Origin of the sequence: Pandoraea eparura (assembly GCF_902459725.1) — a bacterium.
Lineage (GTDB): Bacteria > Pseudomonadota > Gammaproteobacteria > Burkholderiales > Burkholderiaceae > Pandoraea > Pandoraea eparura.
On the sequence record NZ_CABPSH010000002.1, the window covers coordinates 794,262 to 851,932 of the forward strand.

The 57,671-nt window shown below is 65.5% G+C and carries 48 protein-coding genes (1 of these 48 only partly in view); 24 read left to right on the forward strand and 24 right to left on the reverse strand.

The genetic code is table 11. The features are described from left to right. From PEP31012_RS07795 to PEP31012_RS07805, 3 genes are all read left to right on the forward strand, one after another. Positions 1-3,198, forward strand: partial view of an AfsR/SARP family transcriptional regulator gene (locus tag PEP31012_RS07795; RefSeq protein ID WP_174978147.1) — the 3' portion only. The gene continues 489 nt to the left of window position 1, outside the view; only the last 3,198 of its 3,687 coding nucleotides appear in the window; its start codon lies beyond the left edge, outside the window; its stop codon occupies positions 3,196-3,198. A gap of 142 nt (positions 3,199-3,340) precedes the next feature. Continuing rightward, a complete protein-coding gene (locus PEP31012_RS07800; RefSeq protein WP_150588729.1) occupies positions 3,341-3,928 on the forward strand; it encodes a molybdopterin-dependent oxidoreductase in 588 nt (195 codons plus the stop codon). Between the two features lie 64 nt (positions 3,929-3,992). Continuing rightward, the gene (locus tag PEP31012_RS07805; RefSeq protein ID WP_150588730.1) at positions 3,993-5,072 is read left to right on the forward strand and encodes an agmatine deiminase family protein; all 1,080 of its coding nucleotides are present in this window, start codon (positions 3,993-3,995) and stop codon (positions 5,070-5,072) included. 42 nt (positions 5,073-5,114) lie between these two features. Here PEP31012_RS07805 and PEP31012_RS07810 read toward each other — a convergent pair whose 3' ends face one another. Next, a complete protein-coding gene (locus PEP31012_RS07810) occupies positions 5,115-6,146 on the reverse strand; it encodes a FadR/GntR family transcriptional regulator (RefSeq protein ID WP_425494930.1) in 1,032 nt (343 codons plus the stop codon). A gap of 326 nt (positions 6,147-6,472) precedes the next feature. Between PEP31012_RS07810 and PEP31012_RS07815 the strand changes: the two genes are divergently transcribed. From PEP31012_RS07815 to PEP31012_RS07845, 7 genes are all read left to right on the forward strand, one after another. Then, a complete protein-coding gene (locus tag PEP31012_RS07815) occupies positions 6,473-7,678 on the forward strand; it encodes an ABC transporter substrate-binding protein (RefSeq protein WP_150588732.1) in 1,206 nt (401 codons plus the stop codon). A 152-nt stretch (positions 7,679-7,830) separates the two neighbouring features. Further along, complete coding sequence (locus PEP31012_RS07820) at positions 7,831-8,688, forward strand: branched-chain amino acid ABC transporter permease (protein ID WP_150588733.1); 858 nt, start codon at positions 7,831-7,833, stop codon at positions 8,686-8,688. After that, positions 8,688-9,677 carry a branched-chain amino acid ABC transporter permease gene (locus tag PEP31012_RS07825; protein WP_150588734.1) on the forward strand — a complete coding sequence of 330 codons (990 nt, stop codon included), beginning with the start codon at positions 8,688-8,690 and terminating at the stop codon, positions 9,675-9,677. Before PEP31012_RS07820 ends, PEP31012_RS07825 begins: the two co-directional genes overlap by 1 nt. After that, positions 9,674-10,441 carry an ABC transporter ATP-binding protein gene (locus PEP31012_RS07830; RefSeq protein WP_150588735.1) on the forward strand — a complete coding sequence of 256 codons (768 nt, stop codon included), beginning with the start codon at positions 9,674-9,676 and terminating at the stop codon, positions 10,439-10,441. Before PEP31012_RS07825 ends, PEP31012_RS07830 begins: the two co-directional genes overlap by 4 nt. After that, positions 10,438-11,139 carry an ABC transporter ATP-binding protein gene (locus PEP31012_RS07835; protein WP_150588736.1) on the forward strand — a complete coding sequence of 234 codons (702 nt, stop codon included), beginning with the start codon at positions 10,438-10,440 and terminating at the stop codon, positions 11,137-11,139. Before PEP31012_RS07830 ends, PEP31012_RS07835 begins: the two co-directional genes overlap by 4 nt. Positions 11,140-11,265: 126 nt before the next feature. Then, positions 11,266-12,537: a Zn-dependent hydrolase gene (locus tag PEP31012_RS07840; protein ID WP_150588737.1), complete on the forward strand. Its 1,272-nt coding sequence runs from the start codon at positions 11,266-11,268 to the stop codon at positions 12,535-12,537. Next, entirely contained in the window at positions 12,534-14,036 is a 1,503-nt protein-coding gene (locus tag PEP31012_RS07845; protein WP_150588738.1) for a M81 family metallopeptidase, read from the forward strand. The genes PEP31012_RS07840 and PEP31012_RS07845 overlap by 4 nt, the downstream gene beginning before the upstream one ends. 73 nt (positions 14,037-14,109) lie before the next feature. Here the strand turns inward: PEP31012_RS07845 and PEP31012_RS07850 are convergent, their stop codons facing one another. Next, entirely contained in the window at positions 14,110-15,420 is a 1,311-nt protein-coding gene (locus PEP31012_RS07850; protein ID WP_425494931.1) for an MFS transporter, read from the reverse strand. Further along, entirely contained in the window at positions 15,417-16,607 is a 1,191-nt protein-coding gene (locus PEP31012_RS07855) for a M20 aminoacylase family protein (RefSeq protein WP_150588739.1), read from the reverse strand. The genes PEP31012_RS07850 and PEP31012_RS07855 overlap by 4 nt, the downstream gene beginning before the upstream one ends. A gap of 265 nt (positions 16,608-16,872) precedes the next feature. Between PEP31012_RS07855 and PEP31012_RS07860 the strand changes: the two genes are divergently transcribed. The 3 genes from PEP31012_RS07860 (at position 16,873) to PEP31012_RS07870 (ending at position 20,063) form a co-directional block, all read left to right on the forward strand. Beyond that, positions 16,873-17,793, forward strand: coding sequence for a LysR family transcriptional regulator (locus tag PEP31012_RS07860; RefSeq protein WP_150588740.1), 921 nt, complete (start codon positions 16,873-16,875; stop codon positions 17,791-17,793). An 85-nt stretch (positions 17,794-17,878) separates the two neighbouring features. Beyond that, entirely contained in the window at positions 17,879-19,306 is a 1,428-nt protein-coding gene (locus PEP31012_RS07865; RefSeq protein ID WP_246171180.1) for a TAXI family TRAP transporter solute-binding subunit, read from the forward strand. A gap of 133 nt (positions 19,307-19,439) precedes the next feature. Further along, positions 19,440-20,063, forward strand: a complete 624-nt coding sequence (locus PEP31012_RS07870) for a GNAT family N-acetyltransferase (RefSeq protein ID WP_150588741.1) — start codon at positions 19,440-19,442, stop codon at positions 20,061-20,063. 33 nt (positions 20,064-20,096) lie between these two features. Here PEP31012_RS07870 and PEP31012_RS07875 read toward each other — a convergent pair whose 3' ends face one another. The 10 genes from PEP31012_RS07875 to PEP31012_RS07920 form a co-directional block, all read right to left on the reverse strand. After that, positions 20,097-20,834 carry a glutathione S-transferase gene (locus tag PEP31012_RS07875; RefSeq protein ID WP_150588742.1) on the reverse strand — a complete coding sequence of 246 codons (738 nt, stop codon included), beginning with the start codon at positions 20,832-20,834 and terminating at the stop codon, positions 20,097-20,099. Between the two features lie 16 nt (positions 20,835-20,850). After that, the gene (locus PEP31012_RS07880) at positions 20,851-21,894 is read right to left on the reverse strand and encodes a diguanylate cyclase (RefSeq protein WP_150588743.1); all 1,044 of its coding nucleotides are present in this window, start codon (positions 21,892-21,894) and stop codon (positions 20,851-20,853) included. Positions 21,895-21,907: 13 nt separating this feature from the next. Further along, complete coding sequence (cheB, locus tag PEP31012_RS07885; RefSeq protein ID WP_150588744.1) at positions 21,908-22,915, reverse strand: chemotaxis-specific protein-glutamate methyltransferase CheB; 1,008 nt, start codon at positions 22,913-22,915, stop codon at positions 21,908-21,910. Then, positions 22,912-25,323 (reverse strand): hybrid sensor histidine kinase/response regulator, encoded by a 2,412-nt coding sequence (locus tag PEP31012_RS07890; protein WP_150588745.1) that lies wholly within the window; start codon positions 25,321-25,323, stop codon positions 22,912-22,914. The genes cheB and PEP31012_RS07890 overlap by 4 nt, the downstream gene beginning before the upstream one ends. Continuing rightward, positions 25,320-25,973 carry a chemotaxis protein CheW gene (locus PEP31012_RS07895; protein WP_150588746.1) on the reverse strand — a complete coding sequence of 218 codons (654 nt, stop codon included), beginning with the start codon at positions 25,971-25,973 and terminating at the stop codon, positions 25,320-25,322. The genes PEP31012_RS07890 and PEP31012_RS07895 overlap by 4 nt, the downstream gene beginning before the upstream one ends. Next, positions 25,970-27,469: a CheR family methyltransferase gene (locus tag PEP31012_RS07900; protein WP_150588747.1), complete on the reverse strand. Its 1,500-nt coding sequence runs from the start codon at positions 27,467-27,469 to the stop codon at positions 25,970-25,972. Before PEP31012_RS07900 ends, PEP31012_RS07895 begins: the two co-directional genes overlap by 4 nt. Beyond that, on the reverse strand, positions 27,466-27,954 hold the full coding sequence (locus PEP31012_RS07905) for a chemotaxis protein CheW (protein ID WP_150588748.1): 489 nt from the start codon (positions 27,952-27,954) through the stop codon (positions 27,466-27,468). The genes PEP31012_RS07900 and PEP31012_RS07905 overlap by 4 nt, the downstream gene beginning before the upstream one ends. Positions 27,955-27,992: 38 nt before the next feature. Continuing rightward, positions 27,993-29,642: a methyl-accepting chemotaxis protein gene (locus PEP31012_RS07910; RefSeq protein WP_150588749.1), complete on the reverse strand. Its 1,650-nt coding sequence runs from the start codon at positions 29,640-29,642 to the stop codon at positions 27,993-27,995. A gap of 181 nt (positions 29,643-29,823) precedes the next feature. Next, positions 29,824-30,675 carry a beta-keto acid cleavage family enzyme gene (locus tag PEP31012_RS07915; protein ID WP_150588851.1) on the reverse strand — a complete coding sequence of 284 codons (852 nt, stop codon included), beginning with the start codon at positions 30,673-30,675 and terminating at the stop codon, positions 29,824-29,826. After that, on the reverse strand, positions 30,675-32,015 hold the full coding sequence (locus PEP31012_RS07920) for an aspartate aminotransferase family protein (RefSeq protein ID WP_150588750.1): 1,341 nt from the start codon (positions 32,013-32,015) through the stop codon (positions 30,675-30,677). Before PEP31012_RS07920 ends, PEP31012_RS07915 begins: the two co-directional genes overlap by 1 nt. 264 nt (positions 32,016-32,279) lie before the next feature. Here PEP31012_RS07920 and PEP31012_RS07925 point away from each other — a divergent pair, with 264 nt between their 5' ends. Together PEP31012_RS07925 and PEP31012_RS07930 are read left to right on the forward strand one after the other, a co-directional pair. Continuing rightward, complete coding sequence (locus PEP31012_RS07925; protein WP_150588751.1) at positions 32,280-33,185, forward strand: MurR/RpiR family transcriptional regulator; 906 nt, start codon at positions 32,280-32,282, stop codon at positions 33,183-33,185. 173 nt (positions 33,186-33,358) lie between these two features. After that, positions 33,359-33,772: an RT0821/Lpp0805 family surface protein gene (locus PEP31012_RS07930; RefSeq protein ID WP_150588752.1), complete on the forward strand. Its 414-nt coding sequence runs from the start codon at positions 33,359-33,361 to the stop codon at positions 33,770-33,772. A 167-nt stretch (positions 33,773-33,939) separates the two neighbouring features. Here the strand turns inward: PEP31012_RS07930 and PEP31012_RS07935 are convergent, their stop codons facing one another. After that, complete coding sequence (locus PEP31012_RS07935; RefSeq protein ID WP_150588753.1) at positions 33,940-35,175, reverse strand: MFS transporter; 1,236 nt, start codon at positions 35,173-35,175, stop codon at positions 33,940-33,942. Between the two features lie 407 nt (positions 35,176-35,582). Here PEP31012_RS07935 and PEP31012_RS07940 point away from each other — a divergent pair, with 407 nt between their 5' ends. Then, a complete protein-coding gene (locus PEP31012_RS07940; protein WP_150588754.1) occupies positions 35,583-37,187 on the forward strand; it encodes an EAL domain-containing protein in 1,605 nt (534 codons plus the stop codon). Positions 37,188-37,274: 87 nt separating this feature from the next. On the opposite strand, the gene PEP31012_RS07945 is transcribed toward PEP31012_RS07940, so the two are convergent. After that, positions 37,275-37,658 (reverse strand): hypothetical protein, encoded by a 384-nt coding sequence (locus PEP31012_RS07945; protein WP_150588755.1) that lies wholly within the window; start codon positions 37,656-37,658, stop codon positions 37,275-37,277. A gap of 151 nt (positions 37,659-37,809) precedes the next feature. On the opposite strand from PEP31012_RS07945, the gene PEP31012_RS07950 reads away from it, so the two are divergent. Next, positions 37,810-38,661 carry a TOBE domain-containing protein gene (locus PEP31012_RS07950; protein ID WP_150588756.1) on the forward strand — a complete coding sequence of 284 codons (852 nt, stop codon included), beginning with the start codon at positions 37,810-37,812 and terminating at the stop codon, positions 38,659-38,661. 27 nt (positions 38,662-38,688) lie between these two features. On the opposite strand, the gene PEP31012_RS07955 is transcribed toward PEP31012_RS07950, so the two are convergent. Beyond that, positions 38,689-39,882, reverse strand: coding sequence for an MFS transporter (locus tag PEP31012_RS07955; RefSeq protein ID WP_150588757.1), 1,194 nt, complete (start codon positions 39,880-39,882; stop codon positions 38,689-38,691). 181 nt (positions 39,883-40,063) lie between these two features. On the opposite strand from PEP31012_RS07955, the gene PEP31012_RS07960 reads away from it, so the two are divergent. Beyond that, a complete protein-coding gene (locus PEP31012_RS07960) occupies positions 40,064-40,972 on the forward strand; it encodes a LysR family transcriptional regulator (RefSeq protein ID WP_150588758.1) in 909 nt (302 codons plus the stop codon). Positions 40,973-41,071: 99 nt separating this feature from the next. Here PEP31012_RS07960 and PEP31012_RS07965 read toward each other — a convergent pair whose 3' ends face one another. Further along, positions 41,072-42,352, reverse strand: coding sequence for an MFS transporter (locus PEP31012_RS07965; RefSeq protein WP_150588852.1), 1,281 nt, complete (start codon positions 42,350-42,352; stop codon positions 41,072-41,074). A gap of 288 nt (positions 42,353-42,640) precedes the next feature. On the opposite strand from PEP31012_RS07965, the gene PEP31012_RS07970 reads away from it, so the two are divergent. Then, positions 42,641-43,534: a LysR family transcriptional regulator gene (locus PEP31012_RS07970; protein WP_150588759.1), complete on the forward strand. Its 894-nt coding sequence runs from the start codon at positions 42,641-42,643 to the stop codon at positions 43,532-43,534. Between the two features lie 49 nt (positions 43,535-43,583). Further along, complete coding sequence (locus PEP31012_RS07975; RefSeq protein ID WP_150588760.1) at positions 43,584-43,958, forward strand: hypothetical protein; 375 nt, start codon at positions 43,584-43,586, stop codon at positions 43,956-43,958. Between the two features lie 72 nt (positions 43,959-44,030). On the opposite strand, the gene PEP31012_RS07980 is transcribed toward PEP31012_RS07975, so the two are convergent. After that, positions 44,031-44,384: a DUF2288 domain-containing protein gene (locus PEP31012_RS07980; RefSeq protein WP_150588761.1), complete on the reverse strand. Its 354-nt coding sequence runs from the start codon at positions 44,382-44,384 to the stop codon at positions 44,031-44,033. Positions 44,385-44,575: 191 nt separating this feature from the next. Between PEP31012_RS07980 and PEP31012_RS07985 the strand changes: the two genes are divergently transcribed. Beyond that, a complete protein-coding gene (locus PEP31012_RS07985; RefSeq protein WP_150588762.1) occupies positions 44,576-44,998 on the forward strand; it encodes a hypothetical protein in 423 nt (140 codons plus the stop codon). Positions 44,999-45,151: 153 nt separating this feature from the next. Here PEP31012_RS07985 and PEP31012_RS07990 read toward each other — a convergent pair whose 3' ends face one another. The 3 genes from PEP31012_RS07990 to pepE all read right to left on the reverse strand — a co-directional run bounded on the left by PEP31012_RS07990 (position 45,152) and on the right by pepE (position 48,001). After that, on the reverse strand, positions 45,152-46,039 hold the full coding sequence (locus PEP31012_RS07990) for a DMT family transporter (protein ID WP_150588763.1): 888 nt from the start codon (positions 46,037-46,039) through the stop codon (positions 45,152-45,154). Positions 46,040-46,080: 41 nt separating this feature from the next. Further along, entirely contained in the window at positions 46,081-47,055 is a 975-nt protein-coding gene (locus tag PEP31012_RS07995; protein WP_150588764.1) for a fatty acid desaturase family protein, read from the reverse strand. 232 nt (positions 47,056-47,287) lie between these two features. After that, positions 47,288-48,001 (reverse strand): dipeptidase PepE, encoded by a 714-nt coding sequence (gene pepE / locus PEP31012_RS08000; RefSeq protein ID WP_150588765.1) that lies wholly within the window; start codon positions 47,999-48,001, stop codon positions 47,288-47,290. Between the two features lie 462 nt (positions 48,002-48,463). Between pepE and PEP31012_RS08005 the strand changes: the two genes are divergently transcribed. Further along, positions 48,464-50,644, forward strand: a complete 2,181-nt coding sequence (locus PEP31012_RS08005) for a malate synthase G (RefSeq protein ID WP_150588766.1) — start codon at positions 48,464-48,466, stop codon at positions 50,642-50,644. A gap of 96 nt (positions 50,645-50,740) precedes the next feature. After that, positions 50,741-52,018 (forward strand): DUF445 domain-containing protein, encoded by a 1,278-nt coding sequence (locus PEP31012_RS08010; protein WP_150588767.1) that lies wholly within the window; start codon positions 50,741-50,743, stop codon positions 52,016-52,018. 744 nt (positions 52,019-52,762) lie between these two features. On the opposite strand, the gene PEP31012_RS08015 is transcribed toward PEP31012_RS08010, so the two are convergent. Together PEP31012_RS08015 and psrA are read right to left on the reverse strand one after the other, a co-directional pair. Continuing rightward, positions 52,763-54,070 (reverse strand): MFS transporter, encoded by a 1,308-nt coding sequence (locus PEP31012_RS08015; RefSeq protein WP_150588768.1) that lies wholly within the window; start codon positions 54,068-54,070, stop codon positions 52,763-52,765. Positions 54,071-54,268: 198 nt separating this feature from the next. After that, complete coding sequence (gene psrA, locus PEP31012_RS08020) at positions 54,269-55,366, reverse strand: iron-containing alcohol dehydrogenase PsrA (protein ID WP_150588769.1); 1,098 nt, start codon at positions 55,364-55,366, stop codon at positions 54,269-54,271. A gap of 149 nt (positions 55,367-55,515) precedes the next feature. Between psrA and PEP31012_RS08025 the strand changes: the two genes are divergently transcribed. Continuing rightward, positions 55,516-56,379 carry a LysR substrate-binding domain-containing protein gene (locus PEP31012_RS08025; RefSeq protein WP_150588770.1) on the forward strand — a complete coding sequence of 288 codons (864 nt, stop codon included), beginning with the start codon at positions 55,516-55,518 and terminating at the stop codon, positions 56,377-56,379. Between the two features lie 66 nt (positions 56,380-56,445). Here PEP31012_RS08025 and PEP31012_RS08030 read toward each other — a convergent pair whose 3' ends face one another. Continuing rightward, positions 56,446-57,297 (reverse strand): undecaprenyl-diphosphate phosphatase, encoded by an 852-nt coding sequence (locus PEP31012_RS08030; protein ID WP_150588771.1) that lies wholly within the window; start codon positions 57,295-57,297, stop codon positions 56,446-56,448. Between the last annotated feature and the right edge of the window lie 374 nt (positions 57,298-57,671).

Consider the following 57,671-nt stretch of genomic DNA (forward strand, 5'->3'; position numbering starts at 1 on the left):
GCACTCGCGCATGCCCGCCAGCTCGTCGCGCTCGCACCGTTCGACGAATCGGGCTGGCAATGCCTGCTCGCGCTGCTGCTGCGCGCCGGACGCCGCGACGAGGCCGAAACCGAATACCGCCGCCTGTGCGAGATCCTCGACGAGGAGCTCGGTGAGCTGCCCGGCGAAGCGCTCACGCAATTGCTTGAGACACCCCCTGCACGCATGGAACAGCGCGCCACGGGCCCCGAGCGTCGCCAGGTGACCGTCGTGGCCATCGAATTCGCGCCAAACGGTATCGACGATCCCGACCTGCTCGTCGGCACCATGCGCCCGCCACTCGTCCAATGCGAGACGATCCTGCGCCAGTCGTGGGGCTATACGGTGCGCACGCCGACGGGTGGCCTGCTCGGCTATTTCGGGTACCCCACCGCGCTCGAGGGCGCCGGACGTCACGCCGTCGAAGCCGCCATGCGCTGCGCGCACGCAAGTTCTGCGCGCGTCGGCATCGGTGTGGGCATTCACACCGGGCTCGTCATCAGCTCGGTGGCCGACGATAGCCCCGACACCGGCGGACGCGTCTCGCGCTCGGCCACGCAGTTGGCCGACATGGCGCTACCCGGTGAAGTCCTGATCTGCGACGCCACGCAGCGCCTCATCGGCGTGGCCATCGCCACCACGCCGCACGGCAGCGTGCGCGAGCGTCATGCGCATCGCGAGATTCCTGTCTTTCGCGTCAATCCCGATCCGATGCCGGAGCGTCGTTCCCGCCGTCGCGCGGCCATGCTCTTCGGCCGCGACGCCACGCTGGCCGAACTCACCGCCGTGCACACGGCCATGCGCGACGCCAGCGCCGGACACGGGGTGCTGGCGCTCGTGATCGGCGAGGCCGGCATCGGCAAATCGGCGCTGGTGCGGCATTTCGTCGAGACGCGCGGCCTGCGCGCGATCGAACTGGCCTGCGCACCGGACGGCGCAGGCACGCCGTTCCACCCGATCGCACGCTGGCTGCGCACACAATCGGTCGACGACGCCGCGCAACTGCCGCAACCCGCTCTGCTGGCGCATCGCCGCCTGTGCGCCCTGTTCAACATGCACGCCGACGGCAATGTGCCGCACGCGTGGAAGCAGGCCGTGCTCGACGAAGCCCCTGCCCTGCTCGCCGCGTTGCTCCCCGACGGCGGCGTGCTGGTGCTCGACGACGCCCACTGGGCCGATCCGTCCACGCTGGAATGGCTTGCGCTCATGGCGGAAAATCCGCCGCACGGCCGCCTGCTGATGGTGTGCGCCCGCCCCGAATTCGAACAACCGTGGCGTCATCACGTGGGCTTGCGCCGCATCGACCTGGCGCCGCTCGACGCGGGAGCAGCCGCGTCCATCGTGCGCGCCGCGACCCCGCGCGTGGCCCTGCCCGCCGCCCTGCGCGAGCGCATCGTGCATCTGGCCGAGGGCGTGCCGCTGTTCCTGCAGGAGCTGGCGCGGGCCACCGCCGCCCAACAGGGCGCCCGCACCGCCGCCGGCGCCATGCCCATGCCCGCGAGCCTTCAGGAGCTGATGATGGCTCGCATTGACGCCGCGGGCAGCGCCAAGCCGGTCGCCCACTTTGCGTCGTGCCTCGGTCCGGCGTTTCAGGCCGATCTGCTCGCGGCAGCGAGCGGTCGCTCGATGGCGCTGGTCGAGCGCGCGCTCGACACGCTCGTCGCCTGCGCGCTGGTGCAGCGTCAGGACAATGGCCGCTACGTTTTCCGCCACGCGCTCCTGCACAAGGCCGCTTATGACGCGCAGCCGCAGGAACGCCGTCAGGACGCGCACCGCCGGATCGCCCTCGCCATGCGCGAGCATGCCGTCGTGCAGACCGAACCCGAAGTGCTTGCGTGGCACTTCCGTCAAGCCGACGAACCGGACGCCGCCATCGAGCACTACCGTCTCGCGGGGGAGTACGCGACAGGACGACAGGCATTCCGCGAAGCGTGTGCGCACTACCAGAGCGCGCTCGACGTCTTGCGGAGCACGGGTTCCGCTGCGCAGACCGCGCAGCGCGAGTTGTCACTGCGCATGGCGCTCGGTGTGCCGCTCGTGTCGCTGCATGGCTATGGCTCGGAGCCGGCGCGTCATAACTTCGAGACGGCCCTCGCACTCGCACAGCCGATGGGGGACGACGTCGCGCTGTTCCCGGTCTTCTGGGGACTGTGGCTCGGTTCCAGTTCGTGGAGCGGCTTCGAGCGCAGCATCGAACTCTCGCGCAAGCTCATTCTCATCGCGGAACAAGCCGGTGCCGCGCCGTTGCTCGCGCACGCGTATTACGCGCTGGGCAACAGCCTGTGCTGCCACGGCGACTTCGGCGGCGCGGTCACCGCACTGGAGACCAGCCTCGCGCATTACCGTCCCGAACACGCCGACACCGGGCTGGGCGAAGACGCCCGCATCACCGCGCTGTCGTTCCTCTCGTGGGCGTACTGGTTCACGGGGCGGCACGACGCCTCGCTCGCGGCCAGCGAAGCGGCGCTGGCGATGGGACGTCAGCAGGGTCGCCGTTACTCCTTCTCGTTCGCCCTCGTGTTTGCCGCGATGCTGCGCCGCCTGCGCCGCGAGGTGGCCTCCGCCGAAGCGCTGGCGAGCGAGGCCATCGAAGTGGCGTCGGAAACGGGTGTAGCGCTCTGGGCGCTCGCCGGACAGACGATTCGCGGCTGGGCGCTCGCCTCGCGCGGCGACGTAAGCGGCCTCGAGCGCATCACCGACAGCGTAGGACGCCTGAGCGAAATCATGGGCGGGGTGGAAGGCATCTTCTTCGGGTTGCTCGTGGAGGCATGCGCCGGCACCGGCGACATCGCGCTCGGACTGCACGCGGCCGAGCGTGGCACCCACGTGACCGTGCGCCGCAGCGATGCCCATTGGCAAGCGGAGTTCCTGCGCCAGAAAGGTTGCTTTCTTCGCGCGGGCCATCACCCCGACGACGCCGTACGTCCTTGGCTCGAACACGCGCTGCAGATCGCGCGGGCGCAGGCGTCGCCGATGCTCACCCTGCGCGCGGCGCTCAGCCTGTTGCGCCTGGGGGGCGGCAATGCGCCGGGCGACCCCGAGTACGTGGCCCTGTTGCGCGAGGCACTCGACGCATTGCAAGGCGGCGAGACCCTCGCCGACGTGCAGGAGGCCCGGGCGGTGATCGCCGACGTTTTCGCACGCCGGCCCATCCTGCGCGCGGCCCGCTACGGCAGCTGATCGGGCAACGGCAGGCGGCGTGCCTGCGCCGGCCATGCGCGCACCGCGCGAATAGCCGCTATCAGGCACGCCATATGTCCGTGCGGAGCGCGGCCGCTATATTGCGGCGACCGGTGCCCCCAAGCCCAACCACCGAACCGACATGTCTCTCGACCCCATGCGCGTGCCCACCGGCGCCTCGCCGGACACCCGCCTCACCGCCACCGGTGCGCCGCCCGCCTCGGTGAGTCCCGTCGCTGTCGCGCACACCGATCCCATCGCGCCCGACGCGTTGGTGTCGCGGGAAGTGGTCGTCTCCGGCTGCGTCAAGCGTCGCTATTCCTTCGATCTCTGCGCACTGATGCGCCTGCCGACGCAACTGACCGGGCCGCTCGACATCGTTTGCCTGTCGGGCCGGACGGTGCGCGGCGCCAGCGAATACAAGGGCGTCAGGCTGAGTGCACTGCTCGACGTCGCACAACTGCGACTGCCGCACGCGCGCGACTTCACGCGAGCCTTCATATTGGCGCAAGGCGCCGACGGCTACACCGTCATGTTCTCGTGGCACGAGCTGTACAACACGCCCGTGGGCATCGGCGCACTCGTCGTCTATGAACGCGACGGACGACCGCTTGACGACGACGAAGGCGGCATCGGCCTAATTTCGACGGGCGATTTTCGCGTGGCGCTACGCCAGGTACGTGCACTCAAGCGGCTCTCCGTCCATTTGGCCGAACCCCCGCTGCGTTGACGCCCCCCCACGCCGAGCGTGAGCCCCATACACTGGTGGCACATTTCTCACGGTCAAGCGAACGATGACGACACCTCACCTCACGCCTGTCGCGACACGCGCGAAAGCCGTCGGTCGCTGGTGCATGCCGCCCGAGTGGCATCTGCATGCCGCCTGCTGGATGGCGTGGCCGAGCCACTCGGTCATGTCGGGCGCGCGCCGGCATGAGGTCGTCGGCGAGTTGGGACGCATGGCCCATGCGATCGCCCACTTCGAGCCGTTGCATGTGGCGGTCGCCCCCCCTCATCTCGACGAAGCGCGCCGCCTCCTGCCCGCCGCGGCCACGCTTCACCCGATGCCCGTCGACGATCACTGGATGCGCGACACCGGCCCGACCTTCGTGCTCGACGACGCCGGGTCGCTGCACGCGCTGCGCTGGAACTTCAACGGCTGGGGATGGAAGATCCGGCCGATGCCCGACGCCGATCCCAAGCTCGCGCAACGCGTCGCGCTAGCGCTCGACGTGGCCACGACGTCAATGCCGATCGTGGCCGAAGGCGGGTCGTGGCACGTAGATGGCGAGGGCACGCTGATCGTGACGCAGACGTCGATTCTCAACCCGAATCGCAACCCGGGCCTGACACGTCGCGAGGCGGAAGACGTATTCCGTCATTGGCTGGGCGTGACGCACGTCGTGTGGCTGCCCGGCTCATCGCTGGACACGATCACCGACGGTCACGTCGACGGCATCGCGAGCTTCGTGCGACCCGGCGTATTGCTCGCCACCGGCGCCGATGGGAATGACGGGAATGACGAATGGGCGCGTGAGGCGAGGGAAAACCTGCGGGCACTGCGCCTCGCGCGCGATGCCTGCGGACGGTACTTCGACATCGGCCTGCTGCCCGGCATCGACTTCGACGCCCTACCCACCGCGGTCGCGGACGATCCCGACTTCGCTCCGGAGTATGTGAATTTCTATCTGCCCAACGGGGGCGTAGTGATGGCGTCGTTTGGCGATGTGGCGGCCGATGCGCAGGCACGCGACATCGTGCAGCGGGCGTTCCCCGACCGACGTATCGCGCAGGTGCCGCTGCGCGGCATTGCGCGGCGCGGCGGTGGGATTCATTGCTGCACGCAACAACAACCGGCGGCAGTCTCGCGCTGAGTTGTCGTCGCGGGCATCACTCCCGGTCGGCCCGGACTCGCCTTAACTCGACACCGTCCGACGTTTGCGCGCGGGTGCAGCCTTCGTCGCCGCTTCGGTCTTTGTATCGGTCTTCGCATCTGCCTTTGTTTTGGCCATTGCGCCAACGGCTTTCGTGCCGGTGGCCTTCGGCTTCGCTGCCGACTTGCCGACGGCCTTCGTCGCGGACGTCGCGGACGTCGCGACACGCGTCGTCGTGGGCTTCGCCACCCGCTTCCCCTCGCCGGCCGGCGCGCGCACGCCGTTCGTCCCGAGTTGCGAGCGCACGCGCTGCTGCATGTCGACAATATCCGAATCGAGAATGAGTCGACCGCGCAGCTTCCCGTTCATCCGTTTGATGTAGGTGCGCGCCTCCTGCATATGAAGATGCATGAGTTCGCGTACGCGTTGCGCATCCCCCGCGCGCGCCGCGTCGGTGATCTGGCGATGGATATCGACGTTCGCCGTGCCGAACTTCTCGTGCTCGCGTCGCGGTGTCTCGTTGCCGAACACAATCAGTTGGCGAATCATCTCGTTGACGAGTTCGCAGGTGAACCGCAGAAAGCTGTTGGGGTTGGCCGCCGCGAGAATGTCGTGAAAGTCCATGTCGGCCTGACGCTGGCGCAGCAATTCACGCCGGTCGTGCGACGCGGGACTGCAACAGGCCATGTTGTGCTCCAGCGCGTCGAAGTCGGCCTCGGTCAGATGCGGCACCGCACCGGCGGCCAGCTCGGGTTCGAGCAACTGACGCACCGTGTAGATGTCGTCGATGCTCACTTCCTTGAAGAAGAGATAGTTCTGCATGAGCTGGAACGTGCGCTCGAGCGGCACTTCCACCACCATGCCGCCGCCCGACGGCCCCGTGCTCACCTTGATGAGTCCCTGCACTTCGAGCGACTTGAGCGCTTCACGAATGGTGCTCTTCGACACCGCGAACATCTGCTGCAACTCCACCTCGCGCGGCAGGCGGTCGCCGGGCAGCAAATTGCCCTCCGTAATCAGGCGCTTGATGGCTTCGGCGACCAGATCGCCGCGCTTTTGTTGTTTGATTTCCAACGGCTCTCGCACCGTTTGCGCATCTCGTGCCATATGGCGCCTCACAAGGATCGGTTCACCTGACTGACAGGCTTGCGAACGGGTTCTACCGGCGGTGCCGGATGAGAATTTTTTCCGATTGACACCCCGAAATATTATACCTACGATCAAATTCATCCTATTTATCATAATAAATATGACGGATAGGGATAAGGCCCCGGACGTTGCAGGTTGTCACTGTCAGGTCGCCGCCTCGGATCGATTTTTTCAGACCGCTGGCCGGTCAGCGTGTGACGCGCTGCACGTTTGCACCCCATGAACGATTGCTCCCTTCCCTGGAGATCCAATTGAATCGTCGTGAACTGTTGAAGCTCGCCGCTGCGGCGTCTCTGCCTGCCTCCTTGATCACCACGCGCGATGTGTTCGCGCAAACCACCGGCGCCATCCAGTTGGCGTGCCCGGTACCGATGTCGGGCCCGTTCGCGGCCAACGGCAAGTTTGCCGATCTGGGCATGAAGCTCATCGTCGAGCAGTACGGCAAGGTGGTTGGTCGCCCGCTCGCCTATACGACCCTCGATACCGAAGGCAAGCCCGCCACGGCCATCCGACGCGTGCAGGAAATCGCGCAACAGAAGGGTGCTCGCTTCTTCGCAGGCGGCATTCTGTCGTCCGAAGCACTGGCCATGGGCAAGGAAGTCGAGAAGGCCGGCGGCATTTTCATCACGACGGCGGGCGCTGACGAAATCACGGGCAAGGACTGCAACAGCGCCACGTTCCGCTGGTCGGTGCCGACCTTCGGCGCCATCGAGCAAACGGTGCGCCCGCTCATCGAATCGATGCCCAAGGCCAAGCGCTGGTACACGATCACGCCGCAATACGTGTTCGGCGAAGGCTTGCTCACAGCCGCGAAGAACGTCTTCAAGGAAAAAGGTATCGAGCACGTCGGCAACAGCTATCACTCGCTGTCGGAGAAGGAATTTTCGGGCTATCTCACGAACGCGGTCGCCGCCAAGCCCGACGTGCTGCTGCTCCTGAACTTCGGCTCGCAATCGTCCGACACGCTGCGTCAGGCGGTGAGCTTCGGCATGAAGAACAACTGCACGATCCTGATGGCGTGGGCCTCCGGCCTTGAGCAGTTCGAGACGCTCGGCGCCGATCTGTGCGACGGCGTGTATTTTGGCGCACAGTACTGGCATGCGGTCGCCTCGCCGCTGAACCTCGATCTCGTCAAGCGCACGCAGGCGCGCTTCAAGCAGAACCCGAACTACAGCCTCGCGGGCTCGTACATCTGCACGAAGCTCATGCTCGACGGTATGATCAAGGCCGGCAGCGCCGATCCGAAGGCCGTCATCGCCGCGATGGAAGGCATGAAGTACGACGGGCTCACGGGGCCGGAAGAAATCCGCAAGGGCGACCACCAGGTGCTCAAGAACTACTATCTGCTCAAGGGCAAGCCCAAGTCGAAGATGCGCAACGCCGACGACTTCGCCGACATTGTCAGCGCAGGGAAATCGTTCCTGCCGCTCGACAAGACCGAGTGCAAGCTGACCTGAGCCGGTAGCGCAGCGCGCCGCCGCTGCGCGAATGCTCACACCGTGTCGCTCGCGGGGACACCTGGCCGTCCCCGCAAGTGTCGTCTGTGCCGCGCGGCGAAAGCCGGACGGCACACGGTGCTCCACGTCCACCCAAGCTCTTCGGGACGCGCATGAACGTCTATTTTCTGCAGGTCATCAACGGCATCGGGATCGGGATGCTGTACTTCCTGCTCGCCGTCGGGTTGTCGATCATCTTCGGCCTGCTGCGCTTCGTGAATTTCGCGCACGGCGCCTTCTATGTGCTCGGCGCATATTGCTGCTACCAGGCCATGCAATGGGGCCTGTCTTTCTGGCTCGCGCTGATCGTCTGCCCGATCGTCGTCGGCGCCCTCGCCTGGATTGCCGAGAAGCTGCTGCTCTCGCGCATCTACGAGAAAGCGCACGAATTCCACATCCTCGTCACGGTCGGCCTGGCGCTCGTCGTGCAGGAACTGGTCATCATCATCTGGGGCCCGCTCGGCGATAACGTCGCCGTACCCGCGGCGCTCAACGGCGTGGTGATGTGGGGCAGCTTCATTTATCCGAAGTATCGACTCTTCCTCATCGGCTTCACCGCCGTGTTCGCCGCCGTGCTCTGGTGGCTGCTCGAAGGCACGCGCCTGGGCAGTGCGGTGCGCGCGGGCAGCGAGTCGTCAGAAATGGTGTCGCTGCTCGGCATCAACGTGTTCCGGGTGTTCAGCCTTGCGTTCGCGCTCGGCGCCGGCACCGCCGCGTTGGCCGGGGTGTTGGCGGCGCCGGTGCGCGGTGTCGACCCGTTCATGGGTATCGAGGCGCTGGGCATCGCCTTCGTGGTGGTCGTCATCGGCGGCATGGGCAGTTTCGCAGGCGCGCTTGTGGGCGGTCTCGTGATCGGCATCGTGCAAAGTCTGATGAGCACGATCTGGCCGGAAGGCGCACGACTGATGATCTACGTGGCGATGGCGGCGGTGCTGCTCATGCGTCCGCACGGCCTGCTCGGGAGGGGATGATGCTGGTACGTTACCGTTTTTGGCTGCTCGCCGCCGCCGTCACGCTGATCCTGCCTGTCACGCTGTCCTCGGGCACGCTCGCGACCGAAGTGCTCGTCTACGCGCTGGCCGCGCTCGGCTGCAATCTGCTGCTCGGCTACACCGGACTGCTCTCGTTCGGCCAGGGCATCTTCTTCGGCCTGGGCAGCTACACGCTCGGCATCCTGCTCACGCGCTGGGCGCTGCCCATGCCGCTCGCCGTCGTCGCATCGATCGTGTTGGGCGCCGGGGTCGCAGCCATCGTCGGCAGCTTTGCGATCCGGCAGAAGGGCACCTACTTCGTGATGCTCACGCTGGCCTGCGCGCAGATGTTCTACTTCCTTGCCTACACCGCGACGGACTGGACCGGCGGCGACAACGGGCTGCTCGACATCCCGCGTCAGTCGCTCGCGCTGGGCGGCAAGACGCTGATCCCGCTCGAGACGCCCTGGCAGTACTACACCTTCGTCGCCGTCGTTTTCCTGATCGTCTTCGCGGTGCTGTTGCGCGTGGCCGATTCCGTGTTCGGCCGCACGCTGCTCGCCATTCGCGACAACGAAGCCCGCGCGGCCGCCATCGGCTATCACGTGAAGACGTTCAAGCTCGTGGCCTTCGCCATCTCCGGCGCCGTCACGGCGCTGGCGGGCGCGTTGCACGCGCTCATGACGGGCATCGCACCGCTGTCCAACATCGAGTACCACTCGAGCGAAATGATCCTCGTGATGACGGTCATCGGCGGGACGGGCAATCTCTTCGCCTCGGTGCTGGGCGCCGCGTTCTATGTGCTCGCCGCCGATTGGCTCTCCACGCTGTGGCCGCGCTGGCTGCTGTTGCTCGGCCTGCTGCTCATCGCGGTGAGTCTGTTCATGCATCGCGGCCTGTGGGGCGTTGGCGAATCGTTGTGGTATCGCATCACCGGCAAGCACGACGAGCACGACGGCAAACTGGATACGCAGGGAGACCCGACATGAGCGACGCTCTCATCGAAGCCGCCGGCATCGTCAAACGCTACGGCAAATTCACCGCGCTGCACGGCGTCGATCTGCGTGTGGCCCCGCGCACTGTGCACTCGGTCATCGGCCCGAACGGCGCGGGCAAGACTACGCTGTTTCACATGCTCACCGGCACGGTACCGGTCTCGGGCGGACGCATCCTGTTCGATGGTCACGACGTCACCACCGAAGCCGATTACCGGCGCGTGCAACGCGGCATCGCGCGCTCGTTTCAAGTCACTGCGCTCTTTCAGAATCTGTCGGTGCGCGAGAACCTGCGGCTCGCCGCGCTGGGCGTGACGCCGCGCCGCGCGCTCTCATGCTGGCGCAAGGCGGACGGCCCGCGGGCCTGCGCGTCCGTCGTCGACGACGTACTCACGCGCCTCGCGCTCACACGTCATGCCGGCACGGCGGCGGGCGCGCTCTCGCACGGGCAGCAACGCCGTCTCGAGGTGGGCATGGCGCTCGCGGCGCGTCCCAAGGCGATCTTCCTCGATGAGCCGACGTCAGGCATGGGCATCGACGATCTCGACGACATGAAGCAACTCATCCGCGGTCTGCGCGACGATCACACCGTCGTGCTCATCGAACACAACATGAATATCGTGATGGACATCTCCGACACCATCACCGTGATGCAGCAAGGCCGCGTGCTCGTCGAAGGCAAGCCGGACGCCATTCGTGCCGACGAACGGGTGCGCGCCGCCTATCTCGGCAACATGATCACCGGAGGCCGCGCATGATCCTCGACGTGGAAGGCATTCACAGCTATTACGGCAAGAGTCACATCCTGCAGGGCGTCTCGCTGCGCGTGGGCGACGGCGAACTCGTCACGCTGCTCGGGCGCAACGGCGCGGGCAAGTCGACCACGCTCAAGACGATTGCGGGCGTCGTGCCGCCCAAGGCCGGCAGCATCGCGTTTCTGGGCAAGCCCGTCGCCGGACAGCCCGCGCATCGCATTGCCGCGCGCGGCGTGTGTTTCGTGCCCGAGCATCGCGGCATCTTCAAGTTGCTCACCGTCGAGGAGAACCTCAAGCTCGGTGCGCGCCGCGATTCGCCGTGGCAGCTTGCCGACATCTATCGCATCTTTCCGCGGTTGCAGGAGCGCCGCAAGAACGGCGGCGCGCAACTCTCCGGCGGCGAGCAGCAGATGCTGGCCATCGGACGTGCGCTGATGAATCACCCGCGCCTGCTCATGCTCGACGAGCCGGTCGAAGGACTCGCCCCGGTGATCGTCGAGGAGATCGTGGCGCAGTTGAAGCTCATCAAGCAAGCGGGCGTCGCGATCCTGCTCGTCGAACAGAATCTGGAGGTCTGCACACAGCTCGCCGACCGGCATTACATCGTCGAGCAAGGCGTGATCGTGTACGGCGCGGACAACGCTGCGTTTCTCGCCGACGAGGTCGTCAAGGACCGTTACCTCGGCGTGGGCGTGGCTTGAGCCGCCCGACCCCAATTTCCCCCAAAGCGCGCCGCCACGCCCCCATGCGGCGGGGCGAGCGCGCCACTCTGCCAACGCAGGCGTCAGCGCGACCGTCGCGGCGTCTGCCCTGAAGGACTGATGAACATGGAACGTCTCGATCAACCGGCAGCCGCAGTACGCGTCGACGGCGCGCGCCTGTGGGACAGCCTCATGCAACTCGCGCAAATCGGCGCGACTGCGAAGGGCGGCGTGTGCCGCCTCGCCCTGACCGATCTCGACCGGCAGGGCCGCGATCTGTTTGTCACGTGGGCCAAGGCGATCGGCTGCACGGTGCGCGTCGACGCGATCGGCAATATCTTCGCGCGCCGCCCAGGCCGCAACGACGCGCTCCCGCCCGTCATGACCGGCAGCCACATCGACACCCAGCCGACCGGCGGCAAGTTCGACGGCAACTACGGCGTGCTCGCCGGGCTGGAAGTGCTGCGCACGCTCAACGACAACGGCATCGTGACCGACGCGCCACTCGAAGTCGCCGTCTGGACCAACGAGGAAGGTTCGCGTTTCGTGCCCGTGATGATGGGCTCCGGTGTCTACGCGGGCGCCTTCACGCTGGAGCACGCGCTCGCCCAGAAGGATCACGACGGCGTGAGCGTTGCCGACGCCCTGTGCGCTATCGGCTACGCCGGTGCGGCATCGGCCGTGGGTGAAGCGGGCGCTGTCGGCGCGTATTTCGAAGCGCACATCGAGCAAGGGCCGGTGCTCGAAGCGCATGGGAAGACCATCGGCGTGGTGCAGGGTGCGCTCGGTCAGCGCTGGTACGACGTAACCGTCACGGGCATGGAGGCCCACGCGGGCCCTACGCCAATGGAACTACGCCGCGACGCGCTGCTCGCCGCCGCACAATTGATCCAGGCCGTGAACCGCATCGCCTGCGAGCACGCGCCGCATGCTCGCGGCACGGTAGGCTGGGTCGACAACTATCCGAACTCGCGCAACGTGATTCCTGGCCGCGTGAAGCTCTCCGTCGATCTGCGCGCCGCCGACGACGCCACGCTCGACGCACTCGACGCCAAGCTGCGCGCCGCGTGCGCCGCGTGCGCCGCGTTGGGCACGAACGGCATCGACGTCGCCATCGAACCGGTCGTGTACTTTCCGCCGCAGCCGTTTGCACCGGAACTCGTCGAGGCGATTCGCTCGGGCGCGCAGGCGCTTGGCCTGTCGTCGATGGATGCCATCAGCGGTGCGGGGCACGATGCGGTCTATCTGGCGCGCGTCGCCCCGACGGCGATGATCTTCGTGCCGTGCAAGGACGGCATCAGTCACAACGAGATCGAAGACGCCGATCCGGCGCATCTCGAAGCCGGTTGCAACGTGCTGTTGCAGGCGATGTTGCAACGCGCGGGAGGTGTCGCATGAAAGTGATGATCGCGCGGATGAATCACGAGACAAACACGTTCTCGCCGGTGCCCACCCCGCTCGACGCCTTCGGCCATCGGGGACCGACGTATGACGAGGCCGCCTATCGCGACAACAAGGGCATGCGCACGGCGATGGCCGCGTTCATCGATCTGGCCGAGGCCGCCGGGGCGCAGCTGGTGACGCCCGTGTCCGCCGCGGCCAACCCGAGCGGCCCGGTCGCGGCGAGCGCCTACGACGCCCTGTGCGACCGGATCGTGGCGGCGGCGAGCGGTGTCGATGCGATCCTGCTCGATCTGCACGGCGCGATGGTGGCGGAAAACAGCGACGACGGCGAGGGCGATCTGCTGGCGCGCGTGCGCGCGGCCGCGCCCGATACGCCGATCGCCGTCGCGCTCGACCTGCATGCGAACGTGACACCGAAGATCGTGGTGAACGCCGATATCGTCGTGGGCTTCAAGACGTATCCGCACATCGACATGTACGAGACAGGCGAGCACGCCGGCCGTCTGCTTTTCGAAATGTTGGCGGGCCAACGCCGCCCTCGCGTGGTGTGGCAACAACCGCCGTTGATGGTACATACGCTGCGCAGCACAAGCCACGGTGGCGCGATGAAGCGAGCGCTCGACGCGGCGCGGCGCGCCGAAGCCGAGGAGGGCATTCCCGCCGTGTCGGTGTTCTCGGGCTTTTCACTCGCGGACATCCCCGCGCCGTGCATCAGTGTGGTCGTGACGGCGGGCGACGGTGACGACGGCGTGGCGCGTGCGCAGGCCGTCGCCGACCGCATTGCCGCACAGGTGTGGGAGGCACGCGACGAATTCGTCTACCGCAGCGCGCCGCTGGGCGAATCGATTGCCGAAGCGAAGCGTCTGGCCGAAGGCGCGGACAAGCCGGTGCTGCTGCTCGACCACAGCGACAACTGCATGTCGGGCGGCACGTGCGACACGATGGACGTGCTCGAAGCGGCGCTCGCGGCCGGGCTGACCGGTATTGGCGTCGGCCCGCTGTGCGACCCGGAGGCGGTCGCAACGTTGATCGCCGCAGGCGAGGGCGCTGAGGTGACGCTGGCCGTCGGCAACAAACGCGCGCTGACACAATTGGGCATCGTCAAGACGCCGCCGGTGCTCACGGGCATCGTGCGCAAGATCGGCGACGGCGAATATGTCGTGAGCGGACCGACGTACACGGGGCAACGCTGCTACATGGGTCGCACGGTGCTGTTCGATATCGGACCGGCGCGCATCGTGATGACGGAGCGCACGCACGAGCCATGGGACCACGGCGTGTTCACCTGCGTCGGCCTCGATCCGCACCGCGAGCGCTTCCTGCTGCTCAAGTCGCGCATGTATTGTCGACCGGTGTTCGTGCCGATTGCCCAAGGCCTCGTGGAATGCGACAGCGAGGGCGTGACGAGTTCGAACTATGCGCTGTTTCCGTTCTCGCGCGTGAATCGTCCGGTGTATCCGCTGGATCGGGACGCCACCTTCTCGCTTCCCTGAAGACGAAAGGCGACGACGGAATCCATCGTCGCCTTCTCGACCACTCACGGCGAGGCGTGCCTCTCGCGAGTGCTTAGTCGTCGAGCACCTTATTCCCCGTCTCTTCAAACATCGACACGGCGATGAGCGAGATGATTACGCAGACGATCATGTACCAGGCCGGCGCCATCTTGTTGCCCGTCGCACGAATCAACCAGCCTGCCACGAGCTGCGCCGTACCGCCGAACACCGACACCGCGATCGCATACGCGCTCGACATGTAGCCTGCGCGCAGATGCTTCGGGAAGTTCTCCGGCATCAGCGCGTAAGCCGGTGCCGATCCCATCGTGTAGCAGAGCATGAGCACGATGAGCGCTGCCAGCACGACCGGCAGCGAGGGAAAGTGCGTCATGATCCAGAACGCCGGGTAAAGCAGCACGATCAGCGCCACGCGGCCAAAGATTGTGAGCGGCTTGCGTCGCCCCATCCTGTCCGACAATGCGCCATAGATCGGGCACATCACCAGCGAGATCGTGCTGGCCGCCACGCCCGTGAGCATCGACATTTTCGGCGGCAGGCCCAGGTACTGAATGCAGTACGTCGGCATGTAATACATCATCACGTACGTCGACACCGACATGCCCATGATCGAGAAGATCGTGAGGAACCAGTTGCGCACGTACACGCCGCGCTTGGGGTCGTCGCGACCGGCGATCATCTTCGCCTTCGGCGGCTCTTCCTGAATGTGACGACGCAGGTAGATCCCGACCGGGGCAATCAGCGTGCCGAGCAGGAACGGAATCCTCCAGCCCCAGCTGTGCATGATGTCGTCCGAGAGCAGGAAGCCAAGGCTCGCGGCCAGGCCCGAGCCGAGCAGCGCCGCCGCACCCTGGCTCGCCAACTGCCAGCTCGCGCGAAAACCACGGCGCTTCGCACCCCCCATCTCCAGCAACGTGGCCGTCGCCGCGCCGAATTCGCCGCCTTGCGCAAAGCCCTGCAGCAGACGCGCCGCCACGATCAGCAACGGTGCGGCCAGACCGATCTGCGCATACGTCGGCGCGAGGCCGATGGCCGCCGACCCCAGCGCCATCAAACCGATGGTGAGCGTAAGCGCCGGCTTGCGACCAGCACGGTCCGCATAGCGGCCCAGCACGAAACCGCCGAGCGGGCGCATCACGAAGCCCACCGCGAACACGGCGAACGCCAGCAACGACGACGTGACCGGATCGTGAGCCGGGAAGAACTGCTTGCCGATGGTCAGTGCGAAATAGCTGTAGACCGTAAAGTCGAAGAACTCCAGCAGGTTGCCGATGACGGCGGCAAACACGATCTTGCGCTGTTGCGCCGCGCTCATCGGCGTCGACGGTACGCCGTCAAGCGGCAATGTGGACGTGGCAGTGCTCATGCGCGCTCCTTGGCAAGAAAACGTTCGACCAGACGGGTCCAGAAGGCCGCGCCGATGGTCAGGTTGTCGTCGTTGAAGTCGTACTTGGCGTTGTGCAGCATCGGCTTGCCTTCGCCGTTGCCCAGGCGAATGAAGCAACCCGGCACCTTCTGCAGGTAGTACGCGAAGTCTTCGCTACCCGCGATCGGCGGGAACGGCGAGATGACGTGCTCGGCTCCCACCAGCTCCTCGGCCACGCCGCGGGCGAATTCGGTCTCCGCCTCGCTGTTCACGAGCACCGGATAGCCGCGGATGTACTCGACGTCGGCGCTCGCGCCGTAACCTTCCGTATGCGATGCCACCAGCGCGCGAATGCGCGCCTCCAGCGTCGCGCGTACCGCCGCCGAGAACGATCGCACGCTCATCTCCAGCACGGCCTCCTCGGGAATCACGTTCGGTGCGAAGCCGGCATGGAACGTGCCGACCGTCACGACGGCGGCTTCGGTCGGGTCGATGTTGCGCGCGACCACCGTTTGCAGCGCCATCACCAGGCTGCTGCCAATCATCACCGGATCGATCGCCAGATGCGGACGCGCCGCATGACCGCCACGGCCGTGGATGCGAATCTTGACGGTATCGCACGCGGCCATCAGCGGGCCGGCGCGGAACCCGAACGTGCCCGTGGCCACGCCCGGGTGGTTGTGCAGCCCGAAGATCGCCTCGCATGGGAAGCGCTCGAACAGGCCATCGGCAATCATCTGCTCGGCACCGCTGTTCGACCCGGCTTCTTCCGCCGGCTGGAAAATCAGATGGACGGTGCCGTCGAAATTGCGCGTCTTCGCGAGTTGCTGTGCGGCGCCGAGCAGCACCGTCGTGTGACCGTCATGGCCGCAGGCGTGCATCTTGCCGTCGTGCACGCTGGCATAGGCCAGACCGGTCTGCTCGTGAATCGGCAGTGCGTCCATGTCGGCGCGCACGCCAACGGTGCGACCGCTCGTGCCCGCGGTGAGCGAGGCCACCACGCCGTGACCGCCGACGTGACGCGTGACCTGATACCCCCAGCCTTCGAGCTTCTGCGCCACGTAGCGCGACGTGTCGACTTCCTCGTAGGACAGTTCGGGGTGTTGATGGATGTGGTGACGCATCTCGGCCAGCGGCTCGCGCGCTTCCAGCAGATCGCTCACTTCGCAATAGCGAATCTCGCTCATCGGGGGCTCCTCTCTTGTTGAATATCGCGGAGTATTGCACCGACGAAAATCCCCACCCATGACGCAAACCACGGCAAAATGTTGCCTTCAAGTCAACAATCGATCGCCTCGCAAGGCCAGCGGAATGCCGGTGTCGACGGCAATAATCAGCGTCGATTCAATGACTTGTGCATCGACTTCGCTGCCTTCAACACGGCGCGGCCGTTCCCCATGCGGGGGTGAGCCCCGGCCGACGCATTCGCACGAACACAACACTGGGACACCTATGACCTTCGAGGCGTGGATCGACGACATCGGCGAGCGTGCGCTCAAATATCTCGCCGAAATTGCCGCGACGGGCGGCGTGCGCATGGCCGCCGAGTCGCTCGGCGTGAATCCGTCCGTGGTCAGCCGGCAGATCGCGGCGCTCGAGCGGCGCCTGCGTTTTCCGCTGATCGAGCGGCGCGGGCGCAACGTGAGCGTCACCGAGATCGGTCAGGTGCTCATCGACTACTACCGCGACGGCCAGCGTCGTCAGCGCGACCTGTCGGCGCGACTCGAGGAATACCGGCATCTGAAGCGGGGACGCGTGGCGATCGGTGTCGGGGAAGGCTTCATCGGCCGCCTGATCGCGCAGGCGCTGCAGCGCTTTTCGATGAGCTATCCGGACATCCTCGTCGAAATTCGCTCCGGCCCGACGCCCGCCGTGCTCTCGCTCGTGCGCGACGACATCGTGGACATCGGCCTGTGCGCACGCTCGGCCGACGACCCGGCGATGCGCATTCATCCGTTTGCCGCAAAGGCCCTGTGCGCCGTGATCGCCCCCACGCATCGCTTCGCGACCATGACGAGTGTGCCGCCGTCCGAACTGGCGCACGAACGGCTCATCTTCATGACCGAAGCGCACGGCGTTCAGCAATTCGTGCACTCGGTGCTCGACGCCGCGCGCCTGAACGTGACGCCCGCCTACCGGGTCGATCTGTTCAACACCGCACAGACGCTCGCGGCGGCGGGCCTGGGTGTGGCCTTCATGTCGGCGATCACCGCGCGGCGCGGCATCGAGCTGGGCGAATTGGTCGCCGTCCCCATCGACCATCCGATCGCGACCGGCTTCTCCAGCCAGATGATGACGCGCGTGGGTCGGCGCCTGTCTCCCGCCGCCGATCACCTCTGGAAACAGCTCGCCCAAAGCCTCGCACACCGCTGATGAACGCGCACGGCCCGATCAGTCACCGTAGATGGCGTATGATCGGCCGGGTGTTGGATATGTGGGACAGGCCTGCCCGTTTTTGATGACGACCGACTCGAACTCACCCGCCCACCGGCGACTCCGTGCCCGCTTCGTCGCCATTTCCTGGCGCGACCTCGCCGTGTCCTTTGGCCCGGTCGTTCTCTTGTCGATGGCGGCCATCTGGCTGGCCGTGTGGCTCGTGCAACCGGCGCCGCCACGCGCCATCACGATCAGCGCCGGCCCGCAGGGCAGCTCGTTCTGGAACGCCGCACAGCGCTATAAGACGATCCTCGCGCGCGATGGCATCACACTCAACGTCCTTGCGTCCGAAGGGTCACGCCAGAACGTGGAGCGGCTCGCCGACGCATCGCAGAACGTCGACCTGGGGCTGGTACAGGGCGGTGTGTCGCAGGGCCTCGATGTCGACGGCCTGGTCTCGCTCGGGAGCATGTTCTATGCGCCGATTTCCGTGTTCTATCGTGGGGCGCGTGTCGCGAAGCTCTCGGACCTGAAAGGCAAGCGCATCGCCATCGGCCGCGAAGGCAGCGGTGCACGCGCGCTGTCGCTCACGTTGCTCAAGGCGAACGGCATCGAACCGGGCGGTCCGACCCGCCTCACGGCGTACGACGGACAGGATGCCGCGCAGGCGTTGATCGACGGCCGCGTCGACGCCGTCATGCTCACCGGCGACTCCGCGACCGGCCCGACGATGGGCAAGTTGATCCGCACCCCCGGCGTGCGCCTGATGGATTTCACACAAGCCGATGCATACACACGCCGCTTCACCTATCTGAATCAACTGACGTTGCCGCGTGGTGTTTTCGACCTCGGGCGCAATCTGCCGTCGCAACCGGTGCACGTCATCAGCCCGACGGTCGAACTCGTCGCGCGCGACAGCCTGCATCCGGCGCTCTCCGACCTGTTGATCGAAGCCGCGCGCGAAGTGCACGGCAAGGCCAACCTGCTGCAGCGTGCCGGGGAATTCCCGTCGGCCCAGGTGCACGAATTCCCGATCTCAGACGACGCCGCGCGGTACTACAAGTCCGGCAAGGGATTCCTGTACCGGCATCTGCCGTTCTGGATCGCGAGTCTCGCCGACCGCATCGTCGTGCTACTCGTGCCGATCCTCGTCGTGTTGATTCCGGCGTTCCGGCTGGTGCCGTCGCTGTATAGCTGGCGTGTGAAATCGCGCTTGTACCGCTGGTACGGCGCACTCATAGCGCTCGAACGCGAAGCGCTGGCCGACGATGCACACACCGAATACCGGAGCCTGCGCCATCGGCTCGACGCGGTGGAAGCCGCCGTCAATCGGCTGAAGATTCCGCTGGCGTACGCCGATCAGTTCTATGTGCTGCGCGAGCACATCGGCTTCGTGCGGCATCGGCTCGATGCCATGAACGCGGCGCCGGAAGCCGCGGGTGGCGACGCCGCCCAGCATGCCGACAGTGCGCCACCGGCCGCCAGCAAGGGCAGCCCGCGCGGCGCGTGAGCCTCTCAAAGCGATGCTTATGCAACGCATAATCAACGCAAGCTTTGTTTATGGATCGACAAAGCGCACACTGCTGATTGGCACGGACCGGAACACTGGTTCGTTGTGAAATTCAATGCACGGGTCTGCTCGTATGTCGTCGTCCTCCGCTCACGCCTCTCTCCCCACCGCGCCGCAACGGGTCGACACTGAACCCTCGCGTGGCGCGTGCACGGTGCGCCCCGTGCGCGACGACGACCTGCCGACGCTCACGGCCATCTATGCGCATCACGTGTGCACTGGTACAGCCTCGTTCGAGGAAGTACCGCCCGACGAGACCGAGATGCGCGCGCGTTGTGCGAAGGTGCTCGACGCCGGACTGCCGTACCTCGTTGCCGAGCGCGACGGCAGGGTCCTCGGCTACGCGTATGCCACGCACTACCGGCCGCGCTCGGCCTATCGCTTCACGCTCGAAGACTCGGTGTACATCGCGCCCGATGCGACGGGCCAGGGTGTCGGGCGCGCGCTGCTGCTCGCGCTCATCGCACGCTGCGAAGGCGGCCCGTGGCGACAGTTGGTCGCGAACGTCGGCGACAGCGGCAACGCGGCGTCGCTGGCGCTGCACAAGGCATGCGGCTTCACTCAGACGGGCGTGCTCAGATCCGTCGGGTTCAAATTCGGCCGATGGATCGACACCGTGCTCATGCAGCGGCCGTTGAACGCCGGCGACGCGACGCTGCCGGAGTCAGTCGGAATGAGCCGGACTGAGCACGAATAAGCCCGTAAGAGCCCGTATGAGCCGACCGCCACGTCAAAACGGCGAGACGCGGTCGAGTGCCTTGTAGTGACGGAAGATGCCCGTGGTATTGAACGGGACACGGCGCGGCGACTTCAGATAGGCCGCCACACGCGGCACGCGCGCTACGGCATCGTGCACCGCCTGAGCGCGAGGGAATGCCTTGGGAAATCCCGACATCGCGCGCGGAAACGCATAGTCCAGCCCGGCAATCACCTGAAACAGCGAGAGATCTGCGTAAGACATCGCCGCTTCGGAAAGCCAGCCGCTCGCCTGAGGATTGTTGGCCAGCACACGCTCGAAGTACGCGAAGAATTTAGGCAGTCGATATTCGATGAGATCCGCCGAGCGCTTGCGCGCTTCCGCGCGTTGCTGACTGTAGTACAGACGGCTCGCGATGGGGTGATGCGCGTCGTGCACCTCGTCCACAAGATCGGCGAGCGTGAGCTGCAACTGGTTGACCCAGCGGCGCGCCCGCGGTGACTCGCCCACCAGCCCGAGTTGCGGCCCGAGATACGCGAGAATGTTCGCCGTCTGCCCGATTAGTTCGTCACCCACACGCAAAAAGGGCGGCGCGAAGGGCGGATCCGTGCAAGCGGGATCGTCCATCGTGTGCATCAGGCCGTCCATGCCCCGCGCGGGCGCGTCGCCCTGCACGATTTCCACATACGGTGTGCCGGTGGCCTCGAAGGCGAGACGGACAAATTCGCCGCGCCCTTGCAGGCCCGGCCAATAGAACAGCTCGAAGGTCATGCTCCCCTCCTCGGGCTCAGGAAGCGCCCGGCTGCATCTCCACGCGATTCTTGCCCAGTTGCTTGGCGCGATAGAGCGCCAGATCCGCCGACTCGATCAACGAGGTCGACGCCATGTGCGTACGCGGCACCAACGACGCGCCCCCGACGCTGATCGTGACATGGTGGCCGTTGGCCGAGCCGATGTGAGGAATTGCCATCGCGTCGATCTGTGCGCGTACCTTCTCGGCGATCACCACCGCGCCGCTGGCCGTCGTGTTCGGCAGCACGATCACGAACTCCTCGCCGCCGAAGCGCGCGGCGAGATCGGCCGGACGCGCCGCCGCATCGGCAATCGTGGTGGCGACACGGCGCAGAACGTCGTCGCCCGCGATGTGGCCATACGTATCGTTATAGATCTTGAAGTTGTCGACGTCGATCATGAGCAGCGCCATCTCGCGTTGCTCGCGCAAGGCGCGGCGCCATTCCGCGCTGAAGTACTCGTCGAAGTAGCGGCGGTTCGCCAGCCCGGTCAGGCCGTCGGAATGCGTGAGCCGCTGCAGTTCCAGGTTCGTCTCCAGCAACTGTTGCTGACTTTCGCGCAGCGCGCGATAAGCCTCGTCGCGCTGCAACAGGTTCATGTACGAGCGCGAGTGATAGCGAATGCGGGCGATCAGTTCGATGGGGTCGGGCAGCTTGACCAGATAGTCGTTCGCACCCGCCGCGAACGCTTCGCGCTTGATGGTCGACTCTTCTTTCGTCGAGAGCACGATGATCGGGATGTCGCGGGTGAGCGGACTGGCGCGATACTGCCGCACCAGCGACAGCCCGTCGGTGCCTGGCATCACGAGGTCCTGGAGGATCACGGTCGGCCTCGTCGTTTCGGCCACACGTGGCGCGTCTTCCGGGGTCGAGCAATAGTGGATATCGATATTCGCCTCCCCCGCGAGCGCGCGACGAATCGCTTCACCGACCATCGCCTGATCGTCGACGAGCAACACCATCGCCGACGATTCGTTCAGGCTGCTTTCGGCGCCGGCCGCGTGCGCGACCGGCATGGGGGAGCGTGGGGTTGTCGTCATGATTTACGTCCTGTCATACCGTTCCAAATAGCGCCACCAAGTGTGGCGCAATGCTCGCCAGCGGCAGAATCTGCGACGCCGCACCAGCCTCGGCTGCCGCCTTGGGCATGCCATACACCGCACTCGTCTCGCGATCCTGGGCGATGGTGATAAAGCCCTGCGCGCGCATGGCACCCAGTCCGGCCGCGCCGTCGCGTCCCATGCCCGTGAGCAGCACGCCCACCGCGCGCGCGCGCCAATTGTCGGCCACGCTTTGCAGGAAGACGTCGATGGACGGGCGGTACACGGCGTCCGTCGGTTCGTCGGCAAACACGCATCGGCCGCTGGCGTCCACGCGCAGATGACGATTGCCGCCCGCGAGCAGCACCAGGCCGGCGCTCGGACGCTCACCCGATCGCGCCAATCGCACCGTGAGCAGCGTCTGCTGATCGAGCCATTCCGCCATGCCCGGGGCGAACGCGTCGTCCACGTGCTGTACGACGACGATGCCCGCCCCGAAGTTCACCGGCAGGCGCCCCAGCAACGCCGCCAGCGCCGCCGGCCCGCCGGCGGATGCCCCGATGGCCACCAGCGCATCGGTCTTCGTGGGCGGGCGCGGCGTGAGCGCCGGTTGCGCCAGGCGCGCGTCGGCCTGCTGGGCGGCGATGGCGTCGATCTTCGCGAGCAGCGACGACGCCGGACGCGCCCGATCGCTGCCGCCCAGCACCGGCGTGTCAACCGCGTCCAGCGCCCCGGCGCCCATCGCATCGAACACCAGGCTCGCATGATGCCCTACGTCCGACGTCACGATGAGAATCGGGCAGGGCGCGCGCCGCATGATCTCGCGCGTGGCCGCCACGCCGTCCATGATCGGCATCACGAGATCCATCAGCACGAGATCCGGCGGGGCGGATGCACACATCGACACGGCCTGCGCGCCGTCGTGCGCCACCCAGGCCACGTCGAACCCAGGGCGTTGCGCGAGCGTGCGGCGCAGCGCTTCGACGGCGATGCTCGAGTCGTTGACGATCCCGATCCTCATGACCCCGGCTCCCCGATGAGGTCCACCACGGCGCGCAGCAACGCGTCGTCGTGAAAACTGCCTTTCGCGAGGTAATAATCGGCGCCGGCGTCGAGTCCGCGCTGTCGATCTTCCTCACGATCCTTGTAGGACACGATCATGACCGGCAACGCGGCCGTGCGCGCGTCGCGCTTGATGAGCGTGACCAGTTCCACCCCGTCCATGCGCGGCATGTCGACGTCGGTAATCACCATGTCGAACGTCTCGCTGCGCACGGCATTCCAGCCGTCCATGCCGTCGACCGCGACGCGGACGTCGTAACCTCGCGCGGCCAGCAGTTTGCGTTCGAGTTCGCGCACGGTCAACGAGTCGTCGACGACGAGCACGCGCTTGCTGGCGCGGCCGCTTGCCTGGGCCGCGCGCATCGGCACCCGTTCGAGCGATCCCAGCTCGACTGCCTTGGCGATGGAGCGCACCAGGTCGGCGGTATCGATGATAAGCAGCGGCGCACCGTCTTCCGTGAGCGCCCCGGCCGCGATGTTGGGCACCTTGCCGAGCCGGGTGTCGAGCGGCTGCACGACGAGCATGCGCTCGCCCAGGAACTTGTCGACGGCCAGCCCGTAACGCGCTTCGCCGTCGCCGAACACGACCACCGGCTGATCCCTCGCCGCCGCGACCGGCGCGCTGCCGCACAGCACCTGCCGCGCGCTCACAAGTCCGATCTGTTTGCCGTCGAGCGTGAAGTGCGGGCGTCCCTCGAGCACGGCGATGTGCTCCTGCGGGAGCGCCAGCGTGCGCGACAGGCTCGCCAGCGGCAGGGCATACGGCTCGCCCGCGATCTCGACGAGCAGGCTGCGCACCACGGACAGCGTGAGCGGCAATTGCAGGATGACTTTCGTGCCGCGCCCCGGCGCGTGCTCGATGCGAACGGTGCCGCGCACCGTCGCCACCATCGCACGCACCGCGTCGAGTCCGACGCCGCGCCCAGAGACCTCCGTCACCGTATCGCGCAGCGTGAAGCCGGGCAGCATCAGGAATTCGAGTAGTTCGCTGTCGGCGAGCCGCTGTGCCGTGTCGGGCGCGGCCAGCCCGCGTGCAACCACCGCCCGGCGCACGCGCTCGAGATCGATGCCCGCGCCGTCATCGGCCACGCTCACGAGCAGCAGGCCGGCGCTGTGCCTCGCGCTGAGTGTGATGACGCCCTCGGCCGGCTTGCCCGCCGCCGCGCGCTCGGCCGGACGCTCCAATCCATGGTCGACGGCGTTGCGCAGTAAATGGCCAAGCGGCGCTTCAAGCTGATCGAGAATGTCGCGATCGACTGGCGTGTGCGCGCCACGAATCTCCAGCCGCGCCGGTTTGCCGAGCGAGCGACCCAAGTCGCGCACCATCCGCGCGAATCCGCCCAGCCGGTCGTCGAGCGGGCGCATGCGGCACGCGAGCGCTTCGTCGTACAGCCGCTGTGACAGTTGCGTCGAGCGCCGGTCGAACTCGTCCAGCTCGTGCATCTGCTCGGCCAGCAACTGCCCACCGACGCCGAGCGCGCGCCGCAGGTCGGCCAGCGCCGCGAGCAACATCTGACGGTCATCGCCAGAACGATCCGCCACTTGTGCAAGCGCTGAACTCACGCGCTCCAGCGCATCGCCCGCGTCGTGCTGATGGCGCTTGAGCCGTTGCAACGACTGCGCGAACGGCTGCGTCCAGCGCGACGCCACCAGCCCCTCGCTGGAGAGTCGCAGCAGTCGGTTCAGGCTGTCGGCCGATACACGCAGTGTCCGCGATGCGGGGTCGGCATTGTCACCGCTGGCCGTCGTCTCGTGGCTGTCTCGCGCGGCGTCCACGGGCGTGGGGATGGGCGACAGTGCCGTCGCGGCCGACGATGCCTGCGCGGCCAACGTCATGGCCTCGGACGCGGCGGGTGCCGGCGACGTCGGCAGGCCATAACTGCCATAGTCGAATGCCGTGGGTTCGGCGGACGAGGGAGGGGGCGCGGCATGGGAGGGCGCCTGCGCCGCATCACTCGTCAACGTGGCGAGTTGCCCGGTGAACGACGTGACGAAAGCGTCGATCTCCGCTTTGCCCGCGCCCTGCGCCCAGTTCGCATCTCGGCCCGGCGGATGCGCGAGGCGCATCAACAGGTCGACCCCCTGCAACAGGCGGTCGATGAGCGTGGCATCGAGCAAGATAGCACCACGCTGTGCCGCGACGAAGGCGTCTTCGAGCACGTGCGCGAGCGCCACGCCGGCGTCGACGCCTACGATACGCGCCGCGCCCTTGAGCGAATGCGCGGCCCGCATGCAGGCTTCGAGACGCGACGCGTCGGTCGGTGCGCGCTCGAGCGCCAGCAGCCCGTCGCCGAGCACTTGCGCCTGCGTCTGCGTTTCCATGCGGAACAGGTCGAGCAGCGTGGCGTTGTGCAGGTCGTCGCTCATGCGAGGCTCCTGTCGAACGCCGCGCCGACGCGCAACGGATCCAGCACGCCGACGATGTGCTCACGCCAGGGCAGTACGGCGACGGCCAGACCGTCGCTCGCGCCGAGCGCCGTCGACGGCACCGCGCCCAGCGCCTGACGGGCGGGCGTGACCGTGCCATGCACTTCGGCCACAGGGAAGACGCTCAGATGGTGACCGTGACGCAGCGCGAGCAGGCGCGAAGTCGCCGTGCGCAGGGTATTCGATGGGGTCGACTGGGCTTGCGGGGCCACTTGCACACCGAGCAACTCGCCCAACGACACACATGGGACAAGCGCGCCGCGCAGGTTGACCAATCCGAGGCACGCTGGCTGGCGGTGCCCCGGCACCGAATGCCAGCCGCACATCGGCGCCACCGACTCGATGGCCGACGCCGGTAATGCCAGCCATTCGTCGCCCAGACGGAAGAGCAACAGCGGCGTGGCTCGCGCCGCCGCGTCGTTGCCCGCTGCCGCGCGCCACGGGGCCGGGTCGACGGGCACGACCGGCAGACGATCGAGCAGTTCGGCCGCCTGTCGATGCAGCGCGCCGACGGGCGCGCTCGGCGGTGATTTCGGGTGCCGTGCGTCGGACATCGGACCGACCTCACCCGCGATGTCGTGATTTGTCATCGATGTCGGGTCCCGTGACGGTGCACATGGTCAGGCGATGCGCTCGACGTCGCCGCTTTGCGCCGGGTGGGATCGGCGCGCTCGACGCGTTCCGCCTGTTCCGCACGTTCGGCGCGTTCGAGCAGACGTCGCGCACCGGCGGCGTCTCCACGCGCGTCGAGTTGCGCCGCGCAGTGCACGAGCGCCTCGTAATGTCCCGGGTCGAGATACAGCGCGCGACGGTAATGGACGAGCGCGCCCTGGGCGTCGCCTCGCGCGTCCTCCACCAGCCCGAGCAGATATTCCGCCTGTGCATTCGCACGATCCGTTGCCAGCACGCTGCGGCACAACGCCACGGCGCGCACAAAATCGCCCGCGTCGGCCGCTCCGCGCGCCTGTTCGAGCTGTGCATCGACGTCGGCACTGGCGACGGTGGCCGCAGTAGCTGCGGTGGCTGCCGTGGCAACAGTAACGGCGCGAGGGACTGCGGGCGGCGTCGCCACAACATTCGACGTCGCAAACGGCGCGACAGTCGGACGCGTGAGACCGGCATGCACCGCAGCCTTCCCCTCGTTGCGGCGCTGCGCCACGGCGTCGATGGAACTCGCCGGTGGCGTCGCGTTAAGCGACGCGAGCGTTCCCGCGATGCGCGACACGCCGGTGGGCACCGGTACCACGTCACGCACCGGCCCGGCGACGCGAAACGCGAACGCTTGCACGTGCCCGGTCGACGTGAGGCCGTTGCTCGTCAACGTGCCGCCTTCGGCCGGCCCGGCGAAGAGCGTCGCGCCCATGCGCATGAGACGTTCGAGCGCGGCAATCGCTCGGCGCTGCCCATCGCGATCGAAGTAGATCAGGACGTTGCGGAAGAACACGAAGTCGAACGTGCCCAGCCGATCGACCAGCGCCGCATCGAACAGATTGCCCGCATGCCAGCGCACCTGCGTGCGCAGCGCCTCGATGACACGATAGCCGTCGTCGTCGGGCGTGAAATAGCGTTCGCGAAACGACAGCGATCCGGGTGGGCCGCGAAACGAATTGCGACCGTAGCGCCCCTCACGGGCGAGGGCAAGCCCGCGTTCGCTGATATCGAGCGCGTCGACGGTGAAATCACTGGCACCGAATCCCGTGTCGAACATCGCCATGGCCATCGAGTAGGGCTCCTCACCCGTGGCACACGGCAGGCTCAACAGCCGCAGCGGCTGGCCTTCGCGCACCGTGCCGCGTCGCGCAGCCCGTTCGTCGCGCGCCATCTGTGCCAGCACCGTGAACGCCTCGCGATGCCGGAAGAACCACGTCTCGGGTACGACGACGGCTTCAATCAGCGCCTGAAGCTCCTGCGGCGATTGTTGCAACCATTGCCAGTACTGCGAATACGCGGGCGCGTCGTGCATCTCGGGCGGGAGTACGGCGAGCCGGGCCCGAACGGCACGCTCGATCGCCTGCGCGCCGAGCGTTTGCGCGTCGAGGCCCATCGTCTCGCGCAGCAGCCGTTCGATGTCGCGTACGTGGCTCATGACGACGCCTCTGGTGTCTCGACCAACGCGTCGCACGCGGCATCGAAGAGCAGCGCGCGGGCCTCGTCGGTGAGCAATTGATCGATACGCACCCACTGCACCACCCCGTCGTCGGTGTCGAGCACCGGGCCGAGGTAGCGCCCTTCGGGCAGATCGACACCACTTGCCCGGAACGCCGAGGCATCGGCTCGCAACGTGTCTGTCGCGCGCTCGACGAGCACCCCGAGACGACGCGCATCGGGGCCAGGCGCCGGGTAATGCACGAGCACCAGACGTGTGGAGCGGCGCGCGGGCGCGCTCTCGCCGGTGGCCAGTCGCGTCAGGTCGATAACGGGCACCGGCTCACCACGATAGCTGAAGGCGCCGGCCACCCACGCCGGGGCGGCGGGCAAGCGTTTGAGCGCGAGCCACGGCAGCACCTCAGCCACCTGGCTGGCTTCGATGACGTAGTGATCGGTCGCAATGGCGAAACGCAGGAACAGCATGGCGATGTCCGCGAATGTCGAGGAATGCGTCCGTGACGTCACGCCAGCCCGGCGGACGGCAGCGCCTGCACCTTGAAGCGCGAGACGCCACTCTTGAGTCCGTTGGCCACGTGATTGAGTTCTTCGATGGCCTGACTGGATTGCTGCAACGATTCGGCGGTCTGCTGCGCCGCCTCGGAGAGCTGCACCAACGCCTGATTGATCTGCTCGGCCCCGGTGGCCTGCGCCTGCATGCCTTCGTTGACGACCTGGAAGCGCGGCGAGAGCGTCTGCACCTGCGCGATGATCTGCGCGAGCTGGTCGCCGACCTGTCGCATCTCGTCCATGCCGCGCCGCACCTCCTCGGTGAACTTGTCCATGCCCATCACCCCGGCCGATACCGACGACTGAATCTCCTTGATCATCTGCTCGATGTCGTAGGTGGCTACCGCCGTCTGGTCGGCCAGGCGCCGGATCTCGGTCGCCACCACGGCAAAGCCGCGTCCATACTCGCCCGCCTTTTCGGCTTCGATCGCCGCGTTCAGCGAGAGCAGGTTGGTCTGGTCGGCCACCTTCGTGATCGTGGTGACGACCTGATTGATGTTGCCCGCCTTCTCGTTGAGGATGCCGAGCTTGCCGTTGACCGACCCCGCCGCCTCCACGACGTGACGCATGGCGTCCTCCATGCGGGTGAGGCCGACGTGCCCCGTCCCCGCCAGTGACGCCGCATGCTCGGCCACGCCCGCGACCTCGGTCATGGTGCGCGCCAGATCGCGCGACGTGGCAAAGATCTCGCGCGAGGTCGCGCCGATCTCCGTCGTCGTCGCTGCCGTCTCCGAGGCCGTGGCCTGCTGCTGACGCGACGTGGCGGCAATCTCGGTGACCGACGTCGTCACCTGCAATGCCGACTTCTGCGCCTGCCCGACCAGCCCTGTGAGTTCATCGGTCATCCGGTTGAAGCCCGCCTCCAGCGCCCCGAATTCGTCACGCCGTTCCAGATCGAGACGCTGGGTCAGATCCCCCGAGCGCATGACTTCCAGAATCCGCATGACACTCGCGAGCGGCACACTGATGGCCCGGAACAACAGCCAGCCGGCCAGCAAGGCGCACGCAAGCGCCACGCCCAGCGTGATGAGCAACGTCGCCTTGGCCGATGTCACGGACTGGCTGATGTTGTGAGTCGACTCGTCGGCAAAGGACTTGTTTGTATCGACCAACTGCTGGATCGCCGTACGCCCACGGTCCCATTCCGGGTAAAGCTGTTCCGTCAGCACAGAGCGCGCCGCGGCAACCTGACCGTCGGCAACCAGCTTTAGCACCTGATTGCTGACGCGGCCGTACTGCTCGCGCACGCTGCGCACCTGGTCGTACTGGATGCGGTCGACGGCGCGGTTGACCGTGGTGCCATAGTCCTTGATCCAGCCGTCGATATGGGTATTGGCCGCACGAAGCGCATCGAGATCGGCCGCGCGCGTCTTGTCGTTGTCGTCGATGGACACGACTTGCTGCAACACCTGGAAGCTCTCGAACCATGCGCCGCGCAGCATCGTGCTGTAGTAAAGGCCGGGCGTGGAGTCGGTCTCCACGCTGATTGCCTCATCCTGGATAGCGATCAGCCGCGTAAAAGCGATGCCGGCCATGACGGCCATCAAGGCGATGATCAGGCCAAAACTGGCCAGAATGCGATGTCGGATCGACCAGTGTTTCACGCCGCGCTCCCGTTCGTGGTTTCACGCCCGGTGCCGGGGGAGAGGCGACGCGGGCCTGTTTAAGGTTACGCCGATTCTATTACAGCGGCCCGGCCGCGCTACGTCGGTCAGGCCGTGAATTTGGGTTCAATTCTGATTGGAAGCGGCTCAATCGCCCCCCGGACGGCCCCCAACCGCCCACTCAACGGGTCAGTTCGCGCAGGGCGTCTGCCGTCATGGGCGCGAGCGCCAGCGGGGTTGCGGCCGCCGTGAGTGCGCCCAGCGACGCCGCGTTGTCCGGCGAGATGCTGCCATCCGGCAGGTAGAGATTGTTTTCGAAGCCGATCCGGGCGTGGCCGCCATACAACACGGCCGCCAGCGCGCACTCGGCCTCGCGCGGGCCGAACGCGCACATCGCCCATGGCGTGGCCGTGATCGCCTCGCCCAGCGCCTGCGCCCCGGTCTGCCAGGCCGCGAGGAACGGTAGCAGATCCGACGGCGACGACACCTGCCCCTTGCTGTACCGGCCCAGCACGAACAACACCCAGTGGCGCCCCGGCCGGATCGCCCCACTTGCCCGCAAACGCCAGTAGTGCGCCACGTCCTCGGTGTCGTACAGGATGTACTGCGTCGCGATGTGCGCCTGCCAGAGCCAGCCGAAGAACGCTTCGACCTCAGGAGCATGTGCGGCGTCGGGCAACACTTCGCGCAACGCCACCGAAATCGCTTCGGGCTGCAAGGCACGGACCGTCGCGATCTGCTGCTCGGGGGTGTAGACGCCGACCGCCTCGGTCGTCACTTGCAGCACGAGTTCGTCGCCGACCGCGCGCCGCACCGCATCGATCCCTGCCGTGTAATCGGGCACTTCCAGGCTGTGCGTGCCATCGGCCTTGCGAACGTGCAGGTGGATCATCGCCGCCCCCGCATCCAGACAAGCCTTTGCGCATGCGCCGAGTTCGTCGGGCGTCATGGGCAACGCGCGATGATCGACGTGCGTGCGGCGTGCGCCATTGGGCGCGGCGGCCAGTGCAAAGGTGCGTGTCGTGCCCGTCATCATGCGCCTCCGGTCTTCACGCCGGTGACGTCGGCCACCGCCAGCGCCAGCCGTTCCACGATGCGATCGATGTCCGCCGGCTGGCAGATGAACGGCGGCGCGATCAGCGCATGATCGCCATGCACGCCGTCGACCGTGCCGCCCATCGGATAGATCAACAGGCCGTGCGCCTTCGCCGCGGCCTTGAGCTGCGCGTGCGTCTTGTCGGCCACCGGGAGGGTCTGGCGCGTCGCACGGTCGGTGACGAATTCAACACCGACGAAGAGGCCCCGGCCACGCACGTCGCCCACGTTGGGGTGATCGGCGAAGACTTCACGCAAACGTGCCCGCAGTTGCTCGCCACGCGCTTGCACGTTCTCCAGCAGGTGGTCTTCGGCAATCGTGCGCTGCACGGCCAGCGCCGCCGCGCAGGCCATCGCGTGCCCCAGATACGTGTGGCCATGCTGGAAGAAGCCGGAGCCGCCGACCACGGCATCGAAGATCTTGTCGGTGCAAAGCATGGCACCGATAGGCTGATAGCCCGCCCCCAACCCCTTGGCGATGACGAGAATGTCCGGCACCACGTCGTCTTCCTCGCACGCGAACAGGTAGCCCGTGCGTCCCATGCCTGACATCACTTCGTCGAGCAACAGCAGCACGCCGTACTTGTCACACACGGCGCGAATGCGCTTGAAATAGTCGCCCACCGGCGGCACCGCGCCCGCCGTCGCACCCACCACGGTTTCCGCGACAAACGCGATCACCCGATCGGCACCGAGTTCGAGGATCTTGGCTTCGAGTTCGTCAGCCAGACGCTGGACATAGTCGGCATCGCGCTCGCCCTCATGCCGTTCTCGATACGCGAAGCAGGGCGAAACATGATGCGCAGGCACCAACAGCGGCAGGAACGGCTCGCGACGCCACGCATTGCCGCCGATGGCCAGCGCCCCCAGGGTGTTGCCGTGGTAGCTTTGGCGACGCGCGATGAAATACTGGCGTTGCGGCTGGCCGATCTCGACGAAGTACTGCCGCGCCAGCTTGAGTGCGGCTTCCACCCCCTCCGACCCGCCGCTGACGAAATACACGTGATTCAGATCGCCGGGCGCGCTCGCGGCCAGCGTGTCGGCCAGTTGTTCGGCAACTTCCGTCGTGAAAAACGACGTATGCGCATAAGCCAGTTGCGCCGCCTGTTGCTGCATTGCCTCGATCACGCGCGGGTGACCGTGGCCCAGACACGAGACGGCCGCGCCGCCGCAGGCGTCAAGGTAATGCTTGCCGGTGCTGTCGATCAGCTCGATGCCCTGGCCGCCGACCGCGACGGGCAAAGTCTGGCGCGGGTTGCGGTGAAACACGTGAGTCATGCCTGAACCCCTGACGGAAAGATGGTGCGTCGCGCGATGACCACTCCGCCACCGATACGCGAACGATGTGGCTCAGTGTAGGCGTATCGTCCGACGATTGCAACATATGTTTCAATAAATTTTCCTTCGCAACACTTCGCGCAAGCGTCCGACCCCGTGCGACGCTTGCGCAGCGGCCACACGCCTCCGGGGAAAGCGCGTGCGCAGCCGGGGCATTTCATGCAACAATCGTTACATTCTTTCGTCGCCGTGTTGCCATCCCCCATGTCAGAGACCCCCGCGCTGCCGCAGACGCTCGACCAGCTCAACCTCATGTTGCGCGAGCGCTATCCCCAGCTCAGTCCGCAATTCCAGGCGGGCGCGCGTTTCCTGCTCGACCATCCGCAACGCGTGCCGATCAGCTCCATGCGCGCCATAGCCGCCGAGGCCGGAGTGCAGCCCGCCACGTTCGTGCGGCTCGCGCAGCATCTCGGCTTCGACGGCTGGCACGGCCTGCGCGAACTGTTTCTCGAATCGATCCGGCTCGGGCCGCAGCCCTATGCGAGCCGTGCTCGCCAGGTCATTCGCGACGGCGACGCCGCCCGCATGGTGCCCGAGATGTTCCGCGTGCAGCACAACAACCTCGACCTGACCGAAGCGGGGGCGAATGCGTCGCTGGGGGCGGCCGTCGATCTGCTCGCCAACGCCGGCACCGTGCATGTTGCCGGCTTCCGCGCGTGCTTTCCCATCGCATTTACGTTTCAGTACGTCTATCGGCTGTTCCGGCCGACGGTGCATCTGATTCGCGGCGAGGCCGGCACGCTGGAGATGGAGCTGCGCGCGCTCTCGGCACGCGATGTGGTGGTGGTCATCAGCTTCGCTCCGTACTCGAACGAAGCGCTGATCGTTGCACGAGCGGCGCGAGCGGCCGGGGCGCGCGTGCTCGCCCTCACCGACTCCACTGTCTCGCCGCTCGCCCTCGACGCCGACGTGACGGTGTTGTTCTCGCATGAGAGTCCGTCGTTCTTTCCGTCGATCACCGCCGGAATTGCCGTCGTCGAGACGCTCGTCGAGATGTTGCTCGCCCGCAAGGGGCGCGGAGCCGTGCGCGCGCTGGAACTGGCCGAAGACCAGTTGCATGGCACAGGCGCTTACGTCAGCCCGACAGGGGGCGCTGCACCGACGCCATGACAGTGCCCGGCTGGCGCTGAGGTGCGCTGAGGTGCGGTGCGAGGACGAGGCACGTGGATGACGGCGCCGCCGGTTTCTTTTATGATCGATGGGATGCCTGCGGCCGAAGCGTCGATGCAAGACGCGACGTTGCGCAGAACCCGTCCCCCTGCCGACACTCTCAAGGACTCCGAATGTCGCATCTCCGTTTGTCGCTTGCCCGCTCGATCGGGCTTGGCGCGGCGCTCGTGGTCAGCGCCACCGTGGCCGCGCCGGCGTTTGCCGCCTCCAACCTCAGCTTCATGAGCAACTCGCCGCTGGCGTATCTGCACAAGGCCGACAACGCGTCGCTCGCCAAGGCGGCCAGCAATGTCCTGTCCCATCAGCAGGACAACGAGACCGTCGACTGGAGCAACAAGGGCACCGGCAACCCTGTGGCCATCAAGGCGCAGCTCACGCCCACCAACACCCAGAAGGATGACGCGCAGACCTGCCGCGACCTGATCGTCGTGCTCGGCGCGAAGGGGCAGGAAGTCACGCTCAAGCTGCCGACCTGCAAGAAGGGCGAGAACGGCCAATGGGAACTGCAAAAGCGCGGCTCGCAGTAATCACCCGGTCGTCTTCCGGACAAGAAGCCGCCGGCCCCGAGCACTGAACTGCCCCCCGGAAAGGTGGACAACCCGCTAACCTTTGGGGTCGGTGCAGAACTCGGGCCGGCGGTTTTTCATGGCGTCGCCCGTGCTCCGGGCACGGGCGACGCCTGCCGACAGCGGCCTCAGGCCGCCGCCGTCTTCTTGTGGCCTTCCACGTTCGGCAGCAGGATGGTCACGATGCCGAGCAGCGGCAGATAGGCACAGACGTGGTAGACGAAGTCAATGCTCGTCGAATCGGCCAGTTGCCCCAGCACGGCGGCGCCCACACCGCCCATCCCGAACGCGAAGCCGAAGAACAACCCCGACACCGTACCAACCTTGCCCGGGATCAGTTCCTGTGCATAGACGAGAATCGCCGAGAATGCCGAGGCGAGGATCAGGCCGATCACGACCGTCAGAATGCCGGTCCAGAACAGGTTGGCGTGCGGCAGCATCAGCGTGAAAGGCGCAGCCCCAAGGATCGAGCCCCAGATCACATATTTGCGGCCGATCTTGTCGCCCAGCGGACCGCCGATCATCGTGCCCGCGGCCACGGCGAACAGGAACACGAACAGATGCACTTGCGCGCTTTGCACCGACACGTGGAACTTGCTGATCAGGTAGAACGTGAAGTAGCTGCTGATGCTCGCGAGATAGAAGTACTTCGAGAAGATCAGTAACAGCAGAACGCCAACCGCGAGCATCACTTTCCCGCGCGACAGATGCGCGTGCCCGCCTCGGCGCGCAGCCGGCTTGCCCTTGCTTGCGGCGCGCTGCCCGGCATACCACCGACTCACGTGGAACAGTACGAAGATCGCAACCAGCGCCGCCACCGAAAACCACGCCACGCTGCCTCGGCCGTGCGGTGCAATGATGAGCGCGGCGAGTAACGGCCCGAGCGACGAGCCGACGTTGCCGCCGACCTGGAAGAACGACTGCGCCAAGCCATGGCGTCCGCCCGAGGCCATGCGCGCGACGCGCGACGACTCCGGGTGAAACACCGACGAGCCCATGCCGACAAGCGATGCGGCCACGAGCAGCATGCCGAAGTTTGGCGCGACGGCCAGCAGCAGCAGGCCTGTCAACGTAAAGCCCATTCCGACCGGCAGCGAGTACGGCTTTGGATGTTTGTCGGTGTAAAGGCCCACGACCGGCTGCAACAATGACGCCGTGACCTGGTAAGTCAGCGTAATCAGGCCGACCTGCGCGAAGCTCAGATCGAAACTCGCCTTGAGCAGCGGATAGATGGCCAGGATCAACGACTGGATCATGTCGTTGAGCAAATGGGAGAAGCTGATCGCAGACAGCACGCGAAACGCGGTGCCTTGGGCTGCCGGCGAGGGGGCGCCGGGAAGGGACGTGGCAGGTTGGCTCGACATGGGAGGGGGATTTGACGTCAAAGGCTTCAGGAAATCGACGCACTTCCGGCAGTTTTCGTGCAAACAGACCAATAGTTTGGGACTTGGCCTATTTTTTGCCGGAAATCTAATGTGTGAAGTGTAGAGCATGCGTAAATCGCGGTTACGCCAACTTTTGTCGCGATTCCGCCATCCGGCCCGCTGCGGTATGCCTCATAACAATCGACAAAAGACGCTTGCCGGGCAGCCCTGAGCCGCCTATCGGACATGCCGTCGCGGCCCCGATGGACCGGACTTCGCCAACGGCACGTGCGGGTTTATCGGGCGTTGGAGGCCGTCAGGGATTCGTGTAGAGTCGATTGACGAGTTGTGCCGTGCAACACGAAGCACACGCAAGGGCCCTCTCTTTCCTTGGTTGGCAGCAGAACATGATTCAACACTCCAGAGTCGTGCAGTGGCTGGTGACCGGGCTTGTCGTGACGGTCACGCTCCTCGTCGTCCTGTTCCTGGGCTGGCTGCGCGTTCATCACCTGTCGCAGGCGTTCCTCCAGCAAGAAGCGCAGCGTCAGCGCGCAGCGCTCGAGCGCATCGTCACCACGGCCGAGGACACCCTCAAGGGTGCCACCCCCTGGGTCGGCCGCGATTGCAGCGAGGTCAACAGCTCACTCCAGGCCACCGGCTCGCTGAGCCCCTATTTCCGCTCCATCTGGCTGGTCTCCCACGGCAAGATGTATTGCTCGTCCGTGATCCGCTCGAACGATGCCATCGATATGCCCTTGCCGACCGAACTCGTGCCGCTGCTGACCGGCACGCGCGAAATGTTCGTCGCGGGCACCCCCTATGTGCGCAACGCGCCCGCGCTGGCGCTGTTCGTGCCGACCTCGGCCACCGATGGTGTCCTGGGTTTCGTCGATGGCGTGTACCTCACCGAGTCGCTTCACAGCGTGAAGACGGCCGAGCTTGCGTGGACGGCCATGACCATCGGCAGGGTTTCGCTGACCTCCGAGGGACCGAAGCTCGAATCCGTGGGCATCGCGACCCGCGGGGCGCAAGTCACGCTCGACTCGGACCATTTCTCGACCTCGCTCGCGGGCAGTCCGGCGCTGACGCGATCGCTGATCGCCGGCCAGGCACCCGTCTTTCTGGCGTTCGGCGGAACCATCGCGCTTTTGCTCGGCATTCTGACGTTCCGCCATCTCGGTCCGGCGCAGTTCATGCGGCGCAAAATCGCCGTGGGCATCAAACGCAATGAATTCAAGGTCTACTACCAACCCGTGATGGAATTGGCCACGGGCCGCTGCGCGGGTGCCGAGGCGCTGATGCGCTGGCATCACCCCGATGCGGGCCTGGTGCGCCCCGACGCCTTCATCCCCATCGCCGAAAGCAACGGCCTGATCATCGATCTCACCCGCTCGCTGCTCAAGCAGATTCGCAACGACGTCGCCAGGGGCGCGCTGCCGCAGGGCTTTCACATCGCCATCAACCTCGCGGAACGGCATTTGCGCGACACGACCATCGTGCACGACATCGAGCGCATTTACGGCTCGCTCAACCATACGTATCCGATGATTGCAGAGATCACCGAGCGCTATGTGATTCGCGACACGGCAGCCGCGCGCAACGTGATGGCCGAGCTTCAGCGGCACGGCATTGAAACGGCGCTGGACGACTTCGGCGCCGAGAACAACTCCATCGGCTACCTGAAGCGCTACGACTTCAACTATCTGAAGATCGACAAGGAATTCCTGCCCGTCACCGAAGCCGATACGGTCACGCGCAACATCTGCGATTCCATCATCCATCTGGCCGAGCGGCTGGACATGACGGTCGTGGCGGAAGGTGTCGAGAACGAGATGCAGGCGAATTATCTGCGCGCGCGCCACGTCACCTACGCACAGGGGTACCTGTTCGCGCGTCCGATCGCGTTCGACGAGTTGGTGCAATTTGCGATTGCCCACCCGATCAGGGGACTGACGGCCGTGAGCCCGGTGCCTGCGACAGTGGCGCCGCTGCCGCCTCGCAAGGCGAGCTGAGCGCGTTGCCCCCTTGGCGCATGCCGAAAGCGCCCGACCGGTGAAAGCCATCGGTCTGGCGCGTCGTCCGGCAACGCCGCAACCAGGTCAGAAGACCAATTGCGGCATGTTGTTGCGGGGTGCTGGCATGGCGGCCGCCCGCGTGCTGTCACGCATTTCGGCGCGCAGCAACCACAATCGCTGCGCGACGAAATGTCGGAAACGCATTTCACCTGCGGAGAAAGAGATTTGCACCTGATGCCGCTTGCCGTTGGGCAGCATGCGAATCAGACGATAGTATCGAGCCCCGTCAACCGTTTCTTTGATATTCCTGACGCGCATCATTTCACCCCGTTTCTGTTGTGTCAGGTGAGTGGGCACTTCGACAAACGTCGCATTCCCGGCGTACCCGCATCGGACCTCGACGTCAGTCTGATGGGGAACCTGCCGGCATTGGGGGGGCATGCGGCGAAATTCAATGTAGTGGAGCAACGTCCCCCATTCGTCCCCCAAAGAAAAAACCAGCGCCCGCTTCGTTGGTGCGCCGCAACAGCTCAGCGCCCTGGGCCGGTTTTCGCCGGCTCGCCGGCTCGGCGGCCCTCTACAATGCGGTTATCTGCCCAGTTCGACCGAATCGATTCTTATGGTTTCCGAAATTTCTTCAATACCGGATGGTGTATCGCCCAACGGGCTGGACAATGCGCTGCAAGTGAGCGGATCGCTTTGGGTACATCGTGGCAATGCGTCGCTTGGCGGCCATGCCAGGATTGCGCTGCTCGAACAGATTGCCTCGCACGGGTCGATCACGGCGGCCGCGAAAGCCGCGGGCATGAGCTACAAAGCCGCATGGGACGCCGTGGACGCGATGAACCAACTCGCCGGCGAGCCGCTGGTGGCGCGCAGTACAGGCGGCCGAGGCGGTGGTGGCACGCGGCTCACGGCTCGTGGTGCAAAGCTCGTGGCGGCATTTCGGGCGGTGGAGGTAGCGCAGCGGCAATTCCTTGCGCGTGTGGCCAACGATCTGGAACATTTCGACGAGCAGTGGCCCGTCATCGCGCGGCTCGGCCTGCAGACCAGTGCACGCAATCAGTTGCACGGCACGGTCACCGGCATTCGACGCTGTGGCGTGAATGACGAAGTGACACTCACGTTGCCCGGCGGTGAAGCGATCACGGCGTCGCTCACGCATCACAGCACGCAGACGCTGGGGCTGGCGACCGGCAGCGATGCGTTCGCCCTCATCAAGGCGCCTTGGATCGACATCGCGCGCGGCGCCGATCTTGCCGGGCTCGCCACGGCGAACCGACTATCCGGCACGGTCGAGGCCATCGCCGACGAGGCGGGACAAGCCGAAGTCATTCTGGCGTTGCCGGGCGGCACCCGGCTCGCCGCGGTCATGCCGCACGATACGTTGACGGCTCGCGGGTTGACCGTCGGCGTTGGTGCGACGGCCGCCTTCGCGGCCGTCAGTGTGATTCTGGGGGTGATGGCCTGATGCGCTCGCGTCACGCCATCGCGCAACTCACAAGGCGGGTGTCTCGCAGGTCGGGGTGACGAGGGACTTCGCGTCACGACGATCCAGGCGCAGGCTCAGCAACGCCACACCCACCCCGGCCAGCGGCGCGAGGGCGGCGACCCACGGCACCGCCGTCAGCCCCGGGCCGTGCTCGATGACGAAGCCGCCGAGCCACGCGCCGATGGCGTTGCCGAGGTTGAAGGCGGCAATGTTGAAACTCGACGCCAGGCTTTCCCCCGCCCCCGAGGCCTTTTCCATCACCCACAGTTGCAGCGGCGCCACCGTTGCGAACGCTGCCGCGCCGAGCAGGGCCACAAACACGATCGCCAGCCAGTGCGAGTGAAGCGCGAATGTCATCAGGCCCAGCACGACGGCCAGCGCCAGCAGGCTGCCCAGCACCGTCGGCACCACGCGACGATCCGCAAATTTGCCGCCCAGCAGGTTGCCGACCACCAGGCCACCGCCGAAGATCAGCAGGATCGGCGAGACCGCGCCTTCGGCAAAACCAGTGACTTCAGTCAGCAGCGGGGCAATGTACGTGAACACGCCGAACACGCCCACCCAACCAAGCACCGTCGTGAGCAAGCCGAGCAGCACAGGACGACGAGCCAACGCGCGCAGATCCGCTCGCCAGTCGCCCGCGTCCTTCGGTGCTGCGATCTTCGGCACGAACCCGGCGATCACGACAAAGGCGAGTGCACCGATGGCCGTCACGGCCCAGAAGCTGGCGCGCCAGCCAAAGTGCTGACCCAGCCATGTACCGAACGGCACACCGAGAATATTGGCAACGGTCAGCCCCGTGAACATCACGGCAATGGCGGACGCACGGCGCTCGCGCGGTACGAGCCCGGTGGCGACCACCGAACCGACGCCGAAGAACGTGCCGTGCGCGAACGACGTCAGCACGCGGGCGGCCATCAGGGCCGCGTAGCTCGGCGCGAGCGCACAGGCGGCGTTACCGATGGTGAAGATGGCCATGAGCACCAGCAGGACGGTCTTGCGCGGCCAGCGGGCGGTGGCAGTGGTCATGAGGGGGGCGCCGACGACGACCCCCAGCGCATAGCCGGAGATCAGCAGGCCGGCAGCCGCGATCGACACGCCGAAATCGGCGCCGACATTGAGCAGCAGACCCATGATGACGAATTCCGTCACGCCGATGCCGAAGGCACCGGCGGTCAGGGCGTAGAGGGCGATGGGCACGAAAAACTCCTGTCTCGGAAAATGGGAAGGTCCCGCACCCCCACGGGATGACGGTGAACCGATGTGCGGAATATAGACGCCCACGCATTGGTGAAATAGACTGCGCGAAGGAAAATGATTTGTGACGTGGCGTCACAATGCTCTGCGACGCCCGTCACCGATACGCTCAAGGACACCACCGATGGGTCGACAGGACGTCAATCGCTCAGGCGATATGGAAGTTTTCGCGCGCGTTGTCGAGCATGGCGGCTTCTCGTCGGCGGCGCGCGCGCTGCATATGACACCGTCTGCCGTGAGCAAGCTGATCGCGCGGCTCGAGGCGCGTCTGGGCGCGCGCTTGTTCAACCGCTCGACGCGCCGCCTGCAACTCACCCCCGAGGGCACGGCATTTCACGAGCGAGCGGTACGGGTGCTGGCCGCCATCGAAGCCGCCGAGCGCGAAGCGGCGGCGGGCGCGGTGCCGCGCGGCCTGTTGCGGGTGAATGCCAGCGTGCCGATCGGCTCGCACTACCTGCTGCCGGTCATCCCGGCGTTTCTCGCGCAGTACCCCGAGATCCGTCTCGACCTGACGCTCACCGACACAGTCGTCGACCTGCTGGAGCAACGCGCGGACGTCGCGGTTCGGGCCGGCCCGCTACGCGATTCCCGACTGGTGGCCCGCAAGCTCGGCGAAAGTCGCCTGCACGTGGTGGCATCGCCCGATTATCTCGCTCGCAACGGACCGCTTCGCACGCCAGCCGACCTGATCCACCACAACGTCATGGCGTTCAATTTCGACCGTCAGGTGCAGGGCTGGCCATTTCTCGATGGCGCCGGGGGCATCACGCACTATCCGCAGATCGGCAACATGGTCGTGAGCGATGGCGAGATCATGCGCAAGCTCGCAGTGCAGGGGCTCGGGCTGGCCCGCCATTCGCGCTACCACGTCGACGACGATCTGCGCGCCGGCCGGCTCGTCACCGTGCTCGACGACTACAACCCGGGCGATCTTGAGCCTGTGCATGCCGTATATGTCGGGCAAGGCGGTCACTTGCCCGCTCGCGTGCGGGCGTTCCTCGACTTTCTCGTAGCGAACGTGCGCCTGCCGTAGCGGGGCAAGCGCGTGGCAAGCGTCGAGCGCGTTGCATTTCCATCCGCCATTTACCGACGCAACGCGCCTGGGGTCTGGCGCCCAGGGCTGCGCCGACGATCAAGCCCGCGCCAGGCCGCGATGCGACCAGACAAAGAGCGGCCATGCCAGCGCGGCACACACCAGCCCCCCGGCCCACACCAGTCCCCAGCCGCCAATCGACAGCAGCAGCGGAATCGCGAGCGGCGTGAGGAACATCGTCAGAAACACACCGGTGTTGCCGATACCGAGCGCCGTTCCCGCACGCGACGCGCCCGCCAGCGTGGCCAATTCGGTGAACGCCACGCCGTGCCATGCCGACGCGACCACGCCCCCCGCAATCAGCAGCGCGATCATCCACGGCGTACCCTGTGCCAACCATTCCGGGCGATGCGCCAGCGCCGTCACGAGCAATGCCAGCAAGGCAAAGACCGCCCCCACCGCCATCGCGCAGACGCGCAGATATTGCGGACGGTTGCGGCGCTTGTCCGTGAAGCGTCCGCTCCACACCCGCGTGATCGCGGCCCCGGCCTGCACCGCACCGAGTGTCAGCGAGATGGTCGCCACGCTCGCATGCGCAACGTCGTGCAGAAACACCGTGCCGAACGTGAGCACCGCGATCTGCGGCATAGCAAGCACCGCCATCCCCAGCGCCGTACTCAGCAAGCGTGCGTCGCGCAACGGCGAATAGCTTGGGGCCGGATGTGCGTCGGTGACGGCTTCCCCGCGCGCCGCGTTGCTCGCGCTTTCCTGCGGTTCCTCCGGCGGCTCGAGCAGCCACCACCACGCCACGATGGCAGCCGCGAGAGACGCCACGGCCAGCCCGCCGAAGACGGCTTCGAAGCCGAAGTGCTGCGCCGCGCCTGGCAACACCAGCGCGCCGACCCCGCCGCCGAGCGGCACGGCGCATTGCCGCACACTCATTGCCAGCCCTCGCTCGCGATCGTGGAACCAGCGCATGATGGCGCGCCCGCTCGATCCGTTGACACTGCCGCCGAGGATGCCGATCGCCAGCATCCCCGCGGCAAGCATCGGCATCGACGGCACCGCGTGTGCCGTCGGCACCCCCCACAGCGCCAGGCCGACGAGTGCGAACGCCGTCACCATCAAGCCGACGAGCAGCACGCGCCTGTCGCCCCAGCGGTCGGTGAGCATGCCCCACGGCAGTTCGGAGACGGCGATGCCCAGCCCGATCATGCCAAGCACGATGCCGAGATCGCCGTTGGCCAACGCGTAGGCGCTACGCATCTGCACGGCGGTGGCGGGAATGCCGCCCATCGCGGCGGCAAAGCTGGCATTGGCCGCCACGCCAACGCCCAGCACCTTCCAGCGGTGATTGTGGCTGAGGCGACGGGAGAGCATCGTCGCGTTGGGTACAGGGGCCAACTGGCGGGCAGTGGCGGGAGCGGTACACAGACGTTCGTTCATGGGTGACAGTGCGCAACCTCGAAGGCGGAGAAGCGTGAAAAGGGCTGGCGTCGCCCGTCTCGTACCAACGCGCGGTTCGGGCCACCATGACCGCATCGTACGGATAGACATTACATCGGAAAAGCGGGAAAATTCGATGTCATATATCGTGTTTTCCGGATTAACATCAAACGGCACCGCGCGCCACCCGAGCGCCAACGCGATGCCATCCCGAGAGCCGCCATGAACGCCCGCGCCTTCGACCTCACGCAGTTGCGTACCTTTATCGCCATTCACGACGCCGGCAGCATTTCGGCCGCGGCGGAACAAATCTTCCTGTCGCAATCGACCGTTAGCGAGCAACTCCAGAAGCTCGAAGCGCGCGCCGGCCAGCCGTTGCTGGTGCGATCGCGCAAAGGCATGCGTCCGACCCCGGCGGGCACACGGTTGCTCACCTATGCGCGGCAGATCTCGGCACTGTCCGAGGCGGCGTTCGAGGATCTGCAGGGCGTACTGCTCGATGGCGAGTTGCGCATCGCCATCACCGACTATTACCGTCCGCATGACGTCGGCCGTGTGCTCAAGCGATTCACGAGCCTCTACCCGCGCCTGCGACTGCACGTGAGCGCCATGCAAAGCGCGCAAATCGAGCGCACCGCCCTGAGCGGTGAACACTTCGACGTAGGGTTGGTGTTGCGTCTGATGAACGAGGACGTCGGCCGCGGCGCGAAGACGCTGGGTTACCGAACGCCGGGCACGCTGGTGCGCCGCGAGCGTCTCGTGTGGGCGATGTCGTCGACGCTGGCCGAGCCGCTCGATGCGCCGCTGCCGCTGGTGACAATGCCGCCGTCGTGCACGCTGCAAAGCCTCGTGCTCGCGGTACTGGAGCGGCACAACGTGCCTTATCGCATCTCCCATTCGGCGGCGGGCGTCGCCGGCATGCAGTTGGCGCTCGGCGCGGGGCTGGGGATCTCGTGCCTGAACGAATCGGCGCTCACGCCCGATCTTGTCGTGTGCCCATCGTCGCTCGGTCTGCCCCCGCTGCCGCGAGCGGAATTCCACTTGCTGCCCGGACGCGCCGACGAATCCGACCTGATCCGACACGCGCGCAATGCGCTGCAGCGACTCTTCGCGTGATACCTTTGCCCCCTGATCCCGATTTTGTCCGCTAATTGCGGTTGCCGTCATGCCGGAAGCCACTCCGATTCGTCTGAATTTCAACACCCGCCGCGCGCTGTTGTTCGCGCTGACGGCCGAGCGTCTGTCGGCCTTTTACGAGCATGGGCAATGGATGACGGACAAACAGGGCGCGACGCTCGCGCAGATGTGGTTATCGCGCTCGAAGCTTCAGCTCCCGCTTGAAGAGCGGCGTTTGCTCTCGACGTTGAGCGACGATTTCGCCCGCGAGTTGGCCGGCACGCTCTCGCGTGAGGCCGGCCTGTATACCGCGCATGAAATGACGGAATCGCTCGACGCGGACTATGCGTTTGCGTCGGCAGTGGCGCAGGATCTGCTGGAAGACTGCACGCGACGCCTCATCGAGGCGGGGATTACGGAGTGACGCGGTAACAAAATCAAAGCGGCGGCGAGTGGCGCGTCAGCGCGCACCTCATACAATTTTGCCATCGCGCCATCACGCAACGATGCCGCGTTCCTGTACGAGCACCCACGGCGCGACAACCACCGCCCAAAGCTCCGGCGTGCGCGCGGTGAAATCGGTGGCTTGCTCGGCTTGCATGCGCTGCACCATGCCCGACGCGAGCCATTGCGACACGGTGGTCTTGTCGTCGTTCGCAACTGCCTCGGCGACCGACACGAGATCGACGCCGGGCGCCACGTACAGCAGCACCCCGCGCGCGAAGAACGATTCCAGGTCCTTCCAGTCGATCTTGGCGGTTTCCCCGAGCAGACGGAGATAGACGTCGCTGGCACCGGACGCGGCGGCTTGGGAAACGGGATCTGACGGGGCGGGCTTGGGCGAATCCATGACAACGGGCTCCAGATTGCGCGGGTCGACGAAAACGACGGAGCCGGGCAAGCGTAAATAACGAAAACCCGCATTGTAATGCGCCCCGGCGTGCGCGACGGTGGTAGCATCGGAACCCCACGCAGCGCACAGGTGTCGCAGCGACATGGCCCGACCGCCGCGGGGTGGCTAACGTTTTACCGAGGAACCGCATGTCCAAACAAAAAACCGATCCCAAGCTGGAACAAGCGCTGACGCGCGGCGATCTCGCCATGCGCCAGATCAACTCCGCCCGTGCGACCGCGCTGCTGCGCGCCCTTGGCGAGATGATCGTGGCAGCGTCGGCGACGATCGGCGTCGAAGCGGTGGTCGACGTGCCCAACGGCGACAAGGTCTACGACCCGGAAGACGGCGTGTGGCCGCAGGCGCTCATGCTGTCGTTCGACGGCCCCATCGAAGAGGCCGACGAAGAAGAGTTGCGCACCGTGCAGTTGATCGCCGACAAGTATCCGGAAACCTTCCAGGTGGTGTGGCACCGTGCCGATGGCAAGATGGGGCGCCATGAAGCGCGTCCGCTCGCGATGGTTGCGTTCCTCACCGACGTCGAAGTGCCGTGGCTCGACGACGAAGCCTGATCCCGCATCGATCCCGACACTGCCGCTGACGGCACGAGGGCGGCATCGCCGCTGTCCCTCACGATGCCTGCCGGCAACCCGCCGCCCGAGGCTCACGCCTGGGCGGCGGTTTCGTTTGCGCGGGCGCTGGACGTCGAGCGTGCCGGCGTTCCGTCACCGTCCCGGTCGATGCCAGACCGCAATCACGAGTCCAATGGCGATGCAGCCCGCGCCGAGCATGCCTTCATCGCTCAGCCGGTCACCGAAGAGCGCGAATCCGAACAGCGTCGCGAACAGGGGATCGCTGGTTTCGATGATCTGCACTTTGCTGGCCTGGCCGCCCGCCACCGCCCGCGTGGTGAAGTAGAAGCCCCCGATTGTCGGAAGTAACACGAGCGCGCACAGCGTCATCCAGGCCAAGCCGCTGGGCATGGCGAATCCCTCGCGCATCAGCGGCATCGACAGAAACGCGCTGCCAAACCCGAATAGCCAGACGAGCTGCGGCAGTCCCGAGCCGATCCTGAACCACTTGGCGAGGAAGATGAACAGCGCGTACCCGCATCCGCCGGCCAGCGCCAGCGCGATCCCCGCCGAACTGCCTTCGATACCGCTTTCGAACAGGCCCATCACGCCGACACCGACGACGATGGCCAGAAAGGCGGCCATCTTCCGGCGCGTTGTCTTCTCCCCGAGAAACCGCCCGGACAAGGCAAGGGTGGCGCCGCCCGCCGCATACGTGAGGAACGAGACGAGCGGAATCGACGCGTGCGAGAAGGCCGTCGTCTCGAAATAGTAAAGGCTGAAAATGCCGAGAAACGCGAGACATGCGAACTGCGGCCAGCGATGGGCCAGCCGAACGGTTTGCGTGCCGAGTTCGCGACGACAGGCACAAAGCAGCGACACCACGACGAACGCGCCGAAGCACTTCCAGAACGCGATCAGCGCGGGTGTGGCCCCTTGATCGAATCCGGTTCGCGTCAACACGCCGATCGTCCCGTTCAGGACAGCGGCGACCAGCGCGCAAATCTCCGGCCCGTAGGCTGTGCGATTAAATACGCCCATTTTCCGATGTGGACTTAATAGATAGGCAATAAGCGACGCACTCATGGCGTTTGAGGTGCTCTGACGAAGTCGACAAAGGTCACGCGGCCGCTTTGATCCGACGAGAAGATTCCTCCCCACTTGTCGTCCCATTCGGAAAACGCGTTGTCTGCTCGAAGAATCCGGGTGGCGGCAGCGAGATTCCAATGCGGGATCCCCGGCAACAGATGATGCGTAAGATGGAATGAATCGCCGTGCATCCCGATGAAGAGGCGTTCAACCCAGCACGAATAACGGTTTCGGGCGCCGAAGCACCACTCACTGGATGCGTCCATGAACGGGTAATGCTCGGACAATTCACTGAACCAACCAATTACTGGAAAAACCAGAATCAGCGGAATCCACCAAAAGAACATAAGATTCGCCAGCCATCCCTGCGAATAGGCAATCACAGCCATCGACGCATGAAAGGCAAGAATCAAAAAGGATTCGGCTTGGGATTCGTTTGGGCGCACGGAAAAAGACAGGCGACTCAGAATCAGGGACTTGATATAGCGGAGTGTGAACCGGCCATATATCGCGCTCAGTATGAATCGCCGGAAGAAGTCTGGGCCTCGTTGGGTCTCATATATCCCTGCGCCCAGCAGCTCCCGATAATCGGGATCGTGATTGGCATCGCCGAGGTGTGAGTGATGCAAAATTACGTGGGATTGCCGATAGGCAAACATGGATTGCATGATTGGCCAACCGCAGAATACTCGGCTCACAACCCGATTCAAAGCCTTGGATCTGAACAGCGTCCCGTGCGACCCATCATGGAAAAGACTTGCTAATGCACGCTGTCTAGCCCCGATGATCAGAACTGACAACGGATACAGCAGCGGCTGCACCTCTAATGACAGCAGGCAGCCGGCAAGAATCCAAACGTAATCGAGAACGATAGAAACAAGCCCTCGATGGTTGTTTCGCTCGCACAATGCCTTGATGCGGCTCTTTTGATCTCCGGTAAGCGCGAGACTCGTGTATTTCCGTACCATGTTCCCCCTCCGCCAAACGTTCCGATGACGGAAGGGGACATGCCCATTTTTCCGTCAACGCTCATCACGCTCCGAGGGGGAAGCGCGCACCAAATTTGATTTCGCATTCTGCCAGCGGAAATACACCTGCAGAATGCAATTGGGTGCGAAAAGTCAGATTTAAGAATTTTCGGATATTCAATCCGGCCCGTAGCCGGCCGTCATCCGCGCGATGGCACGATGCGCGCGCGAATCAGATCGACGCCAGCGCAAACGTACGGCCCGTCGCGAGCTTGTCGACGACACCGCCCTGCTTGAAATGCAACGCGTCGAATTCACCGAGCACGGTGGCGTTATCGCCCTGCACGTACAGCGCCGTCCCCTCCCGAATGGCGACGACGCGTTCGTCCGGATGGATCGCCAGATACTCGGCCAGGCGCTCCTCGCGCGATTCACCGTTGTGCCCCGCCGGCTTGCCGCTGATGAAGTGCGGATTCACCTGGAACGGAATCAGGTTGAGCGCCTTGAGCGTCGGCGGCTCGACGATGGGCATGTCGTTGGTCGTGCGAATGGTCGGGCACACCACGTTCGCCCCGGCGCTCCACCCCACGTAGGGCATCCCCGCGTTCACACGCTCGCGCAGCAGGCCCACGAGGCCAGCGTTGTACAGGCGATCGAGCAGCACGAACGTATTGCCCCCGCCCACCACGACGGCTTGCGCCTGCTCGACGGCGGCGCGCGGATCCTTGTGGTGATGAATCGACTCGAGGGCATAGCCCAGCCGCTCGAACATCGGCTTCACGCGCGCCTCATACTCGTCGAAGCTGTACGTGATGCCCCCGGCGTATGGTACGAACAACACACGTTTCGCGTGGTCCCGGAGCACCGCATGCACCTGATCGTCGGCATGCGCCAGAAAGCCCTGGCTGCCCTTGCGGGAACTGCTCATCATCAAGATCTGTTTCACGACTCATGCCTCCAGGGCAGATGTTTTCGGGGGAACGGCCCGGCGCGGGCACGTCGCGCACTTTCGGCGCAAACGGTGAGTGTACCCGTCACCTCGACGCAGGCACGACGCTCCTCGACCCGCGTAGCGGTCACCGCGTCCGCCGGCGCGCCCATTTCTCATGAAGTGAAATGCCATATCGAATGCTGCAACCGCACCGTCCGCTTTCGGTATCGGACGGAAAGCCCTGTGGCACCGATGTCATACGCAAATCCTTATGCCGCCTATAAGCTACGGTGGTATCACGACGCGAAATCCCGGGTTTCCGAGCGACCGGAGAAGGATTACACTCAGGGTCTTATATAAGACTGCCCCTTATCGTCAACAACCCGGTCGTCATCTTCACGCCAACCGCGTGGGTGTTTCGGCAAGGTCGTCGGACGAAATCGCGTCAACCTGGTTTTCAAACTCGAGTACAGCATCATGACTTCCACTTCCCAGCGTGGCGGCCTGACGGTCGCAGACAACCTGATCGCGTTCATCGAAAAGGAAGCCCTGCCGGGCACCGGCGTCGATGTCGATGCGTTCTGGAACGGCTTCGACGCCATCGTCCACGACCTCGCCCCGAAGAACCGCGCGCTGCTCGCCGAGCGCGACCGTCTGCAAAACGAACTCGACGCCTGGCACCGCGCCAACCCGGGCCCCATTGCCGATGCCGCGGCCTACCGCGCGTTCCTCGAAAAGATCGGGTACCTGTTGCCCGTGCCGGCCAGCGTGCAGGCCACCACCGCAGGCGTCGACCATGAGATCGCCGAACAAGCCGGTCCGCAGCTCGTGGTGCCGCTTTCCAACGCCCGCTACGCGCTGAACGCCGCGAACGCGCGCTGGGGCAGCCTGTACGATGCGCTCTACGGCACCGACGCCATCCCTGAAACGGACGGCGCAGAAAAGGGCGCCGGCTACAACCCGAAGCGTGGCGAACGCGTGATCGCCTTCGCACGCGGCTTCCTCGACCAGGTCGCACCGCTGGCCAACGGCTCGCACAAGGACGCCACCGGCTACCGCGTCGAGAGCGGCAAGCTCGTCGTCACGACCAAGACCGGCGAGACGGGCCTGGCGACGCCGGCGCTGTTCATCGGCCACCAAGGCGACGCGGCCGCGCCGACGGCCGTGCTGCTCAAGCACCACGGTCTGCACTTCGAGATCCAGTTCGACGCCAGCCACCCGATCGGCAAGACCGACGCGGCGCATATCAAGGACGTGCTCGTCGAAGCCGCTGTAACGACCATCATCGACTGCGAAGACTCGGTCGCTGCCGTGGACGCCGACGACAAGGTCGACCTCTATCGCAACTGGCTCGGTCTGATGCAAGGCACGCTGACGGAAGCCGTGGAGAAGGGCGGCAAGACCTTCACGCGCCGCCTGAACGCCGACCGCGAATACACCGGCGCCAATGGCCAGCCGGTGACGCTGCACGGCCGCTCGCTGCTGTTCATCCGCAACGTCGGTCACCTGATGACCAACCCGGCGATCACCGATCGTGAAGGCCGCGAGATTCCGGAAGGTATTCTCGACGGCGTGGTCACCGTGCTCGCCTCGCTGCATGATCGCAAGCATCGACTGAACTCGCGCACCGGCTCCATCTACATCGTCAAGCCGAAGATGCACGGCCCGGCCGAAGTGGCCTTCGCCGACGAACTGTTCGGCCGCATCGAAGCGCTGTACGACCTGCCGCGCAACACGCTCAAGATGGGCATCATGGACGAAGAGCGTCGCACGAGCGTGAACCTCTCGGCCTGTATCGCGGCCGCCGCGGCGCGCGTCGCGTTCATCAACACGGGCTTCCTCGATCGCACGGGCGACGAGATGCACACCGCGATGGAAGCCGGTCCGATGATGCGCAAGGGCGACATGAAATCGTCGGCATGGATCACGGCCTACGAGAAGAGCAACGTGCTCGTGGGTCTGGCCGCCGGCCTGCGGGGCCGTGCACAGATCGGCAAGGGCATGTGGGCCATGCCGGACCTGATGCAAGCCATGCTCGAGCAGAAGATCGCGCATCCGAAGGCTGGCGCGAATACCGCCTGGGTGCCGTCGCCGACCGCCGCCACGCTGCACGCGCTGCACTATCACATGGTCGACGTGCAGGCCGTCCAGCAGGAACTGGAAAAGATCGACTACGCGAAGGAGCGCGACGCGCTGCTCACGGGCCTGCTGACGGTGCCGGTCGTGGCCAAGGCCGAATGGTCCGCCGACGAGATCCGCAAGGAGATCGAGAACAACGCGCAGGGTATTCTGGGTTACGTCGTTCGCTGGATCGATCAGGGCGTGGGCTGCTCGAAGGTGCCTGACATCAACGACATCGGCCTGATGGAAGACCGCGCCACGCTGCGTATTTCGAGCCAGCATCTGGCGAACTGGCTGCGTCATGGCGTCATCACGCGCGCGCAGGTCGAAGAGACCTTCAAGCGCATGGCCGCCGTGGTCGACAAACAGAACGCGGGCGACGCGCACTATCGTCCGATGGCGCCGAACTTCGACGACTCGCTGGCGTTCAAGGCCGCGAGCGCGCTGGTGTTCGAGGGACTGACGCAGCCCAGCGGCTACACCGAGCCGCTGCTGCACAAGTACCGCCTCGAACTGAAGGCGAAGCAACGCGGGTAATCGCGCGACGATCCGTCGATCGGTCCGAGACTTACCATTGGACGCCCGACGGGGTAACCTGTCGGGCGTCTTTGTATTTTCAGGAGCCGGCTGCGCATGGATCCCGCCATCGCCCTGCAACGCGCCGAGCGTCGCGCCCTGTGGTGTCTTCTGGCCGCGCTGGTCATCTTTGTCGCCACGCTCTTCATGCCGGAGCACTTCGTCACGGGCTGGATCCGGGCGGCGGCCGAAGCCGCGATGGTCGGGGGACTGGCGGACTGGTTCGCGGTCGAAGCCCTGTTCCGGCGCATCCCGATTCCGGGGCTCGCGCGGCATACGAACATTCTGATTCGCAAGAAGGACGCCCTCGGCGACGGGCTCGCCCGTTTCGTGCGCGAGAAGTTTCTCGACACCCCCTCGGTCGTTCGGCTCATCCGGCAACAGAACCCGGCGGACGCCGTCACGCACTGGCTCGGTTCGTACGAGAACACACGTCAGTTGAGCGCGGTGCTGGTGAAAGTGGCCAGCGGTGTGCTCGACGTGATGGACGAGCGCAACGTGCAGGCCTTCATCCGCCGCGCGCTCGACACGATGATCGACCGGCTCGACCTGTCGCAATCGGCGGCCGCCATTCTCGACACGCTCACGCGCGACGGCCGTCATCAAGCGCTGCTCGACGAGACGCTCGACTATCTCGTCGAACTCCTGAATGAACCTCAGACGCGCGAATTCATCTCGGCGCGCATCGTCGATTGGCTCAAGAGCGATCATCCGAAGAAAGAGAAGGTGCTGCCGTCGGAGTGGATCGGCAACAAGGGCTCAGACATGATTTCGGCAGCCGTTACGCGCTTGCTCGCGCAAATGGAAGCCGACGAATCGCACCAACTGCGTCAGGCGTTCGATCGCGCGGTGGCGGGGTTGATCGAGCGCCTCAAGCATGATCCCGACTTTCAGGCGAAGCTCGACACCTTCAAAACCCAGCTCAAGGGCGACACCGCGTTGAACGCGTATGTCGGCGGCCTGTGGAACGAGTGGCGAAGCTGGGTGAAGCGCGATCTCGCGCGCGACGACTCGTTGATCGGGGCCAAGATCACCGGCGCGGCGGCGTGGATGGGGCAGGAGCTGGCGAGAAGCGACTCATTGCGCAAGGCACTCGACGCGCAATTGCTGGATGCGGCCGAACGCATGGCGCCGGGGTTTGCCGACTTCGTGACCGAGCACATCCGCGCCACGGTGCACGGCTGGAATGCCGAACATCTGTCGCAGCAAATTCGCCTGAGCGTCGGGCAGGACCTGCAATACATCCGCATCAACGGCACCCTCGTCGGCGGACTGATCGGCGCTGTGCTTTACGTGATCGCCCAGGCACCGGTGCTGCTTTCGCGCGGCCACTGACGCAAAGTGCCATGGGCTTGGGCAGAAGGACAAGTCATGCAACCGGGATTGACCGGCGGCCGCCCCTCCTTTGCTGCGTTGCGTTGTTCGCCACATCGACGCGAGTAAATCCTAGGGAAAACCCGTGGTTTTTTCGCAACGTGGTAGCGACAAAATGCCGCGGATCACCAATCTCATAAAAAATGTTTTGAATCAATAGCTTAAATCCATAAAATGGCAAAAATGACGCCCTTCTGACGTCTGCCACACCACGATTTAGAGGGAAATGCCGCGGCGCGCAACAGCTTGTTTGATCTGATGGGGTTTATTGCAAAGTGCGACAGCAGTAGAGTGACAACATGATGAAGTCAGCCGACTTCGTGACTCGCAAGGTGCACCGCACTGCGGACGATGTCGGCGCGTACAGGAGCAATACCATGGCTGTCCTCGGTTCTTTCCTTCTGCTGGCGACTGCCTCGCTGCTCACCGCGTCGTATCTGCGCAGCCGTACTACGCGTACGCGCCGTCAGCAAGCACGCGTGACGCGTCGCTGAGCCCATTGACGCCACCTGAGACCGATGGCGTAGCGTCGGCGTGTATCGTCCGGGCGCGTTCGCCCGCGCGACGAGTCGCGCCCGTTCGATCGACATCGGTCAGTCAGCCACGCCAAAAAAGCGGCAAGCCGGGGAGCCATCCACCGGCCTGCCGGGTTCCCGACACTCGGGACATCCCACACGCATCCGCCTCCCTCCCGTCGTTTCCCCCTCAGTAAGTCCGCTTCATCGCTGCCGCACACGCAGCGGACAGGCATCCCACCGCCAGCACATACACGGCGATCCACCAAGGTTTGTGACCACCGTATTCGAGCAGCGTCGCCGCCACCAACGGGGTGATCGAGCTGGAAACGATGCCCGAGACTTGATACACGACCGAGATGCCCGTGTAGCGAACCCGCGTATCGAACAGTTCGCAGAACATCGACGCCTCGGGGCCGTAGACGAACGCATACACGACCCCCAGCGGCACAATCACTGCGAGCGACACCCACCAGACGTTCGTCGCATAGTGCATCACCGCCAATGCCGGTATCGCCGACACGCCGCAGGCCAATGCCCCCCAACCGAACACACGGCGGCGGCCCACGCGATCCGACAGCTTCGCGGCGTACGGAATCGTGACGATCAACACCATGGCCGCGAGCGTGACCGCCAGCAGGATCGGCGTCTTCGGAAAGTGCAGCGTGCCGACGAGATACGAGATGGCGAACACCGCATACACGTTGAACACCACGCCATCGATGTAGCGCGCGCCCCAGCCGAGCAGCACATTGCGCCGGTAATCGCGCGCAATCTCGGAGAGCGGCACATGCGCGACGTGCTGACTGTCCTTGATGCGTGCGAACTCGGGCGTTTCCAGCACGCGCAGCCGGATGAACATGCCCACCGCCACGAGCACCACGCTGAGCATGAACGCCAGACGCCAGCCCCAGGCCATGAACTGCGCGTCGGTCAGCGTGGATGAGAGCAGCGCGACCACACCCGTCGACAGACACAACCCCACGGCGAGCCCGATCTGCGGATACGCCGCAAACCGCCCGCGCCTGTCGCGCGGCGCGTACTCAAACGCCATGAGCACCGCGCCACCCCATTCGCCGCCCAGGCCGATACCCTGCAACAGCCGCAGGAACAGCAGTATCAACGGGGCGGCGATGCCAATGCTGTCATAGGTCGGTATCAGTCCGATCAGGAATGTCGACACTCCCATGATGGAGAGCGTGACGATGAGTAATGGCTTGCGTCCCAGCCGGTCGCCGAAGTGACCGAAGAGGATGCCTCCGATCGGGCGCGTGGCGAAGCCCACCGCGTAGACCGTGTAAGCGAGCGCGGTGGCAATGAAGGCGTCGCCGCTGGGGAAGAAGAGCTTGTTGAAAACGAGTCCTGTCACGGTGCCATACAGGAAGAAGTCATACCATTCGACGGTCGTGCCGATCAGACTGGCCAGCGCGACCGTGCGCACCGCTTTTTCGGCGGAGGCGGCATCGCTGCCGCCAACGCCCGTGAGAACCTGTTCCATTGCGCCTCCTGTTGATGCGCCGCGCCATGGCGGCGCGCTGCGACGCACCGGTCTGCGCCGGGCGTCTGTCTCCTGGATGTCTCGGTGCCGCCGGTGAAGCCCGCGGCTATGTTTTGATGATGCGGGTTGCGGGAACTACGGGTAAGACGCGAAAACACGCATGCGCGAACGCATACGACCGTGGCGGCCGCCTGACAATCAGGCGGTGGCGCCGATGAAATTGCGTCCGCGCGGGCCGTCGAGCGCGGCGGCGATCATCGCACTGGATTCGGGCTCGGACACGCCATAGGCCGAGAACTCGGTCGCCACGCCCAAACCATTGAGAAACGCCGTGAGCTTGTCCGGGGCGTGTCCAATGTCGCCGTCGAACACCTGGGCCAGCACCGCGTCGCGATCGGCACGGCGGCCTATCGCCAGGCGCATCACCGCCGGCAAGGTGAACGAGCACGCAATGCCGTGCGGAAGGCCATGGCGAATCGTCATGTCGTATGAAATCGAATGCGCCAACGCGGTCTTCGTGTTGGAGAACGCCATGCCCGCTTGCAGCGCGGCGAGCGCTGCCTGAGCGCGCAACACGTCGTCGTCGAGCGACACCATCAGTTGCGGCAACACGCGCATCATGTCGCGCGCCGCCGTCACGGCGAAGGTGTCGGAAATCGGATTGGCGTTCACGTTCCAGATCGCCTCGAGCGCATGCGAGAGGGCGTCGAGACCGCTTTGCAGCGTGATGGCGTGCGGCAGCGAACGTGTCAGACGCGGATCGACGATCGCCGCCTCCGGCCACGTCTCGGGCAAGTGCAGCGAATACTTCTTGTGCTTCACATGACGATCCCACAGCGTGGCCCATGGGGTGACTTCGCTGCCTGTGCCGGCCGTCGTCGGCACAGTGATGAGCCGCTTGGTCCGCGATGGCCGGAAGCCGCCCCCCGCGTCGAGCGCATCGACGAGCGTGGCAAAGCGATCGTCCTGCCCTGCAACCATCAACAGCTTGGCCGTATCGAGCGCGCTGCCGCCACCGAGCGCCACGATCACCTCGCACTGGCCGTAGCGCCGCCAGAAGTCGCTGTACATCGGGGCGAGTTCGCGCACATCCGGGTTCGGGCTGACCCGATCGATCACCCCGGCCAAGCGTTGCCCGAGCAGCGCTTCGACTTGCCCTGTCATGCCAAGCGCGCGTGCTTCGGGCATGGTGACGAGCACGACGCGACGCTCGCCAACCAATTCGGGCAACTGAGCGAGAGCGCCCGCACCGAAGCGAACGTCGACCGGATTATGAAAACGTGAGCATGCAGTCATGGTGAGGAGGTGCCGCTACGCCCGAGGACGATGGCGATCCGTTGACGAAGATTGAGCTGGATTATGGTGAGCATCGTCCTATACTTCCAATTCACAATTTTTCGTCAAAGTATTGATAAAACCTATACCTCGTCACGGGAGCGTCATCGATGCGAATTACCCAGTTGCGCTCGTTCCATGCGGTGGCGCATCACGGCAGCGTGACGCGTGCGGCGCAGGCGCTGCATGTGAGCCAGCCCACGATGACCACACAGATTCGGGCGCTGGAGGAGACCTACGGTGTCGAACTGTTCTACCGGCACGGCCGCGGGCTGACGCTCACGCCCACCGGAAAATCGCTGTACGCGGTGAGCCTGCGCATCTTCTCGGACGAGGCCGAAGCGCTTGGCCTGCTCAAGGAGCATGGCGGGCTGCGCACCGGCGAATTACGCCTGGGCGCTGTGGGGCCGCATCACGCGATGGAGATCGTGGCGGCATTCCAGCCGCGTTACCCTGGCATCCGCATTTCCATGCGGCCGGGCAATTCCGAAGAGATGATCGAGAGCCTGCTGGCTTACCGCACCGATGTGGCGGTGCTGGCGCGCTATCAAGACGATGCACGTCTGCACGCCGTGCCGTATCGCACGCATCCGGTTGTGCTGCTGGTGCCGCGCGCGCACCGGTTCGCCAAGCGCCGCAGCGTGCCGCTCGCGGCGCTGGCCGACGAGCCGATGCTCATGCGCGAGCCGGGATCGACCACGCGTCACGCGCTCGAAGCGGCGTTGCAGGACGCGGGGGTGACGCCGAACGTGGCGATGGAGATCGGCAGCCGCGAAGCAATTCGCGAGGCCGTCATTCTGGGGCTGGGAATTGCTGCGGTGTCGGCGCGTGAGCATACGCCCGACGCGCGACTTGCCATGGTATCGATCAGCGACGCGCGCGTGGAAACGACGACGGTCGTCGTGTGCCTGGCGCAGCGGCGCGCGACGCGGGCGATTGCCGCGTTTCTGGAGGTCGTGGCGGGATTGGTGTGACGCCCGTCGGCGTGACGGCGAGGGCCGCGCCTGACGGGCCGCCCTCGCGAGACGTCACGTCACGGATTACAGGTATCGGCTCGCCGCCAGCACGACGCCCGAGGCCACGAGGCAGTAGATGCCGAACAGATACCAGCGACCGTGTTCGAGCCAGCGCGACAGCCAGCGCAGCGCCACCAGACCGGCGAGGAAGCTGAACACCATGCCGACGAGGCTCGGTGTGAGCACCGTCATGTAGTGGCCGGCGAATGTTTGCGCACCGCCCGACTTGTACAAACGGTAAGCCTCCTTGGCAATCACTGGCGGCGTAAGCACCACGGCCAGCGCGAAGCTGAATTCTTCGACACGGATCTTGTCGAGCCCGCGCATCATCCCCGTCGAGATGGTCGAACCCGAGCGCGAGAAACCGCGGAAGGGCAGGCACAGGCCCTGCACCGCACCGATCCAGGCGGAGTCGGCACCGCGCAACGGGCGATCGCCCATTGGCGGGCGCTTGCTTCCCGAGATCAGAATCAGGAGGCCCGCCATCGCGAGGCCGCCGGAGATGATGTACAGATTACCGAACAGGTGCTCGATCTCGGCGTGTTCCGAGCCACGCATCAAGACCTTCTCGATGAATACCATCAAGGCCAGCCCGATCACGCCCGTGAAACCCGTCGCGATGACGACCTGCTTCGCGTTATGCATGAAATCGTGCTTGGACGAGAAATAACGCTCGCGCCACGACTTCCAGAAATAGACGATGACGGCGAGCATCGTGCCGGTGTGCAGCATGACGAGCAACAACGTCATGGCGGGCGCCGACGGGTCGAGGCCCATCAGTTTCTCGGCCATGATGACGTGTGCCGAACTCGACACGGGAAGCAACTCCGCCACGCCCTGCACAATTGCGAGCACGAGCACCTGCAGATAATCCATGCGAAATCCTTGTGAAATGGGCAAGGAGCCTACGCCGGACGCATGACGTTTTTGTGACGATCACATGACGGCGGCACCGGTTCCTTGTCCACAACCGGCTGCCGCGCATGATACTCCAACAGAAGTGCCGCGAAGTGTGCATTTGGCACCCGCTTGGTGAGTGCCTTCGGTCCGTGCGGATCCACTTGTCCACCGTAAATCCACAGCTTGGTCACAGGCACGCCACAGCTTACCCACAAGGTTATCGACAGCGTTGTCCACAGGCAGTGGTGTGTGGACAAACGGGCGCATAAAACAAAATCGGCCACGCGATGTGGCCGATTTGTGATCGGAGGCGCCGCCCCGGAGTCGCGACGCGCCGCGCAGGCGCTGGC

Bases quoted from the DNA above. Each gene is read 5' to 3' on its own strand.
- PEP31012_RS07800 (WP_150588729.1), top strand. From the start codon at position 3,341: ATGTCTCTCGACCCCATGCGCGTGCCCACCGGCGCCTCGCCGGACACC.
- PEP31012_RS07805 (WP_150588730.1), top strand. From the start codon at position 3,993: ATGACGACACCTCACCTCACGCCTGTCGCGACACGCGCGAAAGCCGTC.
- PEP31012_RS07820 (WP_150588733.1), top strand. From the start codon at position 7,831: ATGAACGTCTATTTTCTGCAGGTCATCAACGGCATCGGGATCGGGATG.
- PEP31012_RS07825 (WP_150588734.1), top strand. From the start codon at position 8,688: ATGCTGGTACGTTACCGTTTTTGGCTGCTCGCCGCCGCCGTCACGCTG.
- PEP31012_RS07830 (WP_150588735.1), top strand. From the start codon at position 9,674: ATGAGCGACGCTCTCATCGAAGCCGCCGGCATCGTCAAACGCTACGGC.
- PEP31012_RS07835 (WP_150588736.1), top strand. From the start codon at position 10,438: ATGATCCTCGACGTGGAAGGCATTCACAGCTATTACGGCAAGAGTCAC.
- PEP31012_RS07840 (WP_150588737.1), top strand. From the start codon at position 11,266: ATGGAACGTCTCGATCAACCGGCAGCCGCAGTACGCGTCGACGGCGCG.
- PEP31012_RS07845 (WP_150588738.1), top strand. From the start codon at position 12,534: ATGAAAGTGATGATCGCGCGGATGAATCACGAGACAAACACGTTCTCG.
- PEP31012_RS07850 (WP_425494931.1), bottom strand. From the start codon at position 15,420: ATGAGCACTGCCACGTCCACATTGCCGCTTGACGGCGTACCGTCGACG.
- PEP31012_RS07855 (WP_150588739.1), bottom strand. From the start codon at position 16,607: ATGAGCGAGATTCGCTATTGCGAAGTGAGCGATCTGCTGGAAGCGCGC.
- PEP31012_RS07860 (WP_150588740.1), top strand. From the start codon at position 16,873: ATGACCTTCGAGGCGTGGATCGACGACATCGGCGAGCGTGCGCTCAAA.
- PEP31012_RS07865 (WP_246171180.1), top strand. From the start codon at position 17,879: ATGACGACCGACTCGAACTCACCCGCCCACCGGCGACTCCGTGCCCGC.
- PEP31012_RS07870 (WP_150588741.1), top strand. From the start codon at position 19,440: ATGTCGTCGTCCTCCGCTCACGCCTCTCTCCCCACCGCGCCGCAACGG.
- PEP31012_RS07875 (WP_150588742.1), bottom strand. From the start codon at position 20,834: ATGACCTTCGAGCTGTTCTATTGGCCGGGCCTGCAAGGGCGCGGCGAA.
- PEP31012_RS07880 (WP_150588743.1), bottom strand. From the start codon at position 21,894: ATGACGACAACCCCACGCTCCCCCATGCCGGTCGCGCACGCGGCCGGC.
- cheB (WP_150588744.1), bottom strand. From the start codon at position 22,915: ATGAGGATCGGGATCGTCAACGACTCGAGCATCGCCGTCGAAGCGCTG.
- PEP31012_RS07890 (WP_150588745.1), bottom strand. From the start codon at position 25,323: ATGAGCGACGACCTGCACAACGCCACGCTGCTCGACCTGTTCCGCATG.
- PEP31012_RS07895 (WP_150588746.1), bottom strand. From the start codon at position 25,973: ATGACAAATCACGACATCGCGGGTGAGGTCGGTCCGATGTCCGACGCA.
- PEP31012_RS07900 (WP_150588747.1), bottom strand. From the start codon at position 27,469: ATGAGCCACGTACGCGACATCGAACGGCTGCTGCGCGAGACGATGGGC.
- PEP31012_RS07905 (WP_150588748.1), bottom strand. From the start codon at position 27,954: ATGCTGTTCCTGCGTTTCGCCATTGCGACCGATCACTACGTCATCGAA.
- PEP31012_RS07915 (WP_150588851.1), bottom strand. From the start codon at position 30,675: ATGACGGGCACGACACGCACCTTTGCACTGGCCGCCGCGCCCAATGGC.
- PEP31012_RS07920 (WP_150588750.1), bottom strand. From the start codon at position 32,015: ATGACTCACGTGTTTCACCGCAACCCGCGCCAGACTTTGCCCGTCGCG.
- PEP31012_RS07925 (WP_150588751.1), top strand. From the start codon at position 32,280: ATGTCAGAGACCCCCGCGCTGCCGCAGACGCTCGACCAGCTCAACCTC.
- PEP31012_RS07930 (WP_150588752.1), top strand. From the start codon at position 33,359: ATGTCGCATCTCCGTTTGTCGCTTGCCCGCTCGATCGGGCTTGGCGCG.
- PEP31012_RS07935 (WP_150588753.1), bottom strand. From the start codon at position 35,175: ATGTCGAGCCAACCTGCCACGTCCCTTCCCGGCGCCCCCTCGCCGGCA.
- PEP31012_RS07940 (WP_150588754.1), top strand. From the start codon at position 35,583: ATGATTCAACACTCCAGAGTCGTGCAGTGGCTGGTGACCGGGCTTGTC.
- PEP31012_RS07950 (WP_150588756.1), top strand. From the start codon at position 37,810: ATGGTTTCCGAAATTTCTTCAATACCGGATGGTGTATCGCCCAACGGG.
- PEP31012_RS07960 (WP_150588758.1), top strand. From the start codon at position 40,064: ATGGGTCGACAGGACGTCAATCGCTCAGGCGATATGGAAGTTTTCGCG.
- PEP31012_RS07965 (WP_150588852.1), bottom strand. From the start codon at position 42,352: ATGCTCTCCCGTCGCCTCAGCCACAATCACCGCTGGAAGGTGCTGGGC.
- PEP31012_RS07970 (WP_150588759.1), top strand. From the start codon at position 42,641: ATGAACGCCCGCGCCTTCGACCTCACGCAGTTGCGTACCTTTATCGCC.
- PEP31012_RS07975 (WP_150588760.1), top strand. From the start codon at position 43,584: ATGCCGGAAGCCACTCCGATTCGTCTGAATTTCAACACCCGCCGCGCG.
- PEP31012_RS07980 (WP_150588761.1), bottom strand. From the start codon at position 44,384: ATGGATTCGCCCAAGCCCGCCCCGTCAGATCCCGTTTCCCAAGCCGCC.
- PEP31012_RS07985 (WP_150588762.1), top strand. From the start codon at position 44,576: ATGTCCAAACAAAAAACCGATCCCAAGCTGGAACAAGCGCTGACGCGC.
- PEP31012_RS07990 (WP_150588763.1), bottom strand. From the start codon at position 46,039: ATGGGCGTATTTAATCGCACAGCCTACGGGCCGGAGATTTGCGCGCTG.
- PEP31012_RS07995 (WP_150588764.1), bottom strand. From the start codon at position 47,055: ATGGTACGGAAATACACGAGTCTCGCGCTTACCGGAGATCAAAAGAGC.
- PEP31012_RS08005 (WP_150588766.1), top strand. From the start codon at position 48,464: ATGACTTCCACTTCCCAGCGTGGCGGCCTGACGGTCGCAGACAACCTG.
- PEP31012_RS08010 (WP_150588767.1), top strand. From the start codon at position 50,741: ATGGATCCCGCCATCGCCCTGCAACGCGCCGAGCGTCGCGCCCTGTGG.
- PEP31012_RS08015 (WP_150588768.1), bottom strand. From the start codon at position 54,070: ATGGAACAGGTTCTCACGGGCGTTGGCGGCAGCGATGCCGCCTCCGCC.
- psrA (WP_150588769.1), bottom strand. From the start codon at position 55,366: ATGACTGCATGCTCACGTTTTCATAATCCGGTCGACGTTCGCTTCGGT.
- PEP31012_RS08025 (WP_150588770.1), top strand. From the start codon at position 55,516: ATGCGAATTACCCAGTTGCGCTCGTTCCATGCGGTGGCGCATCACGGC.
- PEP31012_RS08030 (WP_150588771.1), bottom strand. From the start codon at position 57,297: ATGGATTATCTGCAGGTGCTCGTGCTCGCAATTGTGCAGGGCGTGGCG.